The sequence below is a fragment of the Methylophilus sp. DMC18 genome (assembly GCF_056314005.1).
Window position 1 is genome coordinate 113347 of record NZ_JBQUZE010000001.1, and the last position, 53560, is coordinate 166906.

The 53560-nt window shown below is 53.5% G+C and carries 66 protein-coding genes (2 of these 66 running past the window's edge); 38 read left to right on the forward strand and 28 right to left on the reverse strand.

The features are described 5' to 3' along the window. Positions 1-960: the 3' portion of an ammonium transporter gene (locus tag ACT53G_RS00535; protein WP_379077169.1), read on the forward strand. It extends 231 nt beyond the left edge of the window; 960 of the gene's 1191 nt are visible here — the last part of the coding sequence; the start codon falls outside the window, past its left edge; it ends in the stop codon at positions 958-960. Between the two features lie 185 nt (positions 961-1145). On the opposite strand, the gene ACT53G_RS00540 is transcribed toward ACT53G_RS00535, so the two are convergent. Genes ACT53G_RS00540 through ACT53G_RS00560 form a run of 5 tightly spaced genes read right to left on the reverse strand, consistent with a single transcriptional unit; the run spans position 1146 to position 4179 of the window. Continuing rightward, entirely contained in the window at positions 1146-1412 is a 267-nt protein-coding gene (locus tag ACT53G_RS00540; RefSeq protein WP_476168406.1) for a thioredoxin domain-containing protein, read from the reverse strand. Then, entirely contained in the window at positions 1390-2268 is an 879-nt protein-coding gene (gene draG / locus ACT53G_RS00545) for an ADP-ribosyl-[dinitrogen reductase] hydrolase (RefSeq protein WP_476168407.1), read from the reverse strand. Before draG ends, ACT53G_RS00540 begins: the two co-directional genes overlap by 23 nt. A gap of 4 nt (positions 2269-2272) precedes the next feature. Next, complete coding sequence (locus tag ACT53G_RS00550) at positions 2273-3085, reverse strand: NAD(+)--dinitrogen-reductase ADP-D-ribosyltransferase (RefSeq protein ID WP_313983450.1); 813 nt, start codon at positions 3083-3085, stop codon at positions 2273-2275. A 17-nt stretch (positions 3086-3102) separates the two neighbouring features. After that, positions 3103-3693, reverse strand: a complete 591-nt coding sequence (locus ACT53G_RS00555; protein WP_313983453.1) for a hypothetical protein — start codon at positions 3691-3693, stop codon at positions 3103-3105. A 33-nt stretch (positions 3694-3726) separates the two neighbouring features. Next, positions 3727-4179 carry a group II truncated hemoglobin gene (locus ACT53G_RS00560; protein WP_476155428.1) on the reverse strand — a complete coding sequence of 151 codons (453 nt, stop codon included), beginning with the start codon at positions 4177-4179 and terminating at the stop codon, positions 3727-3729. Positions 4180-4616: 437 nt separating this feature from the next. Here ACT53G_RS00560 and nifH point away from each other — a divergent pair, with 437 nt between their 5' ends. The 3 genes from nifH (at position 4617) to nifK (ending at position 8668) form a co-directional block, all read left to right on the forward strand. Continuing rightward, entirely contained in the window at positions 4617-5492 is an 876-nt protein-coding gene (nifH, locus tag ACT53G_RS00565) for a nitrogenase iron protein (protein ID WP_228518672.1), read from the forward strand. Positions 5493-5636: 144 nt separating this feature from the next. Next, a complete protein-coding gene (gene nifD, locus ACT53G_RS00570) occupies positions 5637-7094 on the forward strand; it encodes a nitrogenase molybdenum-iron protein alpha chain (protein WP_275357086.1) in 1458 nt (485 codons plus the stop codon). Between the two features lie 14 nt (positions 7095-7108). Then, positions 7109-8668, forward strand: a complete 1560-nt coding sequence (gene nifK, locus ACT53G_RS00575; protein WP_476168408.1) for a nitrogenase molybdenum-iron protein subunit beta — start codon at positions 7109-7111, stop codon at positions 8666-8668. 252 nt (positions 8669-8920) lie between these two features. On the opposite strand, the gene ACT53G_RS00580 is transcribed toward nifK, so the two are convergent. From ACT53G_RS00580 to ACT53G_RS00590, 3 genes are all read right to left on the reverse strand, one after another. Continuing rightward, positions 8921-9640 carry a HEPN domain-containing protein gene (locus ACT53G_RS00580; RefSeq protein WP_476168409.1) on the reverse strand — a complete coding sequence of 240 codons (720 nt, stop codon included), beginning with the start codon at positions 9638-9640 and terminating at the stop codon, positions 8921-8923. Positions 9641-9820: 180 nt separating this feature from the next. Then, positions 9821-10477, reverse strand: coding sequence for a nucleotidyl transferase AbiEii/AbiGii toxin family protein (locus ACT53G_RS00585; protein ID WP_476168410.1), 657 nt, complete (start codon positions 10475-10477; stop codon positions 9821-9823). After that, on the reverse strand, positions 10470-10958 hold the full coding sequence (locus ACT53G_RS00590) for a helix-turn-helix transcriptional regulator (RefSeq protein ID WP_476155421.1): 489 nt from the start codon (positions 10956-10958) through the stop codon (positions 10470-10472). The genes ACT53G_RS00585 and ACT53G_RS00590 overlap by 8 nt, the downstream gene beginning before the upstream one ends. A gap of 466 nt (positions 10959-11424) precedes the next feature. On the opposite strand from ACT53G_RS00590, the gene nifV reads away from it, so the two are divergent. From nifV to ACT53G_RS00675, 17 genes are all read left to right on the forward strand, one after another. Further along, positions 11425-12567 (forward strand): homocitrate synthase, encoded by a 1143-nt coding sequence (gene nifV / locus ACT53G_RS00595; RefSeq protein WP_476168411.1) that lies wholly within the window; start codon positions 11425-11427, stop codon positions 12565-12567. After that, a complete protein-coding gene (cysE, locus tag ACT53G_RS00600; RefSeq protein ID WP_275357083.1) occupies positions 12564-13313 on the forward strand; it encodes a serine O-acetyltransferase in 750 nt (249 codons plus the stop codon). The genes nifV and cysE overlap by 4 nt, the downstream gene beginning before the upstream one ends. A gap of 29 nt (positions 13314-13342) precedes the next feature. After that, positions 13343-13678 carry a nitrogenase-stabilizing/protective protein NifW gene (gene nifW, locus ACT53G_RS00605; RefSeq protein WP_476168412.1) on the forward strand — a complete coding sequence of 112 codons (336 nt, stop codon included), beginning with the start codon at positions 13343-13345 and terminating at the stop codon, positions 13676-13678. Positions 13679-13835: 157 nt separating this feature from the next. Beyond that, a complete protein-coding gene (locus ACT53G_RS00610; RefSeq protein ID WP_476168413.1) occupies positions 13836-14681 on the forward strand; it encodes an electron transfer flavoprotein subunit beta/FixA family protein in 846 nt (281 codons plus the stop codon). 34 nt (positions 14682-14715) lie between these two features. Then, entirely contained in the window at positions 14716-15807 is a 1092-nt protein-coding gene (locus ACT53G_RS00615; RefSeq protein WP_194747304.1) for an electron transfer flavoprotein subunit alpha/FixB family protein, read from the forward strand. A gap of 2 nt (positions 15808-15809) precedes the next feature. Then, positions 15810-17108, forward strand: coding sequence for an FAD-dependent oxidoreductase (locus tag ACT53G_RS00620; RefSeq protein ID WP_338656920.1), 1299 nt, complete (start codon positions 15810-15812; stop codon positions 17106-17108). Then, positions 17105-17398 (forward strand): ferredoxin family protein, encoded by a 294-nt coding sequence (locus tag ACT53G_RS00625; RefSeq protein ID WP_194747302.1) that lies wholly within the window; start codon positions 17105-17107, stop codon positions 17396-17398. Before ACT53G_RS00620 ends, ACT53G_RS00625 begins: the two co-directional genes overlap by 4 nt. A 35-nt stretch (positions 17399-17433) precedes the next feature. Beyond that, positions 17434-17757, forward strand: coding sequence for a (2Fe-2S) ferredoxin domain-containing protein (locus ACT53G_RS00630; RefSeq protein WP_476168414.1), 324 nt, complete (start codon positions 17434-17436; stop codon positions 17755-17757). A gap of 12 nt (positions 17758-17769) precedes the next feature. Further along, the gene (locus ACT53G_RS00635) at positions 17770-18297 is read left to right on the forward strand and encodes a tetratricopeptide repeat protein (RefSeq protein ID WP_313983484.1); all 528 of its coding nucleotides are present in this window, start codon (positions 17770-17772) and stop codon (positions 18295-18297) included. Next, positions 18294-18653 carry a ribonuclease HepT family protein gene (locus ACT53G_RS00640; protein WP_194747299.1) on the forward strand — a complete coding sequence of 120 codons (360 nt, stop codon included), beginning with the start codon at positions 18294-18296 and terminating at the stop codon, positions 18651-18653. Before ACT53G_RS00635 ends, ACT53G_RS00640 begins: the two co-directional genes overlap by 4 nt. Positions 18654-18657: 4 nt before the next feature. Beyond that, the gene (locus ACT53G_RS00645; protein WP_476168415.1) at positions 18658-19110 is read left to right on the forward strand and encodes a hypothetical protein; all 453 of its coding nucleotides are present in this window, start codon (positions 18658-18660) and stop codon (positions 19108-19110) included. 123 nt (positions 19111-19233) lie between these two features. Further along, complete coding sequence (locus tag ACT53G_RS00650; protein WP_194747297.1) at positions 19234-20061, forward strand: TOBE domain-containing protein; 828 nt, start codon at positions 19234-19236, stop codon at positions 20059-20061. Positions 20062-20127: 66 nt separating this feature from the next. Further along, on the forward strand, positions 20128-21657 hold the full coding sequence (locus ACT53G_RS00655) for a porin (protein ID WP_476168416.1): 1530 nt from the start codon (positions 20128-20130) through the stop codon (positions 21655-21657). A gap of 24 nt (positions 21658-21681) precedes the next feature. Then, positions 21682-22440, forward strand: a complete 759-nt coding sequence (modA, locus tag ACT53G_RS00660) for a molybdate ABC transporter substrate-binding protein (protein ID WP_476168417.1) — start codon at positions 21682-21684, stop codon at positions 22438-22440. A 20-nt stretch (positions 22441-22460) separates the two neighbouring features. Then, complete coding sequence (modB, locus tag ACT53G_RS00665; protein ID WP_228518670.1) at positions 22461-23138, forward strand: molybdate ABC transporter permease subunit; 678 nt, start codon at positions 22461-22463, stop codon at positions 23136-23138. Between the two features lies 1 nt (position 23139). Beyond that, positions 23140-24210 carry a molybdenum ABC transporter ATP-binding protein gene (gene modC, locus ACT53G_RS00670; RefSeq protein WP_476168418.1) on the forward strand — a complete coding sequence of 357 codons (1071 nt, stop codon included), beginning with the start codon at positions 23140-23142 and terminating at the stop codon, positions 24208-24210. 61 nt (positions 24211-24271) lie between these two features. After that, positions 24272-24613, forward strand: a complete 342-nt coding sequence (locus tag ACT53G_RS00675) for a hypothetical protein (protein WP_275357071.1) — start codon at positions 24272-24274, stop codon at positions 24611-24613. Positions 24614-24623: 10 nt separating this feature from the next. On the opposite strand, the gene ACT53G_RS00680 is transcribed toward ACT53G_RS00675, so the two are convergent. From ACT53G_RS00680 to ACT53G_RS00750, 15 genes are all read right to left on the reverse strand, one after another. Further along, positions 24624-25085, reverse strand: coding sequence for a TOBE domain-containing protein (locus ACT53G_RS00680; protein ID WP_379077225.1), 462 nt, complete (start codon positions 25083-25085; stop codon positions 24624-24626). 68 nt (positions 25086-25153) lie between these two features. Then, a complete protein-coding gene (locus ACT53G_RS00685) occupies positions 25154-25498 on the reverse strand; it encodes a rhodanese-like domain-containing protein (protein WP_194747294.1) in 345 nt (114 codons plus the stop codon). 3 nt (positions 25499-25501) lie between these two features. Beyond that, complete coding sequence (locus ACT53G_RS00690; RefSeq protein ID WP_194747293.1) at positions 25502-25897, reverse strand: nitrogen fixation protein NifQ; 396 nt, start codon at positions 25895-25897, stop codon at positions 25502-25504. Between the two features lie 11 nt (positions 25898-25908). Beyond that, on the reverse strand, positions 25909-26205 hold the full coding sequence (gene fdxB / locus ACT53G_RS00695) for a ferredoxin III, nif-specific (protein ID WP_313983513.1): 297 nt from the start codon (positions 26203-26205) through the stop codon (positions 25909-25911). Positions 26206-26214: 9 nt separating this feature from the next. Next, the gene (locus ACT53G_RS00700) at positions 26215-26427 is read right to left on the reverse strand and encodes a CCE_0567 family metalloprotein (protein WP_313983516.1); all 213 of its coding nucleotides are present in this window, start codon (positions 26425-26427) and stop codon (positions 26215-26217) included. 9 nt (positions 26428-26436) lie between these two features. Then, a complete protein-coding gene (locus tag ACT53G_RS00705) occupies positions 26437-26910 on the reverse strand; it encodes a NifX-associated nitrogen fixation protein (RefSeq protein ID WP_275357067.1) in 474 nt (157 codons plus the stop codon). A 405-nt stretch (positions 26911-27315) separates the two neighbouring features. Further along, positions 27316-27726 (reverse strand): nitrogen fixation protein NifX, encoded by a 411-nt coding sequence (nifX, locus tag ACT53G_RS00710; protein ID WP_476168419.1) that lies wholly within the window; start codon positions 27724-27726, stop codon positions 27316-27318. 19 nt (positions 27727-27745) lie between these two features. Continuing rightward, entirely contained in the window at positions 27746-29170 is a 1425-nt protein-coding gene (nifN, locus tag ACT53G_RS00715; RefSeq protein ID WP_476168420.1) for a nitrogenase iron-molybdenum cofactor biosynthesis protein NifN, read from the reverse strand. Positions 29171-29183: 13 nt separating this feature from the next. Further along, a complete protein-coding gene (gene nifE, locus ACT53G_RS00720; RefSeq protein ID WP_476168421.1) occupies positions 29184-30614 on the reverse strand; it encodes a nitrogenase iron-molybdenum cofactor biosynthesis protein NifE in 1431 nt (476 codons plus the stop codon). Positions 30615-31643: 1029 nt separating this feature from the next. Next, on the reverse strand, positions 31644-31982 hold the full coding sequence (fdx, locus tag ACT53G_RS00725) for an ISC system 2Fe-2S type ferredoxin (protein ID WP_476168422.1): 339 nt from the start codon (positions 31980-31982) through the stop codon (positions 31644-31646). Further along, the gene (gene hscA / locus ACT53G_RS00730) at positions 31979-33853 is read right to left on the reverse strand and encodes a Fe-S protein assembly chaperone HscA (protein WP_476168423.1); all 1875 of its coding nucleotides are present in this window, start codon (positions 33851-33853) and stop codon (positions 31979-31981) included. Before hscA ends, fdx begins: the two co-directional genes overlap by 4 nt. A 46-nt stretch (positions 33854-33899) precedes the next feature. Then, entirely contained in the window at positions 33900-34223 is a 324-nt protein-coding gene (gene iscA, locus ACT53G_RS00735; protein ID WP_275357062.1) for an iron-sulfur cluster assembly protein IscA, read from the reverse strand. Positions 34224-34239: 16 nt separating this feature from the next. Continuing rightward, entirely contained in the window at positions 34240-34602 is a 363-nt protein-coding gene (gene erpA, locus ACT53G_RS00740; protein ID WP_194747283.1) for an iron-sulfur cluster insertion protein ErpA, read from the reverse strand. A 9-nt stretch (positions 34603-34611) separates the two neighbouring features. Then, positions 34612-35031 carry a Fe-S cluster assembly scaffold IscU gene (gene iscU / locus ACT53G_RS00745; RefSeq protein ID WP_476155386.1) on the reverse strand — a complete coding sequence of 140 codons (420 nt, stop codon included), beginning with the start codon at positions 35029-35031 and terminating at the stop codon, positions 34612-34614. A gap of 10 nt (positions 35032-35041) precedes the next feature. Beyond that, a complete protein-coding gene (locus ACT53G_RS00750) occupies positions 35042-36286 on the reverse strand; it encodes an IscS subfamily cysteine desulfurase (protein ID WP_476168424.1) in 1245 nt (414 codons plus the stop codon). A gap of 391 nt (positions 36287-36677) precedes the next feature. Here ACT53G_RS00750 and nifA point away from each other — a divergent pair, with 391 nt between their 5' ends. After that, complete coding sequence (gene nifA, locus ACT53G_RS00755; RefSeq protein WP_476168425.1) at positions 36678-38294, forward strand: nif-specific transcriptional activator NifA; 1617 nt, start codon at positions 36678-36680, stop codon at positions 38292-38294. Positions 38295-38424: 130 nt separating this feature from the next. Here nifA and ACT53G_RS00760 read toward each other — a convergent pair whose 3' ends face one another. The 5 genes from ACT53G_RS00760 to ACT53G_RS00780 form a co-directional block, all read right to left on the reverse strand. After that, the gene (locus ACT53G_RS00760) at positions 38425-38826 is read right to left on the reverse strand and encodes a PIN domain-containing protein (protein ID WP_476168426.1); all 402 of its coding nucleotides are present in this window, start codon (positions 38824-38826) and stop codon (positions 38425-38427) included. After that, positions 38823-39086 (reverse strand): antitoxin, encoded by a 264-nt coding sequence (locus ACT53G_RS00765; protein WP_476168427.1) that lies wholly within the window; start codon positions 39084-39086, stop codon positions 38823-38825. The genes ACT53G_RS00760 and ACT53G_RS00765 overlap by 4 nt, the downstream gene beginning before the upstream one ends. A 223-nt stretch (positions 39087-39309) precedes the next feature. Next, positions 39310-40215: a hypothetical protein gene (locus ACT53G_RS00770; RefSeq protein WP_476168428.1), complete on the reverse strand. Its 906-nt coding sequence runs from the start codon at positions 40213-40215 to the stop codon at positions 39310-39312. Positions 40216-40396: 181 nt separating this feature from the next. Continuing rightward, positions 40397-40846 carry a hypothetical protein gene (locus ACT53G_RS00775; RefSeq protein ID WP_476168429.1) on the reverse strand — a complete coding sequence of 150 codons (450 nt, stop codon included), beginning with the start codon at positions 40844-40846 and terminating at the stop codon, positions 40397-40399. Positions 40847-40967: 121 nt separating this feature from the next. Then, the gene (locus ACT53G_RS00780; protein WP_313983560.1) at positions 40968-41270 is read right to left on the reverse strand and encodes a hypothetical protein; all 303 of its coding nucleotides are present in this window, start codon (positions 41268-41270) and stop codon (positions 40968-40970) included. A 276-nt stretch (positions 41271-41546) separates the two neighbouring features. On the opposite strand from ACT53G_RS00780, the gene nifB reads away from it, so the two are divergent. The 16 genes from nifB to ACT53G_RS00860 all read left to right on the forward strand — a co-directional run. Next, a complete protein-coding gene (nifB, locus tag ACT53G_RS00785) occupies positions 41547-43106 on the forward strand; it encodes a nitrogenase cofactor biosynthesis protein NifB (RefSeq protein WP_476168430.1) in 1560 nt (519 codons plus the stop codon). Between the two features lie 24 nt (positions 43107-43130). Next, positions 43131-43349, forward strand: a complete 219-nt coding sequence (locus tag ACT53G_RS00790) for a 4Fe-4S binding protein (protein ID WP_194747276.1) — start codon at positions 43131-43133, stop codon at positions 43347-43349. A gap of 13 nt (positions 43350-43362) precedes the next feature. Beyond that, complete coding sequence (locus tag ACT53G_RS00795) at positions 43363-43755, forward strand: HesB/IscA family protein (protein ID WP_476168431.1); 393 nt, start codon at positions 43363-43365, stop codon at positions 43753-43755. Between the two features lie 25 nt (positions 43756-43780). Beyond that, the gene (locus ACT53G_RS00800; protein WP_194747274.1) at positions 43781-44302 is read left to right on the forward strand and encodes a hypothetical protein; all 522 of its coding nucleotides are present in this window, start codon (positions 43781-43783) and stop codon (positions 44300-44302) included. Next, positions 44295-45155 (forward strand): 4Fe4S-binding leucine-rich repeat protein, encoded by an 861-nt coding sequence (locus ACT53G_RS00805; protein WP_476168432.1) that lies wholly within the window; start codon positions 44295-44297, stop codon positions 45153-45155. The genes ACT53G_RS00800 and ACT53G_RS00805 overlap by 8 nt, the downstream gene beginning before the upstream one ends. Continuing rightward, positions 45133-45474, forward strand: a complete 342-nt coding sequence (locus tag ACT53G_RS00810; protein WP_194747273.1) for a nitrogen fixation protein NifZ — start codon at positions 45133-45135, stop codon at positions 45472-45474. The genes ACT53G_RS00805 and ACT53G_RS00810 overlap by 23 nt, the downstream gene beginning before the upstream one ends. After that, the gene (locus ACT53G_RS00815) at positions 45471-45755 is read left to right on the forward strand and encodes a nitrogen fixation protein NifZ (protein ID WP_476168433.1); all 285 of its coding nucleotides are present in this window, start codon (positions 45471-45473) and stop codon (positions 45753-45755) included. Before ACT53G_RS00810 ends, ACT53G_RS00815 begins: the two co-directional genes overlap by 4 nt. 17 nt (positions 45756-45772) lie before the next feature. Then, positions 45773-46114 (forward strand): DUF3024 domain-containing protein, encoded by a 342-nt coding sequence (locus tag ACT53G_RS00820; RefSeq protein WP_194747271.1) that lies wholly within the window; start codon positions 45773-45775, stop codon positions 46112-46114. Further along, on the forward strand, positions 46111-47277 hold the full coding sequence (locus tag ACT53G_RS00825) for a cysteine desulfurase family protein (protein WP_476168434.1): 1167 nt from the start codon (positions 46111-46113) through the stop codon (positions 47275-47277). Before ACT53G_RS00820 ends, ACT53G_RS00825 begins: the two co-directional genes overlap by 4 nt. Positions 47278-47298: 21 nt before the next feature. Continuing rightward, a complete protein-coding gene (gene nifT, locus ACT53G_RS00830; RefSeq protein WP_194747269.1) occupies positions 47299-47505 on the forward strand; it encodes a putative nitrogen fixation protein NifT in 207 nt (68 codons plus the stop codon). 11 nt (positions 47506-47516) lie between these two features. After that, entirely contained in the window at positions 47517-47783 is a 267-nt protein-coding gene (locus tag ACT53G_RS00835) for a hypothetical protein (protein ID WP_194747268.1), read from the forward strand. Position 47784: 1 nt separating this feature from the next. Next, positions 47785-48966 (forward strand): DegT/DnrJ/EryC1/StrS family aminotransferase, encoded by a 1182-nt coding sequence (locus ACT53G_RS00840; RefSeq protein WP_476168435.1) that lies wholly within the window; start codon positions 47785-47787, stop codon positions 48964-48966. 34 nt (positions 48967-49000) lie between these two features. After that, entirely contained in the window at positions 49001-49873 is an 873-nt protein-coding gene (locus ACT53G_RS00845; RefSeq protein WP_379077279.1) for an SIR2 family protein, read from the forward strand. 10 nt (positions 49874-49883) lie between these two features. Beyond that, positions 49884-50114 (forward strand): zinc ribbon domain-containing protein, encoded by a 231-nt coding sequence (locus tag ACT53G_RS00850; protein WP_379077282.1) that lies wholly within the window; start codon positions 49884-49886, stop codon positions 50112-50114. Positions 50115-50483: 369 nt separating this feature from the next. Beyond that, the gene (locus ACT53G_RS00855; RefSeq protein ID WP_476168436.1) at positions 50484-52823 is read left to right on the forward strand and encodes a LamG-like jellyroll fold domain-containing protein; all 2340 of its coding nucleotides are present in this window, start codon (positions 50484-50486) and stop codon (positions 52821-52823) included. Between the two features lie 87 nt (positions 52824-52910). Then, on the forward strand, positions 52911-53560 hold the 5' portion of the coding sequence (locus ACT53G_RS00860) for a PEP-CTERM sorting domain-containing protein (protein ID WP_476168437.1). It continues 94 nt past the right edge of the window; only the first 650 of its 744 coding nucleotides appear in the window; the start codon lies at positions 52911-52913; its stop codon lies beyond the right edge, outside the window.

The window sequence follows — 53560 nt, forward strand, 5'->3', positions numbered from 1 at the left end:
CTGACCGTGCAAAACGGTTACGGTCTGGTCAAGTTCTTCTTCTTGCTCACCTTTGCCGCTGCGATTCCTGCCATTATTTCTGGCGGCATTGCTGAGCGCGCCAAATTCAACCCGCAACTGGCCGCAACATTTTTGCTGGTTGGCTTTGTTTATCCGTTTTTTGAAGGCATTGCCTGGAACGCTCATTTTGGGTTTCAGGACTGGCTGAAGGTCAGTTATGGTGCAAACTTTCACGACTTTGCCGGTTCGGTGGTCGTGCATGCCATGGGCGGCTGGATTGCCTTGCCTGCGGTGATACTGCTGGGCGCACGTAATGGTCGCTATACCAAAGATGGCCGTTTGCATGCCTATCCACCTTCCAATATTCCATTCCTCGCCTTGGGTGCATGGATACTCACGGTAGGCTGGTTCGGTTTTAACGTCATGTCCGCCCAATCCATACAAGGCATTTCCGGCCTGGTAGCGGTCAATTCACTGATGGCGCTGGTGGGTGGCACGCTGGCCGCATTGCTGCTTGGTAAAAATGACCCGGGCTTTGTGCATAATGGCCCGCTGGCTGGTCTGGTGGCCGTCTGTGCCGGTTCTGATGTCATGCACCCACTCGGCGCCCTGGTCACTGGCGCAGTCGCTGGCACCTTGTTTGTCTGGGCATTCACCCTCACGCAAACACGCTTCAAAATCGATGATGTGCTTGGTGTCTGGCCGTTGCACGGCTTGTGTGGTGCCTGGGGCGGTATCGCGGCAGGTATCTTCGGTGCGACCAGTCTTGGTGGCATGGGCGGTGTCAGCCTGATGAGCCAGCTGGCAGGTACTGCATTGGGTGTAGTGATCGCGCTAGTGGGCGGAACCATCGTTTACGGCGCATTAAAGAAAATCGTAGGTATCCGCCTGGATGCCGAGTCAGAGTTTGATGGCGCGGATTTGAGCATCCATAAAATCCCGTCGGTGTCTGGGGATTAAGGCCTATCACTTTAGAAATATGTTGATGCTGTTTTAGTGCAGTCATCAACGCTAAGAGGGATGGTGCCGCAGGCAACTCTGCGACGCAGTGTTGACCAAGATGGGCTGTCCCAACCAAACAGATAGGGTACTGGCGTCAAAGCCAGTCATGCGCTGACCGTCAACCTCGATGAGTGGCCGCCGGATCAGCAGTGGTTCGGCGCGCAGCATGGCCAATGCGTGTCGGCATCCAGGGTGGCCGGATCTATCTCGCCATCCCTGATTTTGGGGGCGGCCGGATTAAACCAGGCGTGCACCGGCAATGAGCCAAAGAATTGCAGCAGGCGCTCACGTGTCCAAGGCTCGGTGAGCAGATTTTTGGCAATCACCATGTGTCCGGCCGCAGCCAGTTGGGCTTTTTGCCGACTGTTGTTGCTGCAACCGGGTTTTTCATAAAACAATATGGTGCTCATCTAGACCTCCTTGCAAGAGTGCGGGGACTTGTTGTTCGATTTCCTGACGGATGGTGAGTGGCAGGGCCTGCAGCCAGCGTTCGGGGATGGCCTGACTGCCATAGCGGGCACCCGCCAGCATGCCAACAATGGCGCCGGTAGTGTCGGCATCTTCACCCTGGTTGACGGTGCCAATCAGGCAGTCTTCAAAATTGTCAGTGTTGAGAAAAAAATGCAGCACGGTTTGCATCGTGTCAACAATATAGCCGCTGGCCCGGCCCGGATAGTGGTCGAATTTGAATGCAGGGTACTGTTTGACCAGTGCTGCCGCGAGCAAGCGGCAGGCCGCACCACCTTGGCCATTGAACAGTGCATGCACCATGCTGCCCAGCGTCAGGCAAGCGGCATCGGACAATGGGTGGTGATGGGTGAGGTGCGCTTGTGCCAGCGTGATTTTTTCAAACTGGTCTGGTAGGTGATAGGTGGCGATGGCAATGGGTGCCATGCGCATGGCCGCACCATTGCCGCCATCAGCTTCGGAAGGCGGGCCTTGTACGCTGCCTTCCAGCAAATAGCGGCGGATGCCGCGGCGGCAGGTATTGCCCACATCAATCGGCTGGTTTTTCAGCCAGTCAACAAACATGCGTGCGGCCGTTTCGGCATGCCAGCCATTGTGGCTTAGCCAGGCGCGGCCCAGACACAGCGACATTTCGGTGTCGTCGGTAATCTGACCGGGTTTGAGCTTGAGCCAGCCACCGCCTGTCATGTCGCGATGCTGGCCTCGGCTGGCGATTTCTCTGGCAGTCATAAACTCCACTGGCGCGCCCAGCGCATCGCCAACGGCCATGCCCAGATATGCGCCCAGCGCACGTTGCATGAGGTCAGGCATAGCGGGCCATGACCTCGTATTCGCCACCCAGCGCGATGACTTCTTCCTCGCCGCCCAGTGGGCTGTGTTGCAGCAAGCCGGGAAACAGTAACAGTTTGACCAGCGGCACTTCCACTTGCAATATCCAGTCACCAAACTCGTCGGCGCGCTCGCGGTTGCGGGTAAACGACACCAGATTGTTAAGACGCAGCCTGCACAGCCCGGCCCGCAGCCCATGTTGCCCCAGGGTCGGTTCTTCGTTGAGGTTCACGCCGCGCCACAGGGTCAGTGTGGGGTGCGAGGTCGGCAAGCCAAAACGCGCAATCACAAACTGACAATACTCGTATAACAAATCAAGCTGCATATGGATGCTGTAGTTATGAAAGCGGCTGCAAAACTTCTCTTCCAGATAGGTGACCCAGGCCGGGGAGGGGAAATGCCTCAGCGGTGCGCGGTGAAAGCTGGGCGCGAGGCCAAAGCGACTCTCCACCCAGCCCTTGAGCACCGCCCCCTGCGGGCTGTTGGCATCAAAGCCCCAGCCCTCCAGCAATTTGAGGTAGCTGGGTCTGAAACGGCGTGGGCCTTGTGCTGTGGCTGGCCGCTGCAAATCAAAGGCGATGGCCATATAGTGGGCAAACCTGTCGGCGGCTTCTTCGGCGTTGTGGCTGGCGTGCAGCAAACGAAACAGCCCGCCGTGGGTCTCGCGTGCTCCGGCAATATGCAGGGGCTGCGGGTGACGGTTAAACGCGACCGAGCCCAGCAATCCGGCCGGAAGACCGACCAGGTTGGTGCTGTACCAGTCTTGCGGGCTTTCTTCCGCCTGCATGCCAGCGAGATGTAGCCTTAAACCGGGCGGTTTTCGTTGGGGTTGCGTACTGGCCCCATCAATTGCAGGCCTTCTTCATAGGTGATTTCCGGATAGTTGGCGCTAAAACTCATGGCCTTGGCAATCACCGCATCCAGTTTGCCCGCAGTATCCAGTTTTTTCAGATCATTCTTTTCCAGGTGCAACAGTTCCAGCAACTCGTTATAAACCGTGGCCTCATCAATTGGCAGGATGTAAAAAGTGCTGCCGTTCATCTTGACCGTGTATTTTTTCAAGAGGTCGATATTGTTGCAAAACAGGATGTATTTTCCTTCAGGCAGCAGGGCATCTTTCAATGCTTCAACCAGCATTTCCAGATAGCCGAAAGACAGCAGATAGCCAGTAAAAAATGGCATGCCATTTTCGCCTTCCTGCGCGTAGGCCATGACTTGGTCACAGGTAATTTCAGGTGGACGCGCTTCATCAGCCACTTGCGGAGCAAATTTAATCGCCAGTTCGCCGCGAAACCCAAAGCGCCCTGGCACTTTGGTGGCATCTTTAAACACTGGGTTTTGCAAACGGTGCTCTGAATTGAGTTTGCCGAAAATGGTGCTTTCCATGGTGGTCATTACAATGTTCTCCTAAAGAAATGAAGCCAGGGGTTACGCTGGCTGGTTACGAATAAAGTCTGCGGTTTTTAAAAAAGCCTGATCCAACTGTGCCCTTAACGTGGCATCTGCCACCACCTCCAGCACGGCACGTCGCATGCATAACATCCAGGCATCCCTTTCTGCCTCGCCGATGCCAAACATGGCATGTCGCTGGCGCAAGCGCGGATGTCCGCGTGTGTTGCTATACACCTTGGGGCCACCCAGCCATTCGATCAGAAACTGCACTAGAACAGCCTTGGTTTCGGACAGGTCTGCCGCATGCATGGCGCGGATCGCTGCAGCTTCTGGTGCCGTATTCATATGAAAATAAAAGCGCTCGACCAGATGGGTAATGGCAGCTTCTCCACCGATTTGTGCAAAGTGCGGATTGCCTTGAATTTGCGCGATTGGCTTGTGTCGGCTGGTATCCAAAGCCGGATTAATGGGGGGTAATGGCTGATGCATCCTGACCTCTCTAGGAACTGACAGATAGTCCTGATTCAGCAAGTGTTATACCAACAGCTATGCCAATTGATCTGCAGAAGGCAAGGATCAAGCCTGGATGCGGCTTGGCGGCCAGTTGATGCATGAAGCAACGCATTGAAAGGCGGCTGACCGTATGCAGAAAGGTTTGTTTCATACCGCACGCTGGGCGCCGCTTTTGTCGTGTTTGCGACAGAGGGGATTTAAGGAGGTGTGGTCTGTGTTTTTATTAAAATATCAATAATAATCAATCACTTAATTTTTATTTTCTCTGTTGGCACGCTCCTTGCCATACACAGCCTACATGGCCGACACCCATCCATCGCCTGATAAGAAAAGTGATTAGGTTGCGATTCGGAATCGGAAGATGGCTGCGTACAGCGACGAATTTTTCATTTAAACCTAAAGGAGCTTCAATTATGGCTGCATTACGTCAAATTGCATTTTATGGCAAAGGTGGCATCGGCAAGTCCACCACTTCTCAAAACACGCTGGCTGCGTTGGCCGAAATGGGTCAGAAAATCCTCATCGTCGGTTGCGACCCTAAAGCCGACTCTACCCGCCTGATTCTGCACGCAAAAGCACAGGACACCGTATTGTCCCTGGCGGCAGAAGCGGGTTCTGTCGAGGATCTGGAAATCGAAGATGTGATGAAAATCGGTTACCGCGACATCCGTTGCGTGGAATCCGGTGGTCCAGAACCTGGCGTGGGTTGTGCTGGTCGCGGTGTGATTACTTCGATCAACTTCCTCGAGGAAAACGGCGCCTATGACGGCGTGGATTATGTGTCCTACGACGTATTGGGTGACGTGGTGTGCGGTGGTTTCGCCATGCCGATCCGTGAAAACAAGGCACAGGAAATCTACATCGTCATGTCCGGCGAAATGATGGCGATGTATGCCGCCAACAATATTTCTAAAGGTATTCTGAAATACGCCAACTCCGGCGGTGTGCGTCTGGGTGGCCTGGTATGTAACGAACGCCAGACTGACAAGGAACTGGAACTGGCAGAAGCCCTGGCAGGCAAACTGGGTACCAAGCTGATCCACTTTGTGCCACGTGACAACGTGGTGCAGCACGCCGAGTTGCGTCGTATGACCGTGCTGGAATACGCCCCGGACTCCAAGCAAGCTGAGGAATATCGTCAACTGGCGCAGAAAGTTCACGCCAACGCCGGTAACGGTACCATCCCAACCCCGATCACCATGGATGAGCTGGAAGACCTGTTGATGGATTTCGGCATCATGAAGAAAGAGGATGAAACACTGATTGGTAAAGCGGCGACTGCAGCTTAATAAGTCTTTGGCAGGGGGCTTTGCCCCTTGCCAACCCCTCCAGAGACGGTTTCAAAAGTTGAGGAGGTTACTTCCGGGCAATTTCAACAATTTTTGAAAAGTTTCTTTTTATCACTGGTTTTTAGTCGAACATAGGAGACAACGATGAGTGCGACTGCTGAAACAAAAGTCAACGGCGCCGAGCTGATTCAGGAGGTGTTAAAAGCCTATCCTGAAAAGTCCGCCAAAAAACGTGCAAAACATTTGAATGTGTATGAAGAAGGCAAATCCGAGTGTGATGTGAAATCCAACATCAAATCGCTGCCAGGGGTAATGACCATCCGTGGTTGTGCCTACGCCGGTTCCAAAGGCGTGGTATGGGGCCCGATTAAAGACATGGTGCATATCTCGCACGGCCCGGTCGGTTGCGGCCAGTATTCCTGGGCGTCACGCCGTAACTACTACATCGGTACCACCGGTATCGACACCTTCGGCACCATGCAGTTTACCTCCGACTTCCAGGAAAAAGACATCGTGTTTGGCGGTGACAAAAAGCTGGAAAAAATCATTGACGAAATTCAGGTATTGTTCCCCCTCAACAAGGGGATTACCGTGCAGTCCGAGTGCCCGATTGGTCTGATTGGCGACGACATCGAAGCCGTGTCCAAGAAAAAAGCCAAAGAGTACGAAGGCAAGGTGATTGTGCCTGTACGTTGCGAAGGCTTCCGTGGCGTGTCGCAATCGCTGGGTCACCACATTGCCAACGACGCCGTGCGCGACTTTGTGTTTGACAAAACCGACCCTGACAAAAACAAATTCGAGTCCAGCCCGTATGACGTGGCCATTATTGGTGACTACAACATCGGTGGCGATGCCTGGTCCAGCCGCATCCTGCTCGAAGAAATGGGCCTGCGCGTGATCGCCCAATGGTCCGGTGACGGCTCGATTGCCGAGCTGGAAAACACGCCCAAGGCCAAGCTCAACATCCTGCACTGCTACCGCTCGATGAACTACATCAGCCGCCACATGGAAGAGAAGTACGGGATTCCATGGGTAGAGTACAACTTTTTTGGCCCGTCCAAAATCGAAGAATCCCTGCGCAAGATTGCCAGCTTCTTTGATGACAGTATCAAGGAGAAAACAGAGCAGGTCATTGCCAAATACAAGGCACTGACCGATGCCGTGATTGCCAAGTACAAACCACGCCTGCAAGGCAAAAAAGTCATGCTGTTTGTCGGTGGCCTGCGCCCCCGTCACGTGATTGGTGCCTATGAGGATTTGGGCATGGAAGTAGTGGGTACCGGCTACGAGTTTGGCCACAACGATGACTATCAGCGTACCACCCACTACGTTAAGGATGGCACCCTAATCTATGACGATGTGACCGGCTACGAGTTTGAGAAGTTTGTGGAGGCCGTGCAACCAGATCTGGTCGGTTCCGGCATCAAGGAAAAATACGTGTTCCAGAAAATGGGCGTGCCTTTCCGTCAAATGCACAGCTGGGATTATTCCGGCCCTTACCACGGCTATGACGGCTTTGCGATTTTTGCCCGTGACATGGACATGGCGATTAACAACCCGGTATGGGGCTTGACCAAAGCGCCATGGCAACAAGCGGCTTAAGAGGAGAACTGAACATGAGCCAGAATGCTGATAAGGTTTTAGACCATTTTGAACTGTTTCGCGAACCAGAATATACGGAAATGTTCGCCAACAAGAAAAAGAATTTTGAATTTGCCGTGCCTGCCGATGAAGTGAAAAAGCAGGTCGAATACGCCAAAACGCAAGAGTACAAAGAGAAAAACTTTGCCCGCGAAGCGTTGACCGTGAACCCGGCAAAAGCATGCCAGCCACTCGGGGCCGTATTTGCTGCGAATGGTTTTGAAGGGACATTGCCCTTTGTGCACGGCTCACAAGGCTGCGTGGCATACTACCGCTCGCACTTCAGCCGTCACTTTAAAGAGCCGACTTCCTGCGTGTCTTCATCGATGACTGAAGATGCGGCGGTATTTGGTGGTTTGAACAATATGATTGATGGTTTGGCCAACTCGTATAGTTTGTACAAACCAAAAATGATTGCGGTTTCTACCACCTGCATGGCCGAGGTGATTGGCGATGACCTGAATGCCTTTATCAAGACCTCACGCGAAAAAGGCTCCATCCCGGCTGACTACGATGTGCCGTTTGCCCACACGCCAGCGTTTGTCGGCAGCCATATCACCGGCTACGATAACGCGCTCAAAGGCATCCTCAACTACTTCTGGGATGGCAAAGCCGGTACCGTGCCTGCGCTGGAGCGCAAGCCTAATGACAGCATCAACTTTATCGGCGGGTTTGACGGCTATGTGGTCGGCAACAACCGTGAAGTGAAACGCATGTTCAACGAGTTTGGCATCACCCCAACCATGCTGTGCGATCCGTCCGACGCCTGGGATACGCCGACCGATGGCGAGTTCCGCATGTATGATGGCGGCACCACACTGGAAGACACTGCCAACGCCATTCATGCCAAAGGCACCATCGTCATGCAGTCCATCTGCGCCGAAAAAACTGCCGACTATATCCAGAGCAAAGGCCAGGAGGTGGTCAAGCTGCATCACCCCGTCGGAGTAAAGGGCACAGACGAATTCCTGATGGCGATCTCCAAGCTCTCCGGTAAACCAATTCCGGCCAGCCTGACCAAAGAGCGTGGCCGTCTGGTGGATGCCATTGCCGACTCGAGTGCTCATATCCACGGCAAGAAATTTGCCCTGTATGGTGACCCTGACCTCATGCTGGGCCTGACCGGCTTCCTGCTGGAGTTGGGTGCTGAGCCAACCACGGTACTCTCCACCAATGGTGACGATGCCTGGGCGGCCAAGGTACAAACCCTGTTTGATGCAAGCCCATTTGGTAAAAACTGCAAGGTCTATCCGAAGAAAGACCTGTGGCACATGCGCTCCCTGTTATTTACCGAGCCTGTCGATTTCCTGATCGGCAACACCTACGGTAAATACCTGGACCGCGACACCGGCATCCCGCTGATCCGGTTGGGTTTCCCGATTTTTGACCGCCACCATAAACACCGCTATCCGGTATGGGGTTATCAAGGTGCACTCAACGTGCTGGTCACTATCCTGGACAAGATCTTTGACCAGATGGACATCAGCACTAACGGCATTGCCACGACAGATTACAGCTTCGATATTATCCGCTAGCCTGTGATTGAATGCGTACCGGGTAGGGTACTCCGATGCCAGGCCCGGTAGCAATGTAGTCCTCTGTCTCTTCCCCCACTTTACAATGATCGATTGTTGAGTGTTTAAGCCTCCCACTAAGGAGGCTTTTCTTTGAGGATGAAGTGGTTGATATGTACATACCGATTTCACACAGTGCGATAGCATGGGTTGAATGCCCACACTGTAATTTAGAATGTAAAACTCATGTGTGTTAGCAACAAGTTTGTTTAACTAAAGATTACGATTATTGCGATTGTTAATCTTTGGATTATTGTTTTTTCTTGAAAGATATTTTTTGATACATGCCCCAGCAAGAACAATAGAAACAAATTTCATTGTCGCATCAATCCAGATTTCCACATGTCGTGGACTGAGCGGGGTAGCGCGTACCCACTGTAGATCTTTCTTTAAGGGCCTATCGCTTCTATGAACTATTTGGTGCCTTCGGTGAAGCATAGCTTCAATTTTTGGCATAACTTCTGTAAAGTCAGATTCCTTTAATCCTAAAGTCCTTGCAAAAATCAACAAATCTCCCCGATTGTTATATGTTAGCTTAGACGTGTACTCTGTAACGCAATCGTTAATAAGCTCTGAAATAGTTTTATCTTTATGTTTCAGTAAGTCACCGAGTAAGAACTTCTCAGCTCTACTATGTCGACCGTGCCCAATTAATGGAACATCATTTAACGTAATTGCATCAGCTGTAGGAAATGTTGCTATGGTTAAAGACCGGAGTAGCTCTTCAAGAGCTGCATGGAGGAAAACGACAGATGCACGCAAGATGTCGGTGGAGAGAATAGTTTTTGAGTTTGGGTGATCCTTTGCCACTGTATTGTAAAGTTCAACAAGCATCCTGCTTCGATGGATATTGCTAGAAAACTGATCTAGTTGGTCAAAAATAAATTGGGCTATTTCATCTTTAGAATCTGCTGGTTCGATTTCGTGGCTCATTTGGGGCATGCTCTGTGAAGTTTAAATTGCACAAATGATAGTTGTTCTGAAGCGCAAGACGGAAGTTTATACAGTTGCCCCACAGCACATTTGTTTTATAAGCAATCTTATCCTTAAATTAACAGGCTCAGTGCTAAGTTTTGTTGGAAAGAAGGGCTGTTTGTTTAACAGCATCAACAATTACTTTAAATCACGCTGTAGCCTTTTAACTCTTTCCAAACAGTCATCATAGGTTAAATCGCAATCGAGTCTTTCAATTGCTGCATAGACTGGCGCTAAAATAGATTTTCTTGTTTCACATTGATGGATAAACGCTTCCAGATTTTTTGTGAATATCATTCTGTTTTGCAAAATTGCATCATACGCATGATCAATCACCACAGCCAAATCCAACAAGTCACGCGGCGTTACTCTATCGCCCCGATGCCATAATTTTTTAGCTACGGTCTCTACAGGCGTTTCTAATAATACTTCTCGCCCTAAAACTTCATGACTCTCAAAAGGGGTTGAGGTTAGGGGGGATGATGCTACAAAGTCAATTTCACCTTCTGGCAGATAAAGCTTGAGGTATTCAGAGCCGTCGGTGTATTGCTGGGTAATTTCTTCGCCTTTTCCACCTAAGCGCGGATTGATGAACCCCAAAAATTGAGGGTCTGGCACAAAAATATCAATATCTTTAGATAAACGGTGTGCATAGTGAAACATCAACACCGTGCCACCGCCGAGGCTCCAACGTGGCAGTTCAACGTCATCCTTTGCCACTGCATCTATGAGGCTAAAAGCTTGCCTGAGCAAGCTTTGCCAAACACCAGCAGGGAACTGTAACGGGTTAGCCATTGATCGCCTGCCAAAATGGCTTGGGTGATTCTATTGCCATTGCCAATTTAGCAAGGTTTTTCCAAAGATGTTTTGGGTTAGCCTGCTGTTGCATTGCCAGCTGTTTCACTGCGCCGGTCAACAAGGCAATTGAGGCCTCTTCAATTAAATGAAACAGCTGACCTTCATAGCCCATTGGCACTTCACCTTTCAGCATGACGGCTTCCAATTCATCCTGAGTCATGGTGTTTTTGTAACTCGTGTTAACGCTGCCAAGTAACATCTGTACAAAGTTCATCGGTTTACCCGTTGAAAATAGTGGCTTGCCAACAATATCCGCCAACTCAGATAACTTCACAGCGCCAATGTCGCCCACCTTGCCGTTTTCAAGATTAACAATTGTTACTCTTGATAGATGTGCAGCTTCAGCAAGTGCCTTTTGACTAAGGCCACATGCTACGCGCTCGTGTTTAATAATTGATCCTATTGTTTGAATATTCATAGCAAAAAGTTTAAGCTTGTCCGTAAATAAAGTAAAGCATACTTTACTTTTATTTGTCAGTATTACAGATTCTGTAGGGTGCTATAGCATACGGTACGCGCTATGGTTTGTTTAAAAGATCGCTATCTTAAAGCGTTAAACGCGCGTGTTTTGAGTTCCTTCCTGATGCGTTACTCACTCCCTTTTCACATGAAATACTGCTAGTGGCTAAGTCATGTCAATGGTGATTGCAAGAGTACGAACATTTAAGCGTCTTGTACTTCATTTAATCTCGCCAACTGGCATACCAAACAATGGATATTGACTCGGATGCTCGTCACATAACATTCCTCTTTGTCGTAAACCTTACAATCGAAATTGCCCTCTAGTTATCTTTTAACTTATTGATTGTAAATAAATATATTGGATTCTCGCATCTTGGCACAGCCTGTGCTATTTCAATAGTAATACATGCGGAGATGTCACGATGCGACAAAGCAAGCCAGTCATCAACGATACCACCTTGCGTGATGGGGAGCAGACTGCCGGGGTGGCGTTTAGCCGTGAGGAAAAATTGCGAATTGCTTTGGCGCTGGCGGAGATTGGGGTGCCAGAACTGGAGGTCGGCATCCCGGCCATGGGCGAGGCGGAAATTGCCGATATACGCGCGATTGCGGCGTTGCAATTGCCGACCAGGCTAATGGTCTGGGGGCGCATGACCGAGGGCGATCTGCTGGCGTGTTTGCGGACCGGGGTGCGGCATGTGAATTTGTCGTTGCCGGTGTCTGATTTGCATATCGAGCGCAAGTTGCGGCGTGACCGGTCGTGGGTGTTGCAGCAGGTGGAACACGTGGTATCGCAGGCGCGCAAGGAGGGCTTGCAGGTGTCGGTGGGCGGGGAAGATGCTTCTCGCGCAGACCCGCAGTTTTTGCAGCAGGTGGTGGCGGTAGCAGAAGAGGCGGGCGCTTGCCGTTTTCGCTATGCCGATACCCTGGGCATTCTTGACCCGTTTACCACGTATGAGCGCATTGCAGCCTTGCGTGCGATGACGACGCTGGACATCGAAATGCATGCGCATGACGACCTCGGCCTGGCCACTGCCAATGCACTGGCGGCAATTCGTGCCGGGGCCAGCCATGTCAATACCACAGTCAACGGCTTGGGTGAGCGTGCGGGCAATACGCCGCTAGAAGAGGTGGTGACCGCCTTGTGGCGAGTCCACGGGCTGGACCTGGGACTGGATATGCATGCCTTTCCAGAAATTTCGCAGCTGGTGGCTCAGGCGTCGGGGCGGGCCGTGGCGCTCAATAAAAGCATCGTCGGTGCGGCGGTGTTTACCCATGAGTCTGGTATGCATGTCGATGGCCTGCTTAAAGACCCAGCTACCTATGAAGGCTTTGACCCGGCAGCAGTTGGGCGCGAGCGGCATTTGGTGCTGGGCAAGCATTCCGGTAGTCATAGCGTGCGCCATGTCTATGCGCAATTGGGCATCTGTTTGCAGTCAGACGACACAGACTGGTTGTTACAGCGCATCCGCCAGTTTGCCGTGATGGCCAAACGCAGTCCTGCAATGGAAGAGCTCAAGCATTTTTATCTGGAAGGTCAGTCCAGGCCGGGGAGAATGTCATGAATGCAGGCGCACCCACACTTTCATTCTTTGGTTTGCTGCGTGAAGACCTCGCGTGCGTGTTTGAACGCGATCCGGCGGCGCGTCACTGGCTGGAGGTCTTGCTGACCTATCCCGGGTTGCATGCCACCTTGCTGCATCGTATTTCGCATGGCTTGTGGCGGCGCGGCTGGCGCTTTGCAGCGCGCTGGTTGAGTTATGTCACACGCATGTTCACGCAAATTGATATCCATCCCGGTGCTTGCATAGGTCGCCGCTTTTTTATCGATCATGGCTGTGGCGTGGTCATTGGCGAAACGGCCGTGATTGGCAACGATGTCACGCTGTATCACGGCGTGACACTGGGCGGCGTGTCGTGGAACCCCGGCAAGCGGCATCCAACGTTATGTGACGGCGTCATGGTCGGCGCTGGCGCAAAAATCCTGGGGCCGGTGGTGGTGGGTGCAGAGGTGAGGGTGGGTGCCAACTCGGTGGTGATACAGGATATTCCGGCAAGAATGACCGTGGTCGGCATCCCCGGCCGCGTGGTGCTGCCTGACAATGCCCGCCGCCAGCCACAGCAAGGCATAGACCTCGACCACCATTTGATGCCAGACCCGGTAGGCAAGGCGGTCAGTGCCTTGCTTGACCGTATAGACCAACTGGAACGCACACTGGCCGTGATGCGAGAAGGCCAGCGTGCCGAGTCAGAAGCGCTTGTAGAACGCAGTGTAGCCGAAGCTCGTTCGCGCAAACGCCTGGATTCCTGATTTAACCAAGATTTTTACTGGAGAGCCTTATGAGTGCCTTGTTATCCCGTATGCAAACTTTTTCTGCTGCTGAAGAGTTTTTTGAGTTTCTTGGTGTCGCCTATGACCCGCACGTGGTACACGTCAACCGCCTGCATATCCTCAAGCGCTTTCAACAATATCTGGCGCGTGAACAGGTGGATTCATCCCAACCGGAAAGCGTGCAGCTGGCTGCTTACCAGCGCTTGCTGCAAACCGCCTATGAGGACTTCGTACACTCCAATGCCGCCACCGAAAAAGTGTTCAAGGTATTCCAGGAGGCTGACGGCAGTAAAACCTTCAATCTCAACAGTTTGCGCCAGACATTGCCCTCACAGCGTGCCTGATTTGTCGGCTTTGCGACAAATTGTATGGTAGTGATATTTATTTATAAGTCACTGAATAATATATAAAAAATATTTTTTAACGGCGTGGCATGGTTGTTGCAATAGCCTATATAACAGGGCGCAAGCGAGTGCCCCGATAGCAGAGGAAGGAAGCGTTATGCATATTGTGGTTTGTATCAAACAGGTGCCAGACAGCGCGCAAATACGGGTGCATCCGGTGACCAACACCATTATGCGGCAGGGCGTGCCGACCATTGTGAACCCGTATGATTTGTACGCGCTGGAAGAAGCGTTGCGGCTGAAAGATGAATATGGTGCCCGTGTCACCGTGCTGACTATGGGGCCACCGATGGCCGAGGCGGCTTTGCGCAAAGCGATTTCTTATGGCGCAGATGACGCCGTGTTGGTGACAGACCGTATTTTTGCCGGGTCTGACACCTTGGCCACCAGCTATGCACTGGCTGCGGCGATTCAGCAGATCAGCAAAGATATTCCGGTGGATTTGGTGTTTACCGGCAAGCAAACCATTGATGGCGATACTGCGCAAGTCGGCCCCGGCGTGGCAAAACGGCTGGATATGCAGTTACTCACCTATGTTTCAAAAATCCGTTCGCTGGATACTGACAAACAGGAAATCGTCGTCGAGCGGCGTTCCGAAGGCGGCGTGCAGGTGCTCAAAACCCAAATCCCCAGCCTGATTACCGTGCTCGAAGGCAATAACGAAATGCGTTTTGCCACCATGGCCAATATGTTCCGTGCTGCCCGTTATCCGGTCAAAATCTGGAATAAAGACGCCGCCGGGATTGAAGACCCGACCAAAACCGGCCTGAAAGGCTCGCCTACCGTGGTTTCCAAAGTGTTTGCACCGACACCACGCGCGACCAAGGCCGAGATCATTCAATGCGAAAGCAACGAGCCCAAAGACCTGAGCGTGACCTTGCTCGCCAAAATGTTTACCAAGTTTCCCAACATCGAGAAAGAGCTGCTGAAGCGGTCGGCTTGAACAGATCCAGGGAGCATGAAGTAAAGGAATCCATATGAGTGAAGAAACCAAAAAACCGGCACCGGCAGGCAAGAAGAAATTTGAGCTTGATGAGCGTCTGAAAGCGTATAAAGGCGTCTGGGTGTTTATTGAACATGAGCGCGGCGCCATACATCCCGTTTCGCTGGAATTATTGGGCGAAGGCCGCAAACTGGCCGATATGCTGGGTGTGGAATTGGCAGGCGTGGTGATGGGTCCCCCCGGAGAGACCACCCGCAGTTTTTGCCAGGAGGCCTTTTACCATGGCGCAGACCTGTGCTACCTGATTGAAGACCCGCTGCTGCAAGATTATCGTAACGAGCCTTATACCAAAGGGCTGACCGATCTGGTCAACAAATACCAGCCTGAAATCTTGTTCCTTGGTGCAACCACATTGGGCCGCGATTTGGCAGGCAGTGTCGCCACCACGCTCAAAACCGGCCTCACTGCTGACTGTACCGAGCTCAATATAGACCTCGACGTGCGCAGCCTGCTGGCGAGTCGCCCAACCTTTGGCGGCTCCTTGCTGTGTACCATTCAGACCCTGAATTACCGTCCGCAAATGGCCACTGTGCGGCCACGTGTGATGGCGATGCCAGAGCGCGACGCGACGCGCAATGGCCGCATCATTGAAGATACCTTGAGCATGATAGAAGACAGCATCATTACCAAAGTGCTGGAATTTATCCCGGACGAGATGCAAGACAAACCGCAACTGCCATTTGCCGACATTATCGTCGCCGGTGGTCGCGGCATGAAAAAGCCGGAGAACTTCAAATTGATCTGGGAACTGGCGCAAGTGCTGGGCGCAGAAGTCGGCGCCACTCGCCCCGTGGTGCAAGCGGGCTGGGTCGAGCTAGACCGTCAGGTCGGGCAATCTGGCAAAACCGTGCGCCCCAAACTCTATATCGCGGTGGGCATTTCCGGCGCCATCCAGCACAGGGTCGGCATGGATGCCTCGGATGTGATTATCGCCATCAACAACGACCCCAATGCGCCGATTTTTGACTTTGCTCACTATGGCATTGTCGGCAATGCCATGACCATATTACCGGCGCTGACCGAGGCATTTAAGGCACACCTGGCAACCGCAAGAAAGGCAGGCTAAGCATGAGTGAAAAATTTGATGTGATCATTGTGGGCGCGGGCCCATCTGGCAATGCCGCCGCCTTGCGTCTGGCACAGGCCGGACTCAGCGTATTGCAATTGGAACGTGGTGAAAGCTCAGGCTCGAAAAACGTACAAGGTGCGATTTTGTATTCGGATGCATTGGAAAAACTGATTCCTGACTTCAGGGACGATGCGCCACTGGAGCGGCATATCATCGAACAGCGCATGTGGGTGCTGGATGACGACTCCTACATGGGTTCGCACTACCGCTCGGACAGCTTTAACAAGCCGCCCTATAACCGCTACACCATGATACGTTCGCAGTTTGACAAGTGGTTTTCCGAGCGCGTGCAAAAGGCCGGGGCGCTGGTCATATGCGAAACCACGGTGACCGAACTGCTGCTGGATGGCCAGCGTGTCATCGGTGTACGCACGGACCGTCAGGGCGGTGAGATTTATGCCGATGCGGTGATACTGGCCGATGGGGTCAACTCCTACCTGGCGAAAAAAGCCGGCTTTCACCCCGAGCTGCATCCCAAGGATGTGGCGCTGGCGGTCAAGGAAATCCACTTTATGCCAACCGAGCTGATTGAGCAACGCTTTAACGTCAAGGGCGAAGAGGGCGTGGTCATCGAGATGGCGGGCAAAATCACCAAGGGCATGATGGGGACGGGTTTTCTCTATACCAACCGCGAGTCGGTGACCATCGGCGTCGGTTGTATGCTGTCCGACTTCAAAGCCCAGCAAACCACCCCTTATGCCTTGCTGGAGCAAATGAAAGCGCATCCGGCCATCCAGCCGCTGATTGAAGGCGGCGAGATGAAAGAATATACCGCGCACCTGATTCCAGAAGGCGGCTACAACGCCATGCCGGATTTGTTTGGCGATGGCTGGCTCATCGTTGGCGACGCTGGCATGTTTGTTAACGCCGTGCACCGCGAAGGTTCCAATCTGGCCATGACCACCGGCATGGTGGCGGCGGATACCTTGATTGCCTTGCGTGCCGAGGGCCTGCCCTTCAGCAAGGCCAACCTCAAGCGCTACGAGGCCACGCTCAACGACAGCTTTGTCATGAAAGACCTGAAAAAATACAAGGACATGCCGGCAATCTTCCACAAAAATCCGCAGTTTTTTAATGACTATCCCGAGTTGTTGTCCAAAGCCGCCCACACCATGCTGACTGTGGATGGGGTGGATAAAAAATCTAAAGAAAAGCAGATACGCCACAGCTTCCGTCAACGCCGCTCACTGATGGGCCTGATGGGAGATGCGTTCAAGTTATGGAGGGCTTTTGAATGAGTATTGTCGTCAAGGTTGAAGAGAAACTGTTCCAGAACCGCTACAAGGTGGACAGCGGCAAGCCGCATATCGAGATCAAGGATGCTGACGTCTGCCGCCATTGTGACAGCCATGCCTGTACCGTGTGTTGCCCCGCTGGCTGCTGGACCATGGAAGGTAACGGCAATGTCACCGTGATCAGTGATGGCTGCCTGGAATGTGGCACCTGCCGCATTATCTGTAACGAGCACCGCAATGTGGCCTGGGAATACCCGCGTGGTGGCTACGGCATCCTGTTCAAGTTCGGCTAATCCCTTTTTTGTATTGCATTGTTGGAGACATCCCCATGAGTAAACCCGCCAGACAAGTGTTTGTATGTAACCAGGCCAGACCACCGGGCCACCCGCGTGGCTCGTGCCATGGACGGGGCAGCAATGATATTTTGCAGGCGTTCTGGCAACAGGTGCAGACGCGCAATCTGTGGGAGCAGTTTTCAGTGACGTTTAGCGGCTGCCAGGGCCCCTGTGACAGTGGCCCGCATGTGCTGGTCTACCCGGAAAGCGTGATGTACGGTGGTGTGAGCAAAGACGACGTGACCGAAATCATAGACAAGCACCTGCTGGCAGGCGAAGTGGTCGAGCGCCTGAAAGTGCCGGACAGCGTGTGGTAAGCGAGGCGATAGATGCACGTTCGGCCTATGTCAGCCCCGCAATCGTCGGGGCATATTCTGAGCGCAACACGACCGAGCGGTATTGTCGCCCACGAGGATTTGCCGTCACCGATAGCCGGATATCTGGCTGCCGCCGCGGCTACCCGTGACTGGCGCGAGTCTGAATCATTGTTGCTACGAGCCCAACAGGCCTCGCCCGACTGCCTGCATGTGTATTACACACTGTACAAGCTGTATGCCGTACACAATCGTCTCAGTGATGCCGAGCGGGCCGTGCATATGGCGCTGGACACGGCAGCCAGGCTGGCGCAGATCGACAGCCACTGGCAATCACTCACCGCGCAAAGCTGCGACTGGACACAGGTCGATTCGCCGCAACATTTTTTCCTGTTTAGTCTCAAGGCGTTTGCCTATATCCGGCTGCGTCAGCAACGCCTGTCAGAGGCACGGCAAATACTGAGCAAGTTGCAGGAGATCGATCCACAAGACACGGTTGGCGCCTCAGTCATACAAGCTTATGCCGATGGAGTCCCGCTATGAGCCTGGCTAGCGCCACCATGCTTAATATTATGCTGCAATCCTGCGAGGCAGTGCTGACCCTCACCGAGGATGTCGCTCCAGAGGGTTTTTTCAGCAGCCAACTCACCCAGGCTGAAACCCTGCGCCACCTGCGTATTATTGCCGAAAATGTAGACCGCCTGCCGATGGAAAACAAAACGGCCATGTCTGAAATCGACTGGGCAGGCTGGAATGTCCTGCTGTCACAAGTCCGTTCGTCGGGCGGCTTCGAGCGCGATGCCATTTGGTTTGCCATCCGCGCCATGGTGCCAGCGACCCTGATGTGGCTGCGCGTGTTCAGGCAGCAGCAACCGGCGCTGTTCAGTATGACCGTATAAGCGAATGATGATGCTACCTGCCACCAACCTACTGCCGCAACGTGTGATTATCTGTCATTTTGATAATTACAGCACTGCACTGCTGTTCGTGCGCTGGCCCCATGGCGGGTTGTTGGCACCGGCTGCCTTGCCCGCCAGTGCCAGCGTATTAGCAGAGCCTGACCAGCCGTTGCGCCAGCCCCTCACGGCAGCACAAGGGGTAGAAATCGTCAAAACCCTGAATGTGCCTGCTGACACACTGCAATACCAGCATGATTTTACGGCCTGGGTCACCACTGATGAAGGTCCATTACGCATTCATCTTTGTCGTTACATGACACCGGATGCGCCCAAGTCCGAAATCGCCTTATTTGGCGGTGAGTTCAGGCATATGAGTGCCTTGCGTAGCGCTGACAGGCAGGAGTTATTGTTATTGCGACAGGTGTTTGACTGGTTTATGCGAGGTGAAGGGCAGTAACTGGCAGTTTTTCCGGTGTCTATGATGGCAGCTGGCACAAAAACTGCATAGTCTTGCCTATCGCTATATAATCTACTTTATAGCGTAGCAAATGTGACAAACATGACAAAGGCAGACAGAAAGATGACAACGCAGATGACGCAGACCATGCAGGTAAGTGGCTCACTGGTGCTGGGACCGGAAGGCAGTGATGGCCAGGCTGGCTTGCTGACAGACCGTCGCCTGGCACTGCTGGAGCATATCGGTAGCTGCGGCTCTATCTCGCAGGCGGCCAAACTGGCAGGACTCAGTTACAAGGGGGCCTGGGATGCGGTGGATGCCATGAACAGTTTGTTTGGCGACGCACTGGTGCAGACTACCACAGGTGGCAAGGGTGGGGGCGGGGCGCAATTGACTGAAGCCGGCATCCGTGTCGTGGATGCCAGTCGCGTGTTAAGGCGTGAGCACCAGAAATTTTTACAGGCGGCCAGTGATGGCATCGCTGATTTTGACAACATTTATACATGGATGCGGAGGCTGACAGTGAAAACCAGTGCGAGAAACCAGTTTTTTGGCAAGGTGGTGGCAATCAAGCAGGCGCAGGTCAATGTTGAAGTGACCCTGCAATTGACTGGCGGCGACCAGATACACGCTGTCATTACCCATGATGGCTTGAATGAGCTGGGCTTGCAGGTGGGCAGCGAGGCCTGGGCACTGGTTAAGGCCAGTTGGGTGATCCTCGCCAGTCCTGAAGCCGCGACTGGCCTGAGTGCACGCAACAAACTGGGCGGCGAGGTGACTCGAGTCCACCAGGGCGGTGTCAACGCCGAAGTCAGTCTGCGCAGCACCGGAGGCAATGTGATCACCGCGACCGTGACCAATGACAGTGTGGCCGAACTGCAACTGGCCGCTGGTAAAACGATGGTAGCCATCTTTAAAGCCAGCAGTGTGATTTTAGGGGTGAGCGAGTAGTTTTTTCTCTATCGCTATATATCTTGCTTTATATCGAGTCTTTGAATACATCAGGGAGCGCTTTACATGAAAAAAGTATCCATACTGGTCAGTCTGGCCTGGCTGGGGATGCCAACCAGCCAGGCGTGGGCAGATGCTGAAACCGATGCCCGCATCGCGCAATTGCAGCACATGCTGGAAGTACAACAAACACAAATGCAACAGATGGCAGATGCATTGAAGTTGCTCCAGGCACGGTTAGAAAAACCGGCGGAAACCAGAGGGGTAGCGAGCGATGACAAACAGGTCTTGCGTGATCAGCAGTGGAAGATGGACGCGATGGCCGATGAAATCAAGGCGCTACAATCTGCCCGTGGCAAATCGAGTGGCCAGCCAGTGTACGCCAACTTTAAAAATGGCCTGAGTTTTGAAGATGGTAGTGGCGCCTGGAAACTGGGCCTTAATGGCCGCGTGCAAGCCGACTACCGCAGTTTCTCTCCGGATATTGCAGCCGCAGATACCTTCAACATTCGTCGCGCCCGGCTGGGTGCTAATGTGGCGATGAAGGATTTTGCGGCAAGACTGGAAGCCGAATATAGCGGTACGGCCAATAATGGCAGTGTCGGCCTGACCTATGCGCACGTCGACTACCTGCATTTTAACGGATTCAAATTACGCGCAGGTCAGTTCAAGCCGTTTTATGGACTTGAGCGTGCCATGAATGCCAACTTTACAGATTTTCAGGAACGGGCAGGCACGGACTATCTGCTGGGTGCCACTTTTGACCGCGGCGTGATGGTGTTTGGCGAACCTGTGCCAGGGTTGTTCTATAACGCCTCATGGACCGATGGTAAAGGCGTTAACACAGCCACTGCCAATGGTGATGAAACCGATGCCAAATATGACAACAAGGATGCGCTGGTACGTGTGGTCGGCAATATTGCCCAGTTTGCCGACTGGAAAGACAGTGTCCTGCATATCGGCAGCTTTTATGCCAGGGGCCAACAGGAACCTGGCAGCGTGCCAACCCTGAATGTACTGACCGAAGGCCGCGGATACACCGTATTTTCTACCAGTGAAGGTTTTACGCGCGCAGTTGACCGTACGCGTGAGGGTTATGAACTTGGGCTGGCACACGGTCCGGTCAAGCTACAGGCAGAACATATACGCGAAAATTTTGATGGCACCGGGTTTGATCGTGACCTGACCGCATGGTATGCCAGCCTCAACTGGCTGGTGAGCGGTGAAACCTTTACCAGCACCTATAAAGATGGCATGTTTGGCCGCTTGCGTCCCAAACAGGATTTTGTCTGGGGGGGCGAGGGCTGGGGCGCGTTGCAACTTGGGGCACGTTACAGCAAGTTTGATGGCGGTGATTTTGTTAGCACTAATGCTACCGGAACTGGCAAGTTGGCAAGTGGCCGTAGCAACGCGTTTGATGCCTGGACGATAGGCGCCAACTGGGTGCTGACGCCCTATGTGCGTGTGATTGCCAACTATGTGCACACCCATTTTGATACCCCGGTGACCACCACAGCCACCGTCTCAGGTAGCAGCAAAACGTATACGCTGGATCATGAAGACGCCGTCACCATGCGTGCCCAATTCGATTTCTAACTTTTATTCAGACAAGGAGATCCCATGCGATCACTCAAACAACTGCTGATAGCCAGTGTGCTGGCAGTTTCCATGCAGGTCCAGGCTGCCGAGCCCTTTACTGTGGCCATTGCGGCCAACCTCAAATACGTGTTCGATGACCTGGCTGCCGAGTTTAAACAGGAAACCGGCATCGAGGCACAAAGCGTGCTCAACGCTTCTGGCAAAATTGCCACCCAGGTACGCCAGGGCGCGCCCTTTGATGTATTCATGTCTGCCGATATGGAGTTTCCCGAGGGCTTGTATAAAGAAGGCTTTGCCGTGACCGCGCCCAAACCCTACGCCTACGGGTTGCTGGTGCTATGGTCACAAACCGGGGCCGATTTAAGCAAGGGCGTGGCCGGACTGACGGATGCGGCTGTCGGCAAAGTGGCCATTGCCAATCCAAAGTTGGCGCCGTTTGGCAAACAGGCACTCAAGGCCATGGAGTTCTACAAGGTAAAAACCGTGCTGGAACCCAAACTGGTCTATGGCGAAAGCATTACCCAGGTCAGCCAGTACGTGGATAGCAAAGCGGTAGATGTTGGCTTCAGTGCCAAGTCGATTGTCGTTGCACCGGAGACTACAGGCAAGGGTAAATGGGTGGCTGTGTCAGAAGAGAGTTATGAGCCGATTGCGCAGGGCGTGGTCATCCTCAAGCATGGCATAGATAACAATGCGGATGCCGCCGGCAAGTTTTATGGGTTCGTGCAGTCGGAAAAGGCGCGTGCCATCTTTGCAAAAAACGGTTATAAATTGCCCTGAGGCATCACACAGGAAACATCATGTTAAGCATCGAGGATATACAGACCATTTGGCTGACCATCAAGCTGGCCAGTCTGGTCACCCTGCTATTGCTCATCATAGGCACGCCCGTCGCCTGGTGGCTGGTACGCAGCCGCGTCTGGTGGAAAGGGCTGGTGGCCTCGGTCGTGGCCTTGCCGCTGGTGCTGCCACCTTCAGTGTTGGGGTTCTACCTGTTGCTGGCGATGGGACCACAAGGCCCGCTGGGTAAGCTGACACAGGCCACTGGTCTGGGCAGTTTACCGTTTACTTTCTGGGGGCTGGTACTGGCCTCGGTGTTATATTCCCTGCCGTTTATGGTGCAACCCTTGCACACCGCGTTTGAGGCTATCGGTGAGCGGCCGCTGGAGGTAGCAGCAACCTTGCGTGCTTCGCCACTGGATACGTTTTTCAGTGTGGTGGTGCCGATGTCCTGGCCGGGATTTCTGACGGCAGCTATGCTCACCTTTGCCCACACGGTAGGCGAGTTTGGGGTGGTACTCATGATAGGCGGCAATGTGCCGGGACAAACGCGCGTCGCTTCGGTACAGATTTATGATCATGTGGAAGCCCTGGAATATAGTCAGGCGCATACACTGGCCGCGGTCATGCTGCTGTTTTCGTTTTTGGTGTTGCTGGCGCTGCATGTGTGGCGCACGCAACCGAACAGGGGTTACTGACATGGGCGAGATACAGGCACGTTTTCATCTGGCCAGGCCAAGCTTTACTCTGGATGTAGACCTCACCCTGCCCGGGCGCGGCATCACCGTCCTGTTTGGCCCTTCCGGTTCAGGCAAAACCACGCTGTTGCGCTGTATTGCCGGGCTGGAGCAACCCAGGGAGGGCTATCTGCGCTTTCAGGGCGAGCGCTGGCAGGAGGATGCGTATTGCCTACCTACACATCGCCGTCCCATCGGCTATGTGTTTCAAGAGGCAAGTCTGTTTCCGCATCTGACGGTGCTGGAAAACCTGCGTTTTGGCCTCAGGCGCAATACGCAGGCGCGGCCAGCAGATCTGGAGGCGGCCATCGCCTTGCTGGAATTGACGCCGCTACTGGGTAGAAACCCGGCACATTTGTCCGGGGGGGAGCGACAACGGGTGGCCATGGCGCGGGCCTTAGCAGTAAGGCCGCGGCTCCTATTGATGGATGAGCCGCTGGCTGCCCTGGATTATGCGCGCAAACAGGAAATCTTGCCCTATCTGGAGCGCCTGCATGACAATCTGGATATTCCATTGCTGTATGTCAGCCATGCCCATGACGAAGTAGCACGCCTGGCTGACCATATCGTTATGCTGCAAGCCGGCAGAGTGTTGGCTCAAGGACCATTGCTGGAGACGCTGGCGCAACTGGATACTCCGATCCGCCTGGGGGAAGACAGCGGCGTGGTCCTGCAGGCGCAGGTCAGCGAACTTGACCAGGAATGGCATCTGATGCGGCTGGCATTTGACGGTGGCAGCGTCTGGACCAGGCAGCGAGACCTGCCGCTGGGGCATCAGCTGCGGGTACATATTCAAGCCCGTGATGTCAGTGTGGCCATCCGGCCACAAACCGATAGCAGTATCCAGAACCAGTTGCAGGGCGTGGTCGATGCCATGGCCATAGACACGCATCCCGGTGTCATGCTGATCCGTGTCAAGGTGGGAGCTTCGGTGCTGATTGCCAGACTCACTAAACGCTCGGCGTCGACCCTGGGCATCACTGTCGGTCAGTCAGTCTGGCTACAGGTCAAATCGGTGGCACTGATGGAGTAGGCGCGTTTCGCGCCATGCACGACGCATCCGCATCTTGAATGCGCAAGAAAGGAGTCCACTCATGATAGAACAACTCTATGCCAATTTGTCTGTGGCTGAACAACAGCGAGTGATTCGCGCCGAGCGTTTTGAAAGGCACGATGAACCCTCACTGCAAGCTACCAAGATCCATGGCTACGCCGCCGACGGGGGTAAGTGTTTTTATTACCACAGTTTTGTCTTGTCGGAAGAGGGCTTTGATATCGATGAGTTTCCGCTACGCATCGATGTCTATTACGAACGGGTGATGGCCTGGCGTCTGAAAGACGGTGGCTGGTTAAAAACTACCACCATCTCTGATCAACTGGATGCTTGCCAGCCACGCTTTCATACCCGGCCAGCGGAATGGGTGGCCAGCCTCTGAGGGTAAACGCCTAGCTGGCAACTGCCAGTATCACCGCAGAGGCTTTGAATACCACGCTGGCACTGGCGCCCTGACTGAGTCCAAGTTCACGTGCGGCTTCATGGGTAATGCTCGCAAACACGGTATTGCCGCCCGGCAAATCGAGTTTGACTTCGGCACTGACCGGCCCGCTGATCACCTGTGCCACCACGCCGCGCAGCACATTACGTGCGCTCAGGGCATAGCCCTCGCTCTCTGTCATCACCATCATTGACGAGGCTTTGACCAGGGCCAGCACCGATTTGCCACTGGTCAGGCCCAGACTGTGTGCACTGCTGTGGGTGACCATGGCCACCAGCGTGTCGCCATTGCCGAGGGCAATTTCGATTTCGGTATGTACGCTGCCAGGGTGTACGGCAGTGATGTTTCCCTGGAACTGGTTACGTGCGCTGATTTTCATGACGATATTTTCCTGATCGGGTTGAGATACCATTAGTGTATGCAAGCGCGCTGTAAAACATCAACCGCAGCGTCGGGCCTGCGGCTGTCAACGCTGCTATATTACGCAGCGTGAGCCAGCTTTTCCGGCAGCGCCTGCACCAGTGGTGCCAATGCTTCATAGCCGCCATCCACGCTGTAGACTTCCTTGTAGCGGAAGTCGTCAAACATCTGCGCAAACACCTTGCTTGCATTGCCGTGATAGCAATAAATCATCACCGGGATATTGCGCGGCAGGCTGCGCAAGACCTGTTCCAGTTTGTACTCGGACAGCTGGTCGGCCCCTGGCAGATGGCCACTCTGGTAACTGTGCATATCTCGGGTATCAAACAGCGCGATTTCCGCAAAGCGTTCCGGGTTACTCAACATTTCAGCGGCTTGTGCCGCAGCAATGGTTTGCCAAGTCATAGCTTACTCCTCTGGTCCAAAACATAATTCATAATCCACACAGACACCGCAACTGGGCGATTTGCATATCAATACGTTTTCCTGCTCGCACAGCTGCCGGTAAAAAAACTTTTTCCACTTCATGTCGCTGCTGTTTTTGGCCACCAGCGCCGGGAAATAGTCGCGCATCAGTTGCGACAGTTCGGCGCGGCTGGACAGTTTGAGGTCTTGCCACAAATGGTTGGCGCCGCTGCAGCAGGTGCCTGCAATCAATCTTGCCAGTGCATAGGTGTTCACGTGTTGATCCAGCGCATGTGCCATCAATAATGCAATCAAATCCTCAAACTCGTCCCAGCCATGGCCAGATGAGGCTAGGGAACTTGCTACAACAGCACTGGGCGGGGAGAGGCTCTGTTGCATACGGGTTCCCCTCAGGCCGGGGCGTGGGTATAGCACTTTTTCGGACAAATTTTGGCGCAGGCCTCGCAGCCCACGCAGTTTTCCGGATGGGCGATGGTCATGACTTTCTTTTCATACTCATCATCCTCATCGTCGCCCAGCGTCATGGCGATGCGGTCACCGTCTTCAGTAATGCCCACCAGCTCCAGCACATCACGGCCACAGACACGAAAGCAGCGGCCACAGCCTATGCACTTTTCCTCTGCGATCTGCTCGGCAAATTGCGGCGTCCACGCCACGCCGCTGGGTAAGGTTACGCTAAATGCCATGGCAAGCTCCTAGCCACCGGCTGCCACCAATTTCTGGCGGGCAGCAGTGAGTTGTTGATAGGCCTTGAAGGTTTTCTCGGCCACTTCCGGAATTTTTTCCCAGCCGGTCGGTAAGTCTTCGGACAAGTCATGCAAGTCCATTTTGAGTTGGGTGGCCTGGGCATTGAGTTTTTTCACCTCGGCCTTGATGGTGTCTACGTCACTTGTTTCTATGTCACTCATGGCGCGCTCCTAACCGTAATTCACCACTTCGGGAAACTTTTGTATCATGTCCACCGCGGCCTGTACCAGTTTCTGGCCTTCGGCGGCCAGCTTGTCCATGGTTTCAAAACCAAAGCGGTGCACATCACGCAGATGCTTGTTCACCACCACCAGGCGGCCTGCAGTCAGCAGCATTTTGCCAAAGCCCTCGTGATGCATTTTCATCATGGGCGAGACCATGACGCCGGTTTCCCGCTCCACCGCCAGGCCCACCGCGTTATAAAACAATTCTAGCCGCCACAAGGTTTCCGGGTCGGGGTCGCCGATAATTGGCATCTCGCGGCGCTGTTCCTTGCTGATGATATAAGGCGCCAGCAAGGTCGCATTATCCTTGCCCTCCCATGCGCCATGGGTGTCTTGCGCCCGCCATTGCTTAATCAGTTCGATCACAAATGGCGAGGTCCAGGGATCACTGGCTACTGGCGCTTCGGCGACTGCTGTCATGTTTTTCTCCTATAAATAAATATTGCTTACCGCATTAACACGCAAACGCCTTCGGTTTTCTCTGAGCACTCCGTGTCCTTGGTGGCTCAAAATGAATTTAAAAGCTTTAATTAGCCACAGAGCGCACAGAGGTCACAGAGAAATTCTTAGTTTGCTGAGTGCACTTGCTGCTTTTGTGTTTTATTGGCGAATCATTGCGTTTACGAAATCATTTTTTAATCACAGCACAGGCCAAACATTTATCCGGTTCTACCTCTGTGCGCTCTGTGTCCTCTGTGGCTCAAAAAGCCTTTAAAACCTTTATTAGCCATAGAGCGCACAGAAGTCACAGAGAAATTCTTAGTTTGCTGAATGCACTTGCTGCTCTGTGTTCTCGGCGTCTCTGTGGTAAATAGCCTTTAAAACCTATACCGTTTCTTCTTCCTCATCAAAATCGACCGTTGTGGCCTGGTCTTTAAGCAGGGCTTTGCGTAACCAGGGGGGTGGGGTGCCTTTGAGCACATCCTGCAATTTGCCTAAAATTTCGTCTATCGGTTCATCGGCGGTGACTTTGACCGGGTGTATCTTGTGCGCCACCACACGGGCAGCGGCAGAGCCACCGATGGCCGCCACATACAGCAGCGCACAGTCTTTAATGACTTCCAGCTTGGGCGCCAGCTTGTCTTCGTTGCCGTCTTCTTTTAAATCGCCATCAAAGGGCACCGAGTGCAAAAAGGTCCAGCTTTCTGGCGTCAGCTCATAAATGGCCAGGTGCTTGGCCCAGCCAAAGTGGGCGTCGACCCGTTTTAAATCCTGTGTAGCAAATGCGACTTTCATATGGGTTTCCTTTACGGGGTTAACTGAAATGCACAGTGCTTTCTAAATGCATGTCGCTTGCGCTGTGGCAACTGCCAGCAGGCGTACAACTGTTGCAGCCGGTGGCGGCACCAGCCTCGCTTGCTGGTGCGGGATACCAGTGATCAGGGGCTGGTTCATGGCTCTGTGCCAGAAAGGTGTTGGCCAGTTCAAATGCCAGATCACGCGTGCCCCGGTAGCCCACGCTAACTTTGTGTGCGGCGCCGATACGGTCAAAAGTCGGGATGCCGATACGGATAAAAGGCAGATGCAGGCGCTCGGCCAGTTGCCTGCCGTGCGAGTGGGTGAGCAGCAGGTCACAGTCTTGTGCCAGCACTTCCAGATCTTCCAGATCACCGATTTGAACCTGTTCTATAGGCAGTTGCGCCAATAACGGCGAGTGGGTGGTGGTCACCGCGCGCAAGTCACAGCCCATCTCTAGCAAAAACTGGCCGTAGCTCCACAACATGTCGGGTTCGGCACCAATGGCGACGGTTTTGCCGCCGGTATAAAAATGCGCATCCAGCATGGCATCCTGACACTGGCTGCGCTGGCGGCGCAATTTCATCGGGACGGGTGTGCCAGTCAGCTCAGATAAAGATTGCACAAAAGCATCACTGGCGGCCAGCCCAGTCAGGCGGTCAAACAGGCGATAAGGCACGCCGCATTGGGCTTCCAAAGCTTGCGCGGCGGGGCGCATTTGCTCGCCAATGGCCAAGGTATAGCGAGCCGCACCCAGGGTCTGTAACTGCTCCAGAGTGGTGCCGCCCAGTGTAGTCGGTGTAAAGTCGTCTGGAATATGGCCATCCAGCGAGCCGGAAATGTCGGGCACTATCACCGCCTCCAGACCGAACAGTTCGACAATGTCGCGAATTTCCTGCAAGTCGCCCGGTGTTAAATGGCTGCCAGCCAGCACATTGACGAGGCGCGCATGGCGCACGCTCACAGGCTGTGCAAAGTGCTGCACTATTTTCAGCACCGCCTTGCTCCAGCCATCCTGAAACGCGCCCACGTAGTCAGGTGTCGATACATACAGGATATGCATGTCGGCCAGCTCGGGGTGTTTTTGCGCAATCAGCTTGAGATAGGCATCCACATCATCGCCCTTGGTTTCGGTCAGCCCGGTAGAGGCGATGCCGAGGATGGACGGCTGGTTGCGTTTCCAGATATTGACGATGGTCTGCTCGATATTGTCCATGCCACCAAGGATGGTGGTGACCTCGCTCATGGCCGTGGTTTGCATGGGGATCATTTCGCGGAAATGCCGCACAAACAATACCAGCCCGAATGAAGTACAGCCCTGTGAACCATGCAGGGTAGGCAGGCAGTGCTGCAAGCCCATAAAGGCCAGCGCCGCCCCGATGGGTGCGCTCATCTTGAGCGGGTTGACGCTACAGGCTTTACCGGGGCTGAGTACTTGTGCCATGGTCTTGCTCCCTTCAGGCCGCGATGTCGCCGCTGGTCAGTGGCGGCTCATCGCTGCTGACCGCCGTTTCCCACGGCGCTGGTTGCCGCACCTGTTGCCACACCGGGTGATACAGCGATTGCGTGATGTTTTTGACCAGATCCACCATGCCCACATAGCCCGCATACGCATGGTGACGTTCCTGGTTAATATCCAGCCACGGCATTTTGGCCTTGAGCGCCACAAACTGGCTGCGCCCACCCGAGAGCATGATGTCGGCCTTTGCTTCCTTGAGCATGGCATACATATCGCGTGGCCGCATGTCGTCTATCATGTGGGCATCCTCGCCCATGATTTCCTTGATCTTTTCCTTGTCTTCCTCGGTGGATTTTTTGACGCTGGTGCCCACCACCTCCATGCCTGCTTCCTGTAAGGCTGACACCACAGACCAGGATTTGACGCCGCCGGTAATCAGCAACACGCGCTTGCCACTCAGGCGCAATTTGTAGTCGGCTATCGCCGCCCACGCACGGGTTTCTTCACGCGTAATCACTGCTTCGGTACGCGTCATCAACTCGGCATCTGCACCTTGCTGTATCAGCAGGTGGGCAATCTGGCGCAAGCTGTCGCTCATGTCGCCAATGCCGTAAAACGAACCTTCAAAAAACGGAATGCCATAACGCTCTTCCATCTTGCGCGCCACATTAATCATGGCCTTGGAACACACCATCATCGCCGCCTTGGCACGGTGCGACTGCGCCACCTCCTGGTATTTGGCATCGCCTGAAATACAAGCCAGCACGCGGATGCCCAATTCATCCAGCAGCGGTTTGACCTGCCATAACTCACCGGCCAGGTTATATTCACCGATGATATTAATGTCGTACGGCGTGGTGTACTCAGGCTCCTGTGTGCCAATCACATACTCCAGCAAGGCCTCACCCGCCAGCTTGTTGCCCAGGTTTTTTGGTCCGGCAAAGCCAGGTGAATTCACCGGGATCACCGGCTTGCCAAATTTTTCGCTGGCTTTCTTGCACACCGCCTCGATGTCATCCCCGGTCAGCGCAGGCACACAGGTCTGGTAAACAAACACCGCAGGCGGGTCATATTTGGTGATGACTTCTTTAATCGCCTTGAACAACCGTTTTTCACCACCATAAATCACATCCAGTTCGTTCATGTCGGTGGTAAAGCCAGTTCTATAGAGACTGGAATCAGAGGACTTGGCGCCACGGTTATCCCAGGAGTTACCTTCACAGGCAATCGGCCCATGTACCAGATGAGCGACATCGGTAATCGGCTGCAAGGCGATCTTGGCACCATCAAACGCGCAACCACCGGCGGCAGCGCCAGGCGTCAATTGCTTGGTGCAACCTTTCTTGCGTGCTTTTTCATCCTTGGCCTGATTTTTATCGCAGCCGGGTTCATTAAACACGTCCTGAATTTTTTCGTTCAAACTTGCCATGACAAGACACCTGTGGAGTTCTTGTTGTGGTTATTGCAAGGAGTGTGCCACGCTGTGTATGTGTTTTAACTGTATGAATTTAAACAACATTATTTGAAGTGATTGAATGTCGGAAAGCAGACAAATGCGACAATCGGTGTGGGGATAGATGGCATGTTGTAGGGTGAGATGCATGCCCACACGTTGAGGTACTGGATGATGCGATGCCATTTGATTGAGTAGAACGTTATTGTTCTGATTTTTTGATAGTTGGTGAATTCAACGTCGGCGAGTTGGTTTAGTTTTTTGGGTTTATTAATACGGTTTGTTTCGCCTGTAGGCGAGTTACTTTCTGTTGCTTGCCCCACAGAAAGTAACCAAAGAAGAGGGCACCCAGCCATCACGGCCTTCGGCTTCCTTGCGTTGCTCAACAAAGTAAGCGGTCACGAAACTCGCCCTAGCAGCTTGCACACTTCGCAAGCTGCCGCGGAGCTCAGACAGTCGCTCCCTTTTTCCTTACTTTGTTTCCGCTACTCAGCGTGATGGGATGGGATCTGTCTCGCCAAACTCACAGCGTAGAAGTTTGGACCGTTGAAAAACACCAATTCATTTCTTCAATCCACGGATCGTTGCGCTCATCGGGTGTTCGGGGTCCCCATCTGCCGCGCCGAGTAGCGCAGGCAAAATAAGATCAAGCGAGCGGCTGTTCGAATCCCGCGGTGGCCTGCGTTTTGTGCAGGCCGCTAGGATGAGTTTCGCGAGCGCTTATTTTGATGAGCAACGCAGGAAACAAGCGGAAGCTGGGGTGCACTTTCTTTTGGTTACTTTATCTTTGTGCAAGCAAAGAAAAGTAACTCGCCTACAGGCGAAAAGGCGCGTATCAACAGAGCACCAAAGTACTGGGGGACAAGCACCAGAAAGTGACTCGCCTACAGGCGAAAAAGAATATTACATATAACGCACTTCTGTGTGGGCATTCATGCCCATCCTACAGCTAATCTATAAAAAATCAGAAGAATCACTTTTTCTCGACTTTGAGGGGCAAGCGCTTTAGTCCATCTCTCTGGCATGATTCAAGCTATATTTCGGCAAGGCAATCGTCAACGCTTCACTGCCTATCTTCACCTGGCACGCCAGCCTCGATTGCGGCGTCAACCCCCAGGCTTTATCCAACTGGTCTTCCTCCTCATCACTGGCCGCCGCTAGGCTGGAATTACCCTGCTGGATAATCACATGGCAGGTGCTACAGGCACACACGCCGTCGCAGGCGTGTTCCAGGGCAATGCCCGCGTTTAGCAGGGTATCGCACAGCACTTTGCCGGGTTTGGCTTCAATCTGCATACCTTGCGGGCAAAGCTCGGGGTGGGGGAGGATGGTGAGTTGAGTCATACGGTCAGGCTTTCCAGATGCTGGCCAGTGAGTGCCTGCTGTATGCTTTGGTCCATGCGGCGCGCGGCGAAGGTGGACGAGGCGTTGTTAAGGGCTTCGGTGGCGTTGCGCAGGTCTTCGATCTTGTTGCTGTCACCCATGATCAGGGTTTCCGCCAGCGCGTAAATATGTTGCCAGATATGGTCCCATTCGGCTTTGCTGAGCAGGTTGTGGCCGTCTTCGGCCATGGCGGTTTCGGTGGCGTCCAGCAAGCGTCTGGCTTCCACCTGGGCTTCGCGCAAGGCGCGCATGCGCTTGTCGTGTTCGGCGTGTTCGACACCCGCACGTAGCAGGCGGGTGATCTCGTCTTCACTGAGGCCGTAAGAGGGTTTGATACTGATTTGGGCGGCAACGGCACTGGTTTGCTCGATGGCGGAGACTGACAGCAGGCCATCGGCATCGACCTGGAAAGTGACGCGGATACGGGCGGCGCCGGCTACCATGGGCGGGATGCCGCGCAGTTCGAAGCGGGCCAGCGAGCGGCATTCGGCCACCAGTTCGCGTTCGCCCTGAACCACATGAAAGCTCATGGCGGTCTGGCCGTCTTTAAAGGTGGTGAAATCCTGTGCGCGTGCCGTGGGCAGGGTGGCGTTGCGCGGGATGATTTTTTCACTGAGGCCGCCCATGGTTTCCATGCCCAGCGACAGCGGGATGACATCCAGCAGCAGCCATTCCTGGTCTGAGCGGTTGCCTGCCAGCGCATTGGCTTGCATGGCGGCACCGAGCGCCACCACCTGGTCGGGGTCGAGGTTGGTGAGCGGTGGCTGTTTGAAAAAATCGGCCACGGCTTGCCGCAGTTGCGGCATGCGGGTGGCGCCACCGACCAGCACCACACCCTGAATGTCGTTTGTTTGCAAGCCTGCATCACGCAGTGCACGGCGCACCGGGCTAAAGGTTTTCGCCAGCAGTGGCTGGCTCAGCTCAAAAAACAGTTCGCGGCTGAGGATGGCGTGGATGTCGCCGTGGCTCGACAGGCTGCAACGGAGTTCGGTGCTGCTCTGACTGGTCAGGCGTTCTTTGGCCTGACGGCACTCGTTGAGCAGGCTGCGCATGTCGGCGGCATCCAGGGTGTGCAATTGCAAGGTGCCGCATAGCCAATGGTAGATGGCGAGGTCAAAATCATCACCGCCCAGCGCTGAATCACCACTGGTGGCCAGCACCTCAAACACGCCACGGTGCAAGCGCAGGATGGAAAAATCAAAGGTGCCGCCCCCCAGATCATAGACGCAATACACGCCTTCCGCGGCGTTATCCAGCCCGTAGGCAATGGCAGCGGCAGTGGGCTCGTTAAGCAGGCGCAAGACATTGATACCGGCCAGTGTGGCGGCGTCCTTGGTGGCCTGGCGCTGGGCATCGTCAAAATAGGCGGGGACAGTAATCACGGCGCCGGTGAGTTCACCGCCCAGGCTGTGTTCGGCGCGTGCACGCAACACCTTGAGGATATCGGCAGAAATTTCGACCGGGCTGCGCACTCCGGCCACGGTCTCCAGTTTGACCATGCCCGGGCTGTCTACCAGGCGATAAGGCAACTGCCCCAGGTGTTGTATATCTTGCAGGCCACGTCCCATCAGGCGCTTGACCGAGACGATGGTGTTGCGCGGGTCACTGGCGGCGGCAAACTTGGCCTCCCAGCCCACGGTAGTCTCAGCCACCTGATAGCGCACCACCGAAGGCAGCAGGTGGCGACCATGGTCATCGGCCAGTGCCACACATTCGCCACTGCGCACGGTGGCCACCAGCGAGTTGGTGGTGCCTAGGTCTATGCCGACGGCCAGTCTGTGCTGGTGGGGCGCTGCACTTTGCCCCGGTTCTGCAATTTGCAACAGTGCCATAGTCACTCCTCAGAATACGCTGCGCGGGCATGCCCCGCCGTGAAACTTAAACGCTGAAACTCTCGCCGCAGCCACAGTTGGCCTTGGCATTGGGGTTGCTAAACTTAAAGCCTTCGTTGAGGCCTTCTTTGGTGTAGTCCAGTTCGGTGCCATCGAGATAGACCAGGCTGGTTGGGTCTACCAGCACCTTGATACCATGGCTTTCAAAAATCTGGTCTTCTTCACGCGCTTCATCCACAAATTCCAGCGTGTAGGCCATGCCGGAGCAGCCCGAAGTTTTAACACCGACGCGCAGGCCGAGGCCCTTGCCGCGGCTTTCCAGGAATTTTTGTACACGCCCGGCGGCGCTGGGGGTAAGGGTAACAGTCATGTTCGACTCCAGTGGTTTATACCGAGAACGAGCTGCCACACCCACAGGTGGAGGTGGCGTTAGGGTTGGTAATGACAAAGCGCGCGCCTTCCAGGCCTTCCTGGTAGTCTATGGTGGCGCCCATCATGTATTGAAAGCTCATGGCATCTACCAGCAGCGACACCCCGGCTTTTTCTACCACCATGTCGTCTTCGGCCACCTGGTCATCAAAGGCAAAGCTGTACTGAAAACCGGAACAGCCGCCACCGGTCACGTACACACGCAGCTTGAGGCTGGGGTCACCTTCTTCGGCCAGCATTTCGCTCACCTTGCCGGCGGCATTGTCGGTAAAAATAATCGGGGTCGATAAAATGTCGTCACTCAAAACGGCTTCAGTCATGTCAGGCTCCTAGGCGTGGGGCTGGCAGGCGTCGTACTCGCCCTGTTCCAGCCCGTTTTTGTTGCGATAATCGGAAATGGCGGCGCGGATGGCATCTTCGGCCAATACCGAACAGTGGATTTTTACCGGTGGCAAGGCCAGTTCATCGGCAATATGGCTGTTCTTGATGTCCATGGCCTGATCCAGGGTTTTGCCCTTGAGCATCTCGGTCACCAGCGAGGACGAGGCAATGGCCGAGCCACAGCCATAGGTTTTGAATTTGGCATCCTCAATCACGCCCTCGGCATTGACCTTGATTTGCAGCTTCATGACGTCGCCGCAGGCCGGTGCGCCCACCATGCCTGTACCCACATCCTCGGCATTCTGGTCAAAACTGCCAACATTGCGCGGGTTTTCATAATGGTCGATGACCTTGTCGCTATAAGCCATATGTGTCTCCTTAAACAGCCGCCGCGCTGGGTTCGCGGTGCGATTCGGTGCCGTGCACCCAGCTCACGGAAGATAAATCAATGCCGGACTTCACCATCTCCCACAGCGGCGAGAGTTCGCGCAGTTTGCCGATCTTGGCGCCGATGAGCGCAATGACAAAGTCCACGTCCTGCTCGGTGGTATACCGGCCAATCGAAAAGCGGATAGAGCTATGCGCCAGTTCGTCTTCACGGCCAATGGCGCGCAACACATACGAAGGCTCCAGGCTGGCCGAGGTACATGCGGAGCCGCTAGACACAGCCAGTTCCTTGATCGCCATCATCAGCGACTCACCCTCAACGTAGTTAAAGCTGACATTGAGGTTATGCGGCACACGCTGCTGTAAATCGCCATTGAGGTAAGACTCCTCAATCTGTGACAGGCCTGCCCACAGGCGGTCACGCAGCAAGCGGATGCGGGCGTTTTCTTCTGCCATTTCGGACTTGGCAATGCGGAAGGCTTCGCCCATGCCGACAATCTGGTGTACCGGCAAGGTGCCGGAGCGGAAACCGCGCTCATGCCCACCGCCATGCATTTGCGCCTCCAGCCGTACACGTGGTTTGCGGCTGATATACAAGGCACCTATGCCTTTGGGACCATAGGTTTTATGCGCGGAAAAACTCATCAAATCGACAGGCAGCGCTTTGAGGTCTATCTCCACTTTGCCGGTGGCCTGGGCTGCATCCACATGAAAAATCACATTGTTTTCACGGCAAATTGCGCCCAGCGTGGCGATGTCCTGGATCACGCCGATTTCGTTATTGACTAGCATGACCGAGGCCAGCACGGTATCGGGCCGGATCGCTGCCTTGAAGGCTTCCAGATCGACCAGGCCGTTTTCCAGTGGTGATAAGTAGGTGGCGCTAAAGCCCTGGCGTTCCAGTTCGCGCACGGTATCCAGTACAGCCTTGTGTTCGGTGGTCATGGTGATGATGTGCTTGCCCTTGCCGCTGGCATAAAACTGCGCTGCGCCCTTGATGGCGAGGTTGTTGGATTCGGTGGCGCCAGAAGTCCAGACGATCTCTCGCGGGTCGGCATTGACCAGGGCGGCGACCTGTTCACGTGCCTCTTCCACAGCGGCTTCAGCTTCCCAGCCATAAGGGTGGCTGCGCGACGCCGGATTACCAAACAGCTCGGTGAGATAGGGAATCATTTTTTCCGCCACGCGTGGATCGACGGGCGTCGTAGCAGAGTAATCAAGGTATATCGGTTTCATACAATCAACCTGACAAAAGGTGGGTTCAGGCTAGCTTGAGCAAGCTCTGTGCCATGCCGGGATGGATTAATATAACCTTTTGATTTATATGTTAATTTATTAAATTAATGACCAGGCTAACAATGGAGGCTTGTCGTGTTTGTCGTGAATGCGACAAACAAAGCAGAGATATTGTTGTAAGGGTTGTTGCATTGTGCAGGTAGGCAGTTCACCTGCAACAGGTTGTAACAGTGGCTGAGACTATTTAATTGTGTAAAACCTCTTGGTCAAATAGCCGTGAACCCCGTTTTTATCCGGGTTTTGCACCATTCGTATATATCAGCTTCAATGATCATGCACCCCGGCATGAAAATTGCTGAATTCAGCTTAACTCTTCATTTTTCAGGTGGGTATGATGGCGAACTTGTCGGATTCCAGCCACGTGGCACTGGTCACAATTTATGAGATAGGCAAGATACTCAGCTCCTCGCTAGACCTGCAGAAAACGCTACGACAGGTGGTGAACCTGGTCGCCAACCACTTGGGCATGCAGCGTGGCATGGTCTATGTACGCGACGATGGCGACAGTTTGCAGGTACTCGCCTCAGTGGGGTTTAGCAAAGAAGAGGTGGCACGGGCGCGTTTCAAGGTAGGAGAGGGCGTGACCGGTAGAATCTGCCAGATGGGGATGCCTGCGGTGATTCCTGACCTGGTGCAAGAGCCATTATTTTTGAATCGAACTGGTGCGCACCGCTCGGTGGAAGGCATGACCGTCGCCTATCTCGGTGTGCCGATTAAAACCGGGCGTGAAACCATAGGTGTGCTCAGTTTTGAGCGCTTTGCAGAAGACAAGCATGGCCTGTTTGAAGAAGACTTGCAGTTGTTGACCATGGTCGCCAATCTGATCGGACAGACGATTCTGTTAAACCAGCAGGTGACCAGTGATCGCGAACAACTGATGCAGGAGCGTCAGCGTTTGCAGAAAGAGTTAGCAGGCAAATACAGCATAGGCAATGTCATCGGCCAATCCAAACGCATGCGCGAGGTGTTTGCCGATGTGCATATGGCCGCGCCCGGTAACAGTACGATCTTGCTGCGCGGCGAGTCAGGGACCGGCAAGGAGGTCATCGCGCGCTCCATCCATTTTTTGTCTTCACGCAAGGACAAACCGTTTATCAAGGTCAACTGCGCGGCCCTTTCCGAGAGCCTGCTCGAATCAGAACTGTTTGGCCACGAAAAGGGTGCTTTTACCGGCGCCATGCAAGAGCGCAAAGGCCGCTTTGAGCAAGCGCACGGCGGTACGCTGTTTCTGGATGAAATTGGCGATACTTCGGCGGCTTTTCAGGTCAAGTTGTTACGCGTATTACAAGAGCGCGAACTGGAACGCGTTGGCGGCAACAAAACTATCAAGGTTGATGTACGACTCATTTGCGCCACCAACCGTAACCTGGAAGAAGCCGTCAACAAAGGCGAGTTTCGATCCGACCTCTATTTCCGCATCAACGTGATTTCCATCTCGCTGCCAGCCCTGCGCGAGCGCCGCGATGATATCCCCTTGCTGGTAGAAAACTTCCTGGGCAAATTCAACAAGGAAAACGCTGCCCGTGTCAGCATCACCCCCGAAGCCATGAATGTGCTCAGCAACTGTCACTGGCCCGGCAACGTGCGCGAGCTGGAAAACTGTGTCGAACGCTTTGCCACCATGGCGCGCAGCAACCTGATACGCGAGGTGGATATCCCCTGCCAGACCAACCACTGCCTGTCCTCCACGCTGTGGAAATACCAGGCCCAAGGCACCGTGATTCCCATTGCGCCAGTCAATGTCAGCCCGGCCAGCCCACCGCCCCCAGTCGAGTTACCACCGCAAGAGGCGGCTGAAGAGATGCCCCTGACCGAGCGCGAACAACTGGTGCAAGCCATGGAAAAAAGTGGCTGGGTACAAGCCAAAGCTGCACGTCTGCTTAACCTGACGCCACGGCAGATGGGCTATGCACTGAAGAAATATAATATTGAGGTGAAGCGGTTTTGAGTGAATCCTGCTTAAGCTAACCATTGGCGGCGCTGCCTGTTACTGCATGTGCTGGCAAAACTTTATGATGCGCGGGTCTGCCATCGCATACATCGCCCGCGCATTGCATGAGTCACTAGGCCCATGCACATCAGTTGATAGTCCAGTTCTCCACCTTTAAGCCGGTGACCTGGCTAAAGGCCTGATCATTAGTCACCAGAATTGCATCCAGATGCAAGGCATGCGCGGCAATTAGCAAGTCTAGTGGTGAAAGTACCACGCCTTTGAGTGTTAGCTCGGCTCTAATCCTGCCGTAGGTGGTGGTGACTTCGGTATCCCATGCCCGTGAGACGATGTGACGAAGAAAGTTGTCTACAAGTAACTTTAGCTGTGTCGCCTCAGGTCTCTTAGCCAGACCAAAACGAAGCTCGCCTTCGGTAATGGCTGAAATACACACACTGGACATCGGCGTTGAAGTGATCCGCCTGGTGACAGACGGATGCCGCTTCAAAAAATAACTCACCGTGTTGGTGTCCAACATGTATGTCGTCATGACGAGGCACCGTCTAGCGGGTCACGGTCATGCAAGGCTTGCGCACGTTCATTGCTATCGAGAAAGTCGGCTGGCACATTGCTTGCGGCAAGCAACTCAAGAAAGTCGCTCCAGTCCGCGGGTTTGCTGGAAAGGATGACATCGCCAGTCGCTTCATCCTTACGGATAAACACTTCTTTGGTATCAAACCGATATTCCGCTGGCAAGCGTACCGCCTGGCTACGGCCATTGATAAATATTTTTGCAGTCTGACTCATCATCACACTCCAAGTTTTGACATGGTAGATACCAAAGTATATACCATTGATTGGCAGCCAAGCAATGGCGCATATGCAAGATAAGATTAGTTGAAGATAGAGCTGAGCGTAATAAGTGTTATAGACTCAAGGGCATTGTATTTTGCATCTTTATCCAAACAAAATGTCAATGCAAGACTTGACCCGTCGTGTTCCGCGCCGGGCCGTTAGAGTAATGAGTTGGGTATCATCGTTTTACCTTGAATGATTCAATAGCGCTGATACTTCCATTACGTTCCCTTTCTCGCAATATATTACGTAGAGCAACTAGCGAACGTGAATCTCCACCAACAATCATGCGCAGTAATTGCCCGTCATCCGACGCCCAAGCGACGATATTCTTTAAAGTGTTTCTTTCATTCAACGGTAGACTGAGATCTGAAAAACCAGCTCTCCCCTGATCATTTCGAACTTGGAAAGAAATAAATAAAAGATGTTCTGGCTCATTGGGAAATAAAAAATCGCCAGACACGTAATGACGAGTTGGTGGGGCCGGATATATGGTTTCAAGAGACTTCTTAATGTGAAGCCCCGAGGATTCTAGTGTCTGTAGGACACTTACCAGATAAGCCTCAGGGACAGGAAGCAACTTGTCTTCAACAGCCCAGCTGGAGCCATGTTTTGCCACATATTCGCCATCAGCGTAACCGGATCTGTGAACGAACAAATGTCTGCGGTCGTGAATTTCTTCAATTGTCCCAAAAGTTACTGGTTCACTTGTGAGGTCTATTCCTAGGTTCTTTTGATAAAACTTCCGAAGTTCCTTCAGACCACCACTAGTCAAACGTCGGAGTGTCTTCTTGACAATGTGGTGGTATACACCTTCCTGAGCATCTATGGATAGCAGCTGCTCCTGCGAAAAGTCGACTCGACCGTCGGTGAGAAATGGCTCTCGCGACCTAGTGGAAACTTCTTCGATACAATCTACTAAAAATGCCTCGTATGCAGCGACAATACGCACTAGAAGAGTTGAACGCAAGAGTTCAGGATAAACGTCACGAGCGTGGTACGTGACTACTTTTAGCTGGCGTTTCACAACATCTGACCCGAGGTGGAACTCAACCTTCTCGTCCTTCCGGCTTGAGTCTCGCATAGTTTCCCGCCCGCTTTCATAAAGCACTCCGTACGAGTGCATGGTTGCCTCATACAAGAGCCGAATGCGTTGTAGTGTCTTGTGAAAGTCCCGGTATGCGGAAATTCTCATCGTGATGCCCAAGGTTTGACATAATGGGTTTGCTTTAGCGCATCCCGCTTTATAAATGGGGTGAGCAGGTTCATGAGATTCGGACCATTTCAGTAACGCGCCATACAATAAAAAAGACGGCACCAGCAACAAGTAAGCGGAACTGCCAAATGCCATAAAACTGTGCTTTATTGACGTTTTTTTCTAATGCACTTTCTACGCCTTGAATAGCTGCCAAGACAAATTGTGGATGTGGTGGTTGATCTGGATGTGAGCCTTGGCGCAATTGAAGCAGGTTAAAATTTGCCATTAGTGACGTTTGTACCCAAATTACATTTTTACAACCGAAGTGAAAACTAATACCCCAACAGATGATAGCTAAGGCAACAGGAAGTAACCACCACGACAGTGTTAGCCCTTCGGTTTTTTGTACGGCGAAACCGATTGCAGCTCCAGCAGCGGCTAGCAAAAAGTAAGTGTATTTCTCTTGACCAGCTTGATGAGCCTTGTAGAGATTTGAAATTGTGTCGTCGAGTGACATGGCTCATTCCCAACGCTTGAAATAAAGGGCTGATGAGGATGGTGGTAAAGAAGAAGTTAAGAATGTTGTATGCATCGAAGAATGTTTTCGCCAGTCCCGGTTGATGGATGGGTTAGCGCAATTAGTCATCTTTAGCCATATTGCGCTCATAATGATACCAAGACTCTATATCCATTTCTGGATCGCAATAGCGAGAATGAATTAATGACAAAAATGCTTCACGAGCTTTTTCCGAGGCTAGCATTAATGTGTCATCGGTATGGTTGCCCTTGATAAACCACTTTGTGTTATCAGGGGATACTTTGCAGTCATACATTCCAAACTCTTCGACATTTAGAACTGCCATATAGAGTGCGTAAACCTCTTCATAGTCATCTGGATCAGCCGCATCTAACCAGCCCTCAAAATCTGTAATTGTTGCCATATTTTTCCTTTGCTCTAACGCTAAACATAAGTTGGGATAATGCCATATGTGTTAAAAAGTCGGCAATAGTTGCCTGCGAGAGCTACTATCTTATGGTTTGATCCTTGCTGCTGTTAGCAATCCGACAATCAACTTCCCCCTTTTGTCATATAGCTGACAATCCGAAATCCATAGAATTACCTATTTAATCCATTGATTTTTAATGAATTATTTTTAATCTTCCAGATGGCATGCGAATTGCAATACTCCTTGTAAATTCTTATTGAGGAGCATGCAATGGCAATTTCTGCAGAAAGCCCAGCGAGCACAAGTCGCTTGCGTCCCTTACCCGGCATTAAGGTGGAGGTGGCTGGTCAGGCGGCTTCCGGTTGTAGTACGACTGGTGGCGAAGGTAAAGCCAGTTGTGGTTCCTCCGATGGTCAGGGGGATATGCCTGCGGAAATCTGGGACAAGGTTAAAAATCACCCTTGCTATTCCGAGGAGGCGCATCACCATTATGCACGCATGCATGTGGCGGTGGCGCCGGCTTGCAATATCCAGTGCAATTATTGCAACCGCAAGTATGACTGTTCTAACGAATCCCGCCCCGGTGTAGTGTCGCAAAAACTGACGCCGGACCAGGCAGTGAAAAAGGTGCTGGCGGTGGCGAGCGAAATTCCGCAAATGACGGTGCTGGGCATTGCCGGTCCTGGCGATGCTTTGGCTAACCCGGCCAAGACCTTTGAGACCTTCCGCCAGTTGCAGGAACAGGCACCGGACATCAAGTTGTGCCTCTCTACCAACGGGCTGGCCTTGCCGGATTATGTGGACGAGATTGCCAAATACAATGTGGACCACGTCACCATCACCATCAATATGGTAGACCCGGATGTGGGTGCCCAGATTTATCCCTGGATTTTTTACAACCACAAGCGCATTTATGGCCGCGAAGCCGCCGAGATTCTGACCGAGCGGCAAATGCTGGGGCTGGAGATGCTGACTGCGCGTGGCATTCTCACCAAGATCAACTCGGTGCTGATTCCCGGTGTCAACGACGAGCACCTGTATGAGGTGAACCGGGCGGTAAAAGCGCGTGGTGCATTTTTGCATAACATCATGCCGCTGATTTCCGAGGCCGAGCATGGCACCTATTTTGGCCTCAATGGCCAGCGCGGGCCGACTGCGCAGGAGCTCAAGGATGTGCAGGATGCCTGCATGGGTGGCGCCAATCTGATGCGGCATTGTCGTCAGTGCCGTGCCGATGCGGTGGGCCTGCTGGGTGAGGACCGCAGCGATGAGTTTACCCTGGACCAGATTGAGCAGATGGATGTGGTGTACGACATTGAAAAACGCCGCGCTTACCAGGAACAAGTCGAAGCCGAGCGACAGGCCCAGCACGCCGCCAAGCAAACAGCGCTGGCCGAGCAGGGCGCCGACGATGGCATAAAAGTACTGGTGGCGGTGGCGACCACCGGTGGCGGCAAAGTCAACCAGCATTTTGGTCATGCTGACGAATTCCAGATTTACGAGCTGACTGCCAGCTCCACCACCTTTGTCGGTCACCGCCGGGTGGATTTGTATTGCCAGGGCGGCTATGGCGAGGATGAGCAATTACCTTCTATCGTGAATGCGATTAATGACTGCCATGCCGTGCTGGTTTCCAAAATCGGTGCTTGCCCGCGCGATGAATTGCTGGCGGCAGGCATAGAGCCGGTGGAGGAATACGCCCACGAGTTTATTGAAAAAGCCGCTTTGGGCTGGTTTGCCGGTTACCGTGCCCGCGTTGCCAGCGGCGAAATCACCCATATTCCACGCGGCGATGCTGCGATTCGACAAGGCGCGTTTAAAGCAGCCTGAGCCATACAGTAAAGGAGACCTCACATGGCATACAAAATTGTAACTTCCCAATGCACAGGCTGTTCAGCCTGTGAGCCGGAGTGCCCTAACCAGGCCATTTATGAAAAAAATGGCGTGTTCATGATCAAACCGGAAAAATGTACCGAGTGTATCGGCCATTTTGACGAAGCGCAGTGTGTGGCGGCGTGCCCGGTAGATAACACCTGCATTATTGATAACGCCTATCCGCGTTATCAGGCATAAACGGAGAACCGACATGGAACTGACGATCACCCCCAAGGCAGAAAAGTTTATCAGCCGCATGATTCGTTTTAACGGCGGCACCGACCAGCACGGTTTTCGGCTGGTAGTTAGCCCTGGTGGCTGTTCTGGCCTGAGCTCTGAGTTTAGCGTGGAGGCCGCGCCTTTTGCCGGGGATGCCATTGTTGAGGCCAGCGGCGTACGCCTGTTTTTACCGGCTGAATCGCGCATGTTACTGGATGGCGCAGTGGTGGACTTTATGGATAGCCCGATGGAGTCCGGCCTGACATTTTTGACGCCTAACAGCGGCAGCTGTGGTTGTGGCAGCAGTGGCGGCGGCCATGGGGATCACGCCAGTCATGGCGGCCCGGCTACCGTCAGCGTCGCCAGCATTATGCGTAAAGCCTGAGTGAAGGCCGGGGTAGGGCGTACTGATGGATGCCGATTTTAAACCGGAGGTGCTGGAAAACAGCTGGTTTGCCGAGCGCTACCGCGCCTTGCCTGCTGTGGCTAGCGAGCAACTCCGATTGGCCAGTATTCACTACGCCGACAGCAGCCGGGCCGAAACGCATCTGGTCATGGCGCGCATGATGGCGCCCCACAATCCTGCCGTCAAGGTAGCGGAATACCGTTTTTATTTCTATCAGGCCCGGTTGCAGGAGGCGTTGCGGGTGGCCGAGCAATGTATGGCAATGACGGCGTTGGAGCTCGGTTTTCCGCTCAGTTGGCGGCTTGTCAGTCCGCAACATGGTCAGTTTGAAAGTGATGAACCCGCCCACCGCTTTTATCTATTTTGTCTCAAGGCTTATGCCTATTTGCTGATGCGGCTACAGCGGTTGCAGGCTGGACGGGAGGCGGCAGAAAAACTGATGCAGCTGGATCCGGCCAACAAAGTGGGCGGTCAGTTGCTACTGGATGTGCTGGATCGGGCAGACCGGGAGGCCGAGGATGATTGAACCCGGATCTATGGATCGCTTGCAGGCAGAAAGACACTGGATGGACAGTGATTTGCCTGCGGTTGACTGGCAGGGTAACGCCTTGTCATGTTCCTCCTGTGAGCATGCGGAATTAAATGCGCAGGGGCTATGCCAGTTGATGCGCAGTTGTGTGCATGACCGTTATGCCAAGCGCATAGACCGTTTTTTTAGCCAGCATCCGGCATTGGCCGTGCGCTATATTGACCACCCCTATTTTGAAGTGCGGGCAGTGGCGGCCAAGTTTCTGGATGTTTTTCACCTGAACCGCCTGGTCAGTGATGTGGATGAAACCGTACGTGCCAGCGTTGCTTTGCGCTTGCCGTCACATTTGTTGCACAAATTCATCTATGACCCTGACCGTGAAGTTCGCATCCGGGTGGCTTTGCGCTTACCCGAATCTGAATTGGGCAGTCTGTTGTATGACAGCGATTATTACGTGCGTGTGATCGTGGCACGCCGCATTGCCCCCACACAGCTGTTTTATCTGATGCACGATGCCGATGCCTCGGTACGCCGCGAAGTGGCTGAGCGTATCGGCATGGACTGGCTGCCTTTACTGGCAAATGATAGTGCGCAGGAAGTCCGTTTGACGGCCATTCGCCGCTTGCCGGTCGCGATGTTGCCTGCATTCCGGCTAGATGCCGACTGGCGCATCCGTTTTGAAGTGGTGTTGCGCATTGCGCCCGAGTTTTTAGCAGATATGAGCCGCGATAGCGACGAGGCTGTGGCGATGGCGGCTGTCGCCAGGTTACATCCGAATCTGCAATCCTCTGTCCTGACCCACCCGAATGAACATAAGGAGAGTGTCCATGGCGACCAATATCGTACGTGACAGTGATGTCGTCGAACTGGTGAATCCGCCCCGGTTTGACTATGGGCAAAAGGTGCGCTCAAAAAAATATGTGCGCAACGATGGCACCTTCCCCGGCAAGGAAGTGGGCGAGATTCTGGTGAAAAAAGGCGACGTCGGCTATGTCACCAGCATAGGCACGTTTTTGCAGCAGTTTTATATCTATGGTGTGGATTTTTACGAGCTGGGTTACCGCGTCGGCATGCGTGGCAAGGAGCTGGAAGCCGATGCGCCAGAAGATGACGATGAAGACCTGCTGGCCGATGAGGCCGCGCAACAGACAGAGGAGGCATCAACATGACTGAAGTGGAAAACGCAGGCGCCAGTCTGGCCGGATTTAATCTCAGGGAGCCGCGTACGCCGCGCTTTCAGTGGGGGCAGCCGGTGGTGACCCTGGTGGACTTGCTCAATGATGGCAGTTATCCCGACCTCGCCGAAGCCGCCTTGCTGGCCGAGGCCGGGGCGCGCGGTGAGGTGGTCAATGTTGGCATGGTGGAAGACAGTGGCATCCCGGTCTATTTGGTGGAGTTTGCCGATGGCAAGGTCATCGGCGTGCTCGAAGAGGAGCTGGCCCCGGTGTAAGGGGCCTGCACACAGTGATGGCAATGCCGGTCACCTCTCTGTGTCCACACCCCAACGCGGTGGACCGTCTGCGTATCGAAAAACTGCTCGCTGGGCGCAGCCGCTACAAATACGTGGCGGCCACGGTCACGCCCTGTACCGACGGTTATCTGGTGCGCAGTCCGTGCTGTTCGCGCACAGTAGACCCGCAGGGCGGCGAGATTGATATTGCCCGCATTGAATACCAGTCAGGGGATTTCTGGCGCCTGTATCGCAAGGATGATGTCAGGCAATGCTGGCGCGCGCATGCGGAGTTTCACAGTTTGTCCAGCTTGCTGGATGTGCTGATTGCAGATGTGAATCGGGAGTTCTGGCGATGAAATGGCTATATCTGGACCATAACGCAACTACGCAGCCGCTACCGCAAGTGGTGGAGGCCATGCTGCCCTGGCTGAGTACGCACTATGGCAACCCGTCCAGCAGTCATCCGCTGGGGCGCCAGGCGCGCGAGGCACTGGTCAATGCGCGTGCCAGTGTGGCGGCTTTTTTGCAGGCCAACCCGGCCGAAGTGGTGTTTACCAGTGGCGCCACCGAGTCCAATCATCTGGCCATCCTGGCGGCTTTGGCCGCCCGGCCTGAGCGGCGGCAGATTGTCACCAGTGCGGTAGAGCACACCTCGACCCGTTTGCTGCTGGCACAGTTGGCAAAACAAGGCTTCGAGGTGATTGAAATCGGTGTGGATAGCCAAGGGCAATTGTCCATGGCTGACTTGCTGGCAGCGGTGGGGCCACAGACTGCACTGGTCAGCCTCATGCATGCCAATCATGAAACCGGGGTGATTTTCCCGGTGGCCGAGGTGGCTGAGATTGCGCACCGCCATGGCGCGCTCATGCATTTGGATGCGGCGCAAAGTGCGGGCAAGCTGCCACTCAATATGGCGGCGCTGGGCTGTGATTTGCTCGGGTTTTCTGCGCACAAACTGTATGCCGCCAAAGGCACAGGTGTGCTCTATGTGAAAAAAGGCCTGAGCCTGCAACCCATGCTATGGGGCAACCAGGAACGTCATCGCCGTGGTGGCACCGAAAACCTGCCCGGCATTGTCGGGCTGGCCACCGCCTGCGATGTGCTGGGCGGAGACATTGCTACCCATGCCAGCCGCATGACGGCCTTGCGTGACCAGTTTGAACAGGCGGTGCTGCGGGCACTGCCTGCCGTCGAGGTCAATGGCGGCGGTCCCAGGGTGGCCAATACCAGCCATCTGTGTTTTGCAGGGTTAAGTGCGGACTCGGGTACAGACCTCAATGGCGAGGCCTTGCTGTTGCGACTGGAAAAACAGGGTGTGCTTGCCTCGCGTGGCAGTGCCTGTAGCGCAGGCGGCAATCAGCCTTCGCATGTGCTGCTGGCCATGGGCCGCAGCGAGCAACAAGCCTTGTGCTCATTGCGTTTTTCGCTGGGCATACACCATACCGCCGCAGACATGCAGCAGTTACTGGCGGCTGTGGTCACCAGCGTCAGACAGTTGCAATTGCAACAGGCCGCCTAACCCCATTTGAAAGGAAACACGATGAAAGTGATGATACGCCGTACCGAACAGGGCTTGTCGCTCTATGTCCCGAAAAAGGACCTGGAAGAGCCGATTGTCGAACAGGAAAAGCCCGAGTTGTGGGGCGGCAGCGTCAAGCTGGCCAATGGCTGGCTGCTGAGTTTGCCGGAAATGGCCGCCGATACCCGCCTGCCGGTAACGGTAGAAGCGAAACGCATCGGTGAGTAAAGGAGAACAGGATGTGTATTGCTGAACAAACCCTGAACGAGATTGTGACGGCGCTGGGCGATTTTCGTACTGTGACCAGCAACCCGTTGACCATGTTGCGCGAGTGCTATCCGGACATCAGCTTTCTGCGCATGGCCGAGCGCGATATGGATGAAGCGCCATACTGTCGCCTGAGTGATTTCAACCTGTATTTGCTGGATACCCGCGAGCACTGTGTCAAACTGACCCGTCAGCTCGAGCATGCCACCGGCATCGTACTCACCCAGCGGGATGCCTGACATGGCCGACCAGGATTATGCGGGCAGTGCCATCACCTTGAGCAGCGCCGATTATGGCGAAGCCGAAGCTGCTGCGTTGGCCATGGTCTTGCAGCGCAATGCACAAAGTACAGGTCCGCTTGTCCCGGCGTTTGAACAGGCTTTTGCCAGCTGGCTGGGGCGCAAGCATGCTATAGCCGTCAGTAGCAGCACCATTGCCTGCCTGCTGGTGCTGCGGGCGGTCGGCATAGGCAGTGGCGACAGCGTCATTGCGCCCTCGTATAGCTGGCGTCATCTGGCGCATGCCATCCACTGGAGCGGGGCGCAACCGGTGTTGAGCGAGATCGATTACTGGTCGCAAACCCTGGCAGCAGACAAGATTGAAGCTGCCTTGCAGCGGGCACCACAGGCCAGGGTCAAGGCACTGCTGGTGAATAATACCAATGGTCATCCGGCAGACTGGCAAGCTTTGCGCACCCTGGCACGTGCCCAGCAATGGTTGCTGATAGAAGATGCCAGCGAATCTATCGGCTCGCGTTATCAGGGCCAGCTCACCGGCAGCTTTGGCGATGTGGCGGTGTTTGATTTCAGCCAGCCGTCTGCCCTGTGCTGTGGCAAGGCCGCCATGATCGTCACCGATGATGACACACTGGCACTCAAGCTCAGACATTATCGCCAGCATGGCCATGATGACCAGGCCTCGCTCAGCGCCAGCCTGCGGCCACCGCTGGATGCCGGTATCAGCGAGCTCACGGCTGCATTGGGGCTGATTCAGCTGCAACGCCTGCCGGAGATACTGGCCAAACGCAAACTGGTCGAAGCTTGGTATCAGGCACAGATCTCCAGTTTTGAAGGCATCAAACCGCCTTATATCGCCCCCGGCGTCGATGAGGTGCACTGGATGCTGTACTGCGTGCATCTGGGCACCCGTTTTTCAGCCAGTAGCCGTGATGCCATGGTCGAAGACATGTCCACCGAACTGGTGGAGGCCGCAGCCTACTGCAGACCCCTGCATTTACAACGTGCCTATGTCGAGCACTACGGCATGCGCAAGGGGCATTTGCTGGTCACCGAAAAAGTGGCAGACCGCGCCATTGCACTGCCTTTTCATGGCGGGCTCAGCGAAGACCAGATTGCCTTTATCGTCAAAACCGCCAAGGACGCCTCCATCAATGTCGGCGCCGGTGCGGCCATTTATCTCTAATCCTGCAAGACTTCGTCATCACAAGGAATACAACATGCCTACGCAACCACTGCCAGAAAGCGAACTGCAAGCCATCCGTCAAAGCCTGAGCGAAGGCAGTGTGATTCCCTATCTTGGGCCTGCCGTGCTGGAACTTGCGCCGACCACCTGCCAGGTGCCCGCCACGCCGGAAGCGCTGGTGGCCATGCTCACCACCAAGGTCAGCGTGCCACACAAAATCCGCAACAATCTGACCGCCGCTGCCCAGTTTATCGAGAACTTCAAGCACCGAAAAACACTGGTCAACCTGATGACGGAGGCCTATGCCGCCGGGGCCAGCCCCAATGCCTTGCACCGCTTTCTGGCCGCTTTGCCCAAGAAGCCTCTGCTGGTGGTGGATAGCTGGTATAGCAATGCCATGGCACAGGCGCTGGCCGGGCAGCACAACTGGGGCATGATACAGGGCGTGTCACAATCTGAGCACCTCGGGCAATGGGTGCACTATGTCGAGCCCGATGGCAACAGCATAGAAGCCAGCGAAGCCGATGCCTGGACCACCGTGCTTTATCAGCCGCTGGGCAGCAACCAGCCCGCACAAAACTATATTATTTCCGATTCTGATTATGTCGAGGTCCTGACCGAAATCGACATCCAGACCCCGATTCCGCCTCGCGTACAGGAGTTGCGCCATGGCGCGCACTTTCTGTTTATGGGATGCCGCTTTAACCACCAACTCACCCGCACCTATGCCAGACAGATTATGAAACGCTCTTCGGCGCAGCACTGGGCGGTAATTGACGGGCCGCTGACTCGCATGGAAGAAAAATTTCTGGCCGAACAGCAGATACGCCGTATCGACCTGCCGCTGGCTGATTTTGTGCACTGGCTGCAAACCGCCGAGCTGGCGCAACCGCTGGTCGCTGCCTGAGGAGCCCGCCATGCCCTTGTACGATTTTCAGTGTAGCCAATGTGGCAAAACTCAAGAGCTGTTGCTCAAACTCAATACCAGTGCGCCCGCCTGCCCGCATTGCGGTGGTACGCTGCAAAAACAAGTGTCCAGACTGGCTGAACCCGGCAAAACCGCTGGCATCATCGCCAGCGCCAGGGCGCAAGCCAAGCGCGAAGGGCACTTCAGCAACTACGCTGCTGCCGAAAGAAAAAAGCTGTGATGCGCCATGCCTAGGGTAAACCTGACCGACGCTCTATATAAGCTTCGCAAAGGGCGCGCGCGTTAACAGTTTTTCTACCTTCACAGAATGACGTCAGTCCTCAATGAGCGGGATCCTGACGCATGCTTGTCGCTTTACCCCCCTTTTCCCCCTGATCAATGATTAAGCGTGTAGAACTCGGTCGGTAATTTTGTGCAAGCGCAAGGTGTGACATTTCTTGAGATGACGACTCAAGCGTTTGCAATAGGCAGGAGGTGTAGTCTTGATTTAATAATACTATCGTTTAAATGAGGCTTAGGATTCATATTTAAACTCTACATTTCATTTCTAACAACCAAGCCACTGTTACATTTAATTTGGAGAGTAGAAATGAAAGTCTGTCATCGTATAGGCCTGATGTTAGCGGGTGTTTTCATGCAAAACCTCGCTTTTGCCCAAGGCGTGTCAAGTTTCGGGATTGCTGTTTTGCCCGACACACAATTTTATTCACGCTATGCTACACCTGCAGAAGGTAATCAATTTATGGAAAGATATGGCTCTGAGCCATATACATCGCAAACAAGCTGGTTGGTGCAAAACTCAAAAAAATACAATATTCCTTTTGTGGTTCACGTAGGGGACGTCGTGGATCAGCAAAGTAAGATTCCCCAGTGGGAAGTTGCAAGTAAGGCAATGAAAATACTTGAGGATGGTGGTGTGAATTACTCCATTCTGGCAGGGAATCATGACGTCACTTACGGATGTAGCTACTGGGGGTCGCAAACAGATTGTACAGATGAGCAAAGAACGAGTAACGACAACTATTTAAAGTACTTTCCTACTTCCAGAGCCCAAAAACAAGGCACTTTTGGTGGGCGTAGTCCCAATGGCTGGCATGAATATCACATTTTTACGGCTGAAGGTCAGCAGTATTTGGTCCTTGCTCTTTCGTGGCGTGCATCGAATTCTGCCATTGCATGGGCTCGTCAGGTGATCAAGGATCATCCAACGCTCCCTGTGATTTTGACGAGTCATGAATTTTTGGCGATACAAAGTGACGGTGTCAATGTTGTAGAAACAGACTACAGTAACTTTTTATGGGATCAGCTGATCAAGGATAATGATCAAATATTCATGGTGGTTTGTGGTCATAATCACGGTGCTGGACACAAGGCAAGAGTCAATAGTTATGGCCACCCGGTTTGGGAGATGGTGGTTGACTATCAAATGGCTTACCAAGGTGGTAATGCACAAATGCAGGTATATGAATTTGACCTGACCAATAACAAAATTAATGGCTTGTCATTCTCGCCTTGGGTACCAGAAAAGCCTGAATCTACTGTGACACAGTTTGACCGTGCACTCTTAAGCGGGAATGGCAATGATTTTTCTGTGGATATGGATTTTGCAGAAAGGTTTAAGGGATTTAATTCCACATTCATTGCGGGCTCAACAAACTACCACACATCTATTGTCGAAGAGTTGCGTAATGATATTGCTGAAAGCTTCACCGAGCCGTCAGAGCCTGTCATTCTCACACCGCTAGATCGGGATGATTACGCACATAGCGGTAACACCCTGGCACATTGGAAATTTGATACAGGCACAGTGGGCACTCCTGTCGTCAATGGCTCTGATAAGTATGCCGTGCCTGATCAAACCGGAAAGAATCCATTGCACTTTGAGGGTAAGTCTGGCGATATTATGTGGTCAGCCGATCATCATGCCTATTCCGCCTCTAATGGTAGCGTTTGTTTTATGACAAACGACAAAACCAAACCCAATCCTGCTTTCTTTTTTACCGATGGTAACGGGGCTTTAAGTAATGAGCAATTTAAAAACTCAGGATATACCGTTGAAGCTTTCGTGAAAATTGCCAAAGACTGGACACCGGCGAATGGCGCCTGGATGAATATTCTGACGCGTGATATGCCCAGAGGTTGGATTGGCGGTTATCAGGGGGGGGACGGGGGCGAGAGTTCACTGTTATTTGCGGTTTCTAGCCTTCGAGAGTTTCAATGGGAGCCCACTACCTTTTTAAGTTCAGGTGTTGCCGAAAAAACAAACTGGTCAGGGGAGGTGATGGCCGATACATGGGAGCATGTTGCGATTGTGAATGATCCTGTGACACATGATACAACGATGTATGTTGCAGGTGCCCCGGTTTTGCGTAATGTCAAATCAGCCGTTGGGATCGCAGGTTTAAATTGGGCTGCCTGGGTTGTTGGCGCCGGTCAATATGGAGGCTGGCAAGGCGGGCATGTCAACGGGTTCCGTGGTTGTATCAACGAAATTCGTATCACCAACGCGGCACTGACTCCCGATCAGTGGCTAACCGCTCGTAAAAACAGGGTTACCCCAGCCGGTAGTCGTCAAGTGGTTAACGCTACAAACAATGATGATGAAATCATTGTCACCGGCGGATCTATGTTCACTGGAGGTAATGGTCACAATACCTACGTGTTGCGTTCGATCCGGGATGCCGGTGCTACGGTTACCGATTTCATTGTTGGGCGTGATAAGTTGAACCTCATCCAGTTGATGAAGGCGGTTGGGTATAAAGGAAGTGATCCAATCGCAGATGGCTATGTGCGTGCAGTCAACCAGGGGGGCGATACCATTATTCAGGTGGATACTGATGGCGCTTCCAGACCGACTGCTTTCCGTACACTGATTACTTTGAAAGCAACAACCGCTAATAAAATCGACAAAAATAGCTTTTATTTCTAACGATTTTTCTTAAACAACTCAGGGTGGTGCAGATGATGCGCACTACCCATTGATGACATTCATGAGTCATATCACAGGAGTATTAAAATGAAACCGCAATTGATTTTACGCAATGTGTTGATCGCTTCTTTAATGGTCTTTTCAGTCTCGGGCCACGCAATGGCAAACAACCTCCAAGTACAAAGTTACAGAGGCGATGTTGGCAATTTGAATAATGTATGGACGCTCACCACAGCCTCTAAATTCAACCAGGATGATTATCCCCTTGATGCTGGTGCGCTGAATGTTTCAGGCAATGAGCCTGAGCAAACAAATATTGGCACCGGGTTGGAAAACTATCTAGGTTTGGCTGATGGCAGTTTGGATATTGACTCCTTCAGTGCGCAAGCTTACGAAGGCTCTGCAATGAAGCTGAGTTTCAACTTAAAAGCGGGCGACACGCTTTCTTTTGACTATAGCTTTGCTACGCGCGATGTAGGCGCAAGTAACATTGGTAAAGACTACAGTTTTATTGTGATCAACGGCAAATTGTCTACCTTAAGCGATGTGGGTAAAACAACTGCAAGCCATGCCTCCAGTAATGATTTAGCGAGTACTGGTCTCACCAGTTTCTCATTCAAAGCAGACCACACGGGTAATTTCGATATCTATTTCGGCGTGGTTGATATTGGCGATTTCAATGCGAGTTCTACACTGCGATTGTATGGTTCACAGCTAGTTGCTGCTGTCCCTGAGCC

What these genes read in the sequence shown, in the direction of transcription:
- nifH (WP_228518672.1), top strand. Translation starts at nt 4,617, where the DNA reads ATGGCTGCATTACGTCAAATTGCATTTTATGGCAAAGGTGGCATCGGC.
- nifE (WP_476168421.1), bottom strand. Translation starts at nt 30,614, where the DNA reads ATGGCAAGTTTGAACGAAAAAATTCAGGACGTGTTTAATGAACCCGGC.
- ACT53G_RS00685 (WP_194747294.1), bottom strand. Translation starts at nt 25,498, where the DNA reads ATGACTTGGCAAACCATTGCTGCGGCACAAGCCGCTGAAATGTTGAGT.
- ACT53G_RS00790 (WP_194747276.1), top strand. Translation starts at nt 43,131, where the DNA reads ATGGCATACAAAATTGTAACTTCCCAATGCACAGGCTGTTCAGCCTGT.
- ACT53G_RS00680 (WP_379077225.1), bottom strand. Translation starts at nt 25,085, where the DNA reads ATGGTATCTCAACCCGATCAGGAAAATATCGTCATGAAAATCAGCGCA.
- ACT53G_RS00705 (WP_275357067.1), bottom strand. Translation starts at nt 26,910, where the DNA reads ATGACAGCAGTCGCCGAAGCGCCAGTAGCCAGTGATCCCTGGACCTCG.
- ACT53G_RS00640 (WP_194747299.1), top strand. Translation starts at nt 18,294, where the DNA reads ATGAGCCTGGCTAGCGCCACCATGCTTAATATTATGCTGCAATCCTGC.
- ACT53G_RS00765 (WP_476168427.1), bottom strand. Translation starts at nt 39,086, where the DNA reads ATGATGAGTCAGACTGCAAAAATATTTATCAATGGCCGTAGCCAGGCG.
- nifD (WP_275357086.1), top strand. Translation starts at nt 5,637, where the DNA reads ATGAGTGCGACTGCTGAAACAAAAGTCAACGGCGCCGAGCTGATTCAG.
- ACT53G_RS00555 (WP_313983453.1), bottom strand. Translation starts at nt 3,693, where the DNA reads ATGACCACCATGGAAAGCACCATTTTCGGCAAACTCAATTCAGAGCAC.
- ACT53G_RS00815 (WP_476168433.1), top strand. Translation starts at nt 45,471, where the DNA reads ATGACTGAAGTGGAAAACGCAGGCGCCAGTCTGGCCGGATTTAATCTC.
- ACT53G_RS00855 (WP_476168436.1), top strand. Translation starts at nt 50,484, where the DNA reads ATGAAAGTCTGTCATCGTATAGGCCTGATGTTAGCGGGTGTTTTCATG.
- ACT53G_RS00825 (WP_476168434.1), top strand. Translation starts at nt 46,111, where the DNA reads ATGAAATGGCTATATCTGGACCATAACGCAACTACGCAGCCGCTACCG.
- ACT53G_RS00835 (WP_194747268.1), top strand. Translation starts at nt 47,517, where the DNA reads ATGTGTATTGCTGAACAAACCCTGAACGAGATTGTGACGGCGCTGGGC.
- ACT53G_RS00820 (WP_194747271.1), top strand. Translation starts at nt 45,773, where the DNA reads ATGGCAATGCCGGTCACCTCTCTGTGTCCACACCCCAACGCGGTGGAC.
- ACT53G_RS00635 (WP_313983484.1), top strand. Translation starts at nt 17,770, where the DNA reads ATGCACGTTCGGCCTATGTCAGCCCCGCAATCGTCGGGGCATATTCTG.
- nifX (WP_476168419.1), bottom strand. Translation starts at nt 27,726, where the DNA reads ATGAAAGTCGCATTTGCTACACAGGATTTAAAACGGGTCGACGCCCAC.
- fdx (WP_476168422.1), bottom strand. Translation starts at nt 31,982, where the DNA reads ATGACTCAACTCACCATCCTCCCCCACCCCGAGCTTTGCCCGCAAGGT.
- ACT53G_RS00775 (WP_476168429.1), bottom strand. Translation starts at nt 40,846, where the DNA reads ATGTCACTCGACGACACAATTTCAAATCTCTACAAGGCTCATCAAGCT.
- ACT53G_RS00840 (WP_476168435.1), top strand. Translation starts at nt 47,785, where the DNA reads ATGGCCGACCAGGATTATGCGGGCAGTGCCATCACCTTGAGCAGCGCC.
- cysE (WP_275357083.1), top strand. Translation starts at nt 12,564, where the DNA reads ATGAATGCAGGCGCACCCACACTTTCATTCTTTGGTTTGCTGCGTGAA.
- nifK (WP_476168408.1), top strand. Translation starts at nt 7,109, where the DNA reads ATGAGCCAGAATGCTGATAAGGTTTTAGACCATTTTGAACTGTTTCGC.
- ACT53G_RS00810 (WP_194747273.1), top strand. Translation starts at nt 45,133, where the DNA reads ATGGCGACCAATATCGTACGTGACAGTGATGTCGTCGAACTGGTGAAT.
- ACT53G_RS00690 (WP_194747293.1), bottom strand. Translation starts at nt 25,897, where the DNA reads ATGCAACAGAGCCTCTCCCCGCCCAGTGCTGTTGTAGCAAGTTCCCTA.
- ACT53G_RS00610 (WP_476168413.1), top strand. Translation starts at nt 13,836, where the DNA reads ATGCATATTGTGGTTTGTATCAAACAGGTGCCAGACAGCGCGCAAATA.
- ACT53G_RS00750 (WP_476168424.1), bottom strand. Translation starts at nt 36,286, where the DNA reads ATGAAACCGATATACCTTGATTACTCTGCTACGACGCCCGTCGATCCA.
- ACT53G_RS00590 (WP_476155421.1), bottom strand. Translation starts at nt 10,958, where the DNA reads ATGAATATTCAAACAATAGGATCAATTATTAAACACGAGCGCGTAGCA.
- ACT53G_RS00795 (WP_476168431.1), top strand. Translation starts at nt 43,363, where the DNA reads ATGGAACTGACGATCACCCCCAAGGCAGAAAAGTTTATCAGCCGCATG.
- ACT53G_RS00650 (WP_194747297.1), top strand. Translation starts at nt 19,234, where the DNA reads ATGACAACGCAGATGACGCAGACCATGCAGGTAAGTGGCTCACTGGTG.
- iscU (WP_476155386.1), bottom strand. Translation starts at nt 35,031, where the DNA reads ATGGCTTATAGCGACAAGGTCATCGACCATTATGAAAACCCGCGCAAT.
- modB (WP_228518670.1), top strand. Translation starts at nt 22,461, where the DNA reads ATGTTAAGCATCGAGGATATACAGACCATTTGGCTGACCATCAAGCTG.
- ACT53G_RS00620 (WP_338656920.1), top strand. Translation starts at nt 15,810, where the DNA reads ATGAGTGAAAAATTTGATGTGATCATTGTGGGCGCGGGCCCATCTGGC.
- ACT53G_RS00805 (WP_476168432.1), top strand. Translation starts at nt 44,295, where the DNA reads ATGATTGAACCCGGATCTATGGATCGCTTGCAGGCAGAAAGACACTGG.
- ACT53G_RS00760 (WP_476168426.1), bottom strand. Translation starts at nt 38,826, where the DNA reads ATGACGACATACATGTTGGACACCAACACGGTGAGTTATTTTTTGAAG.
- nifT (WP_194747269.1), top strand. Translation starts at nt 47,299, where the DNA reads ATGAAAGTGATGATACGCCGTACCGAACAGGGCTTGTCGCTCTATGTC.
- iscA (WP_275357062.1), bottom strand. Translation starts at nt 34,223, where the DNA reads ATGACTGTTACCCTTACCCCCAGCGCCGCCGGGCGTGTACAAAAATTC.
- ACT53G_RS00655 (WP_476168416.1), top strand. Translation starts at nt 20,128, where the DNA reads ATGAAAAAAGTATCCATACTGGTCAGTCTGGCCTGGCTGGGGATGCCA.
- ACT53G_RS00585 (WP_476168410.1), bottom strand. Translation starts at nt 10,477, where the DNA reads ATGGCTAACCCGTTACAGTTCCCTGCTGGTGTTTGGCAAAGCTTGCTC.
- ACT53G_RS00550 (WP_313983450.1), bottom strand. Translation starts at nt 3,085, where the DNA reads ATGCAGGCGGAAGAAAGCCCGCAAGACTGGTACAGCACCAACCTGGTC.
- nifW (WP_476168412.1), top strand. Translation starts at nt 13,343, where the DNA reads ATGAGTGCCTTGTTATCCCGTATGCAAACTTTTTCTGCTGCTGAAGAG.
- ACT53G_RS00580 (WP_476168409.1), bottom strand. Translation starts at nt 9,640, where the DNA reads ATGAGCCACGAAATCGAACCAGCAGATTCTAAAGATGAAATAGCCCAA.
- ACT53G_RS00850 (WP_379077282.1), top strand. Translation starts at nt 49,884, where the DNA reads ATGCCCTTGTACGATTTTCAGTGTAGCCAATGTGGCAAAACTCAAGAG.
- nifN (WP_476168420.1), bottom strand. Translation starts at nt 29,170, where the DNA reads ATGGCACAAGTACTCAGCCCCGGTAAAGCCTGTAGCGTCAACCCGCTC.
- ACT53G_RS00625 (WP_194747302.1), top strand. Translation starts at nt 17,105, where the DNA reads ATGAGTATTGTCGTCAAGGTTGAAGAGAAACTGTTCCAGAACCGCTAC.
- modC (WP_476168418.1), top strand. Translation starts at nt 23,140, where the DNA reads ATGGGCGAGATACAGGCACGTTTTCATCTGGCCAGGCCAAGCTTTACT.
- ACT53G_RS00675 (WP_275357071.1), top strand. Translation starts at nt 24,272, where the DNA reads ATGATAGAACAACTCTATGCCAATTTGTCTGTGGCTGAACAACAGCGA.
- ACT53G_RS00800 (WP_194747274.1), top strand. Translation starts at nt 43,781, where the DNA reads ATGGATGCCGATTTTAAACCGGAGGTGCTGGAAAACAGCTGGTTTGCC.
- modA (WP_476168417.1), top strand. Translation starts at nt 21,682, where the DNA reads ATGCGATCACTCAAACAACTGCTGATAGCCAGTGTGCTGGCAGTTTCC.
- ACT53G_RS00645 (WP_476168415.1), top strand. Translation starts at nt 18,658, where the DNA reads ATGATGATGCTACCTGCCACCAACCTACTGCCGCAACGTGTGATTATC.
- erpA (WP_194747283.1), bottom strand. Translation starts at nt 34,602, where the DNA reads ATGACTGAAGCCGTTTTGAGTGACGACATTTTATCGACCCCGATTATT.
- ACT53G_RS00700 (WP_313983516.1), bottom strand. Translation starts at nt 26,427, where the DNA reads ATGAGTGACATAGAAACAAGTGACGTAGACACCATCAAGGCCGAGGTG.
- hscA (WP_476168423.1), bottom strand. Translation starts at nt 33,853, where the DNA reads ATGGCACTGTTGCAAATTGCAGAACCGGGGCAAAGTGCAGCGCCCCAC.
- ACT53G_RS00780 (WP_313983560.1), bottom strand. Translation starts at nt 41,270, where the DNA reads ATGGCAACAATTACAGATTTTGAGGGCTGGTTAGATGCGGCTGATCCA.
- draG (WP_476168407.1), bottom strand. Translation starts at nt 2,268, where the DNA reads ATGCAACGTGCGCTGGGCGCATATCTGGGCATGGCCGTTGGCGATGCG.
- ACT53G_RS00615 (WP_194747304.1), top strand. Translation starts at nt 14,716, where the DNA reads ATGAGTGAAGAAACCAAAAAACCGGCACCGGCAGGCAAGAAGAAATTT.
- nifA (WP_476168425.1), top strand. Translation starts at nt 36,678, where the DNA reads ATGATGGCGAACTTGTCGGATTCCAGCCACGTGGCACTGGTCACAATT.
- nifV (WP_476168411.1), top strand. Translation starts at nt 11,425, where the DNA reads ATGCGACAAAGCAAGCCAGTCATCAACGATACCACCTTGCGTGATGGG.
- ACT53G_RS00770 (WP_476168428.1), bottom strand. Translation starts at nt 40,215, where the DNA reads ATGCGAGACTCAAGCCGGAAGGACGAGAAGGTTGAGTTCCACCTCGGG.
- nifB (WP_476168430.1), top strand. Translation starts at nt 41,547, where the DNA reads ATGGCAATTTCTGCAGAAAGCCCAGCGAGCACAAGTCGCTTGCGTCCC.
- ACT53G_RS00560 (WP_476155428.1), bottom strand. Translation starts at nt 4,179, where the DNA reads ATGCATCAGCCATTACCCCCCATTAATCCGGCTTTGGATACCAGCCGA.
- fdxB (WP_313983513.1), bottom strand. Translation starts at nt 26,205, where the DNA reads ATGGCATTTAGCGTAACCTTACCCAGCGGCGTGGCGTGGACGCCGCAA.
- ACT53G_RS00845 (WP_379077279.1), top strand. Translation starts at nt 49,001, where the DNA reads ATGCCTACGCAACCACTGCCAGAAAGCGAACTGCAAGCCATCCGTCAA.
- ACT53G_RS00540 (WP_476168406.1), bottom strand. Translation starts at nt 1,412, where the DNA reads ATGAGCACCATATTGTTTTATGAAAAACCCGGTTGCAGCAACAACAGT.
- ACT53G_RS00630 (WP_476168414.1), top strand. Translation starts at nt 17,434, where the DNA reads ATGAGTAAACCCGCCAGACAAGTGTTTGTATGTAACCAGGCCAGACCA.